The sequence below is a fragment of the Vibrio xiamenensis genome (assembly GCF_900100015.1).
GTDB classification, from domain to species: domain Bacteria; phylum Pseudomonadota; class Gammaproteobacteria; order Enterobacterales; family Vibrionaceae; genus Vibrio; species Vibrio xiamenensis.
On sequence record NZ_FNDD01000005.1, the window covers coordinates 173015 to 216497 of the forward strand.

At 45.8% G+C, this 43483-nt stretch carries 33 protein-coding genes (1 of these 33 only partly in view); 18 read left to right on the forward strand and 15 right to left on the reverse strand.

Annotation, left to right across the window (positions count from 1 at the left end):
• Nucleotides 1-262, reverse strand: partial view of a methyltransferase family protein gene (locus tag BLS03_RS06360; protein WP_093271022.1) — the 5' portion only. It extends 206 nt beyond the left edge of the window; only the first 262 of its 468 coding nucleotides appear in the window; the start codon lies at nt 260-262; its stop codon lies off the left edge, out of view.
• Between the two features lie 64 nt (nt 263-326).
• The gene (gene ydiJ, locus BLS03_RS06365) at nt 327-3359 is read right to left on the reverse strand and encodes a D-2-hydroxyglutarate dehydrogenase YdiJ (protein ID WP_093271025.1); all 3033 of its coding nucleotides are present in this window, start codon (nt 3357-3359) and stop codon (nt 327-329) included.
• Between the two features lie 198 nt (nt 3360-3557).
• Here ydiJ and BLS03_RS06370 point away from each other — a divergent pair, with 198 nt between their 5' ends.
• The 7 genes from BLS03_RS06370 (at nt 3558) to BLS03_RS06400 (ending at nt 9600) form a co-directional block, all read left to right on the forward strand.
• Nucleotides 3558-4247: a DUF3334 family protein gene (locus tag BLS03_RS06370; RefSeq protein WP_093271028.1), complete on the forward strand. Its 690-nt coding sequence runs from the start codon at nt 3558-3560 to the stop codon at nt 4245-4247.
• 122 nt (nt 4248-4369) lie between these two features.
• Nucleotides 4370-5053, forward strand: a complete 684-nt coding sequence (locus tag BLS03_RS06375) for a DUF2786 domain-containing protein (protein WP_093271030.1) — start codon at nt 4370-4372, stop codon at nt 5051-5053.
• 416 nt (nt 5054-5469) lie between these two features.
• On the forward strand, nt 5470-6138 hold the full coding sequence (locus BLS03_RS06380) for a YiaD family glycine zipper/OmpA-like lipoprotein (RefSeq protein WP_093271033.1): 669 nt from the start codon (nt 5470-5472) through the stop codon (nt 6136-6138).
• Nucleotides 6139-6208: 70 nt separating this feature from the next.
• Complete coding sequence (locus tag BLS03_RS06385; protein ID WP_143015599.1) at nt 6209-7210, forward strand: J domain-containing protein; 1002 nt, start codon at nt 6209-6211, stop codon at nt 7208-7210.
• A gap of 163 nt (nt 7211-7373) precedes the next feature.
• The gene (locus BLS03_RS06390; RefSeq protein ID WP_093271038.1) at nt 7374-7556 is read left to right on the forward strand and encodes a hypothetical protein; all 183 of its coding nucleotides are present in this window, start codon (nt 7374-7376) and stop codon (nt 7554-7556) included.
• A 346-nt stretch (nt 7557-7902) separates the two neighbouring features.
• Nucleotides 7903-8292 carry a hypothetical protein gene (locus BLS03_RS06395; protein WP_093271040.1) on the forward strand — a complete coding sequence of 130 codons (390 nt, stop codon included), beginning with the start codon at nt 7903-7905 and terminating at the stop codon, nt 8290-8292.
• A 204-nt stretch (nt 8293-8496) separates the two neighbouring features.
• Nucleotides 8497-9600, forward strand: a complete 1104-nt coding sequence (locus tag BLS03_RS06400; RefSeq protein ID WP_093271043.1) for a phosphoribosylaminoimidazolesuccinocarboxamide synthase — start codon at nt 8497-8499, stop codon at nt 9598-9600.
• A gap of 73 nt (nt 9601-9673) precedes the next feature.
• Here BLS03_RS06400 and BLS03_RS06405 read toward each other — a convergent pair whose 3' ends face one another.
• The gene (locus BLS03_RS06405) at nt 9674-11557 is read right to left on the reverse strand and encodes a methyl-accepting chemotaxis protein (protein WP_093271045.1); all 1884 of its coding nucleotides are present in this window, start codon (nt 11555-11557) and stop codon (nt 9674-9676) included.
• Nucleotides 11558-11798: 241 nt separating this feature from the next.
• On the opposite strand from BLS03_RS06405, the gene BLS03_RS06410 reads away from it, so the two are divergent.
• Both BLS03_RS06410 and BLS03_RS06415 read left to right on the forward strand, forming a co-directional pair.
• Nucleotides 11799-13685, forward strand: a complete 1887-nt coding sequence (locus BLS03_RS06410) for a putative nucleotidyltransferase substrate binding domain-containing protein (protein ID WP_093271048.1) — start codon at nt 11799-11801, stop codon at nt 13683-13685.
• A 10-nt stretch (nt 13686-13695) separates the two neighbouring features.
• The gene (locus BLS03_RS06415; protein WP_093271050.1) at nt 13696-14415 is read left to right on the forward strand and encodes a 3'-5' exonuclease; all 720 of its coding nucleotides are present in this window, start codon (nt 13696-13698) and stop codon (nt 14413-14415) included.
• 78 nt (nt 14416-14493) lie between these two features.
• On the opposite strand, the gene BLS03_RS06420 is transcribed toward BLS03_RS06415, so the two are convergent.
• A complete protein-coding gene (locus BLS03_RS06420; RefSeq protein WP_093271053.1) occupies nt 14494-16068 on the reverse strand; it encodes a BCCT family transporter in 1575 nt (524 codons plus the stop codon).
• Nucleotides 16069-16467: 399 nt separating this feature from the next.
• Here BLS03_RS06420 and BLS03_RS06425 point away from each other — a divergent pair, with 399 nt between their 5' ends.
• On the forward strand, nt 16468-16953 hold the full coding sequence (locus tag BLS03_RS06425; RefSeq protein ID WP_093271056.1) for a MarR family winged helix-turn-helix transcriptional regulator: 486 nt from the start codon (nt 16468-16470) through the stop codon (nt 16951-16953).
• Between the two features lie 45 nt (nt 16954-16998).
• Here BLS03_RS06425 and BLS03_RS06430 read toward each other — a convergent pair whose 3' ends face one another.
• A complete protein-coding gene (locus BLS03_RS06430) occupies nt 16999-17241 on the reverse strand; it encodes a hypothetical protein (RefSeq protein ID WP_093271060.1) in 243 nt (80 codons plus the stop codon).
• Nucleotides 17242-17435: 194 nt separating this feature from the next.
• A complete protein-coding gene (gene gyrA, locus BLS03_RS06435; RefSeq protein WP_093271062.1) occupies nt 17436-20156 on the reverse strand; it encodes a DNA topoisomerase (ATP-hydrolyzing) subunit A in 2721 nt (906 codons plus the stop codon).
• A 285-nt stretch (nt 20157-20441) separates the two neighbouring features.
• Between gyrA and ubiG the strand changes: the two genes are divergently transcribed.
• The 4 genes from ubiG (at nt 20442) to yfaE (ending at nt 25392) form a co-directional block, all read left to right on the forward strand.
• Nucleotides 20442-21152: a bifunctional 2-polyprenyl-6-hydroxyphenol methylase/3-demethylubiquinol 3-O-methyltransferase UbiG gene (ubiG, locus tag BLS03_RS06440; protein ID WP_093271065.1), complete on the forward strand. Its 711-nt coding sequence runs from the start codon at nt 20442-20444 to the stop codon at nt 21150-21152.
• A 464-nt stretch (nt 21153-21616) separates the two neighbouring features.
• Nucleotides 21617-23899, forward strand: coding sequence for a class 1a ribonucleoside-diphosphate reductase subunit alpha (gene nrdA, locus BLS03_RS06445; protein WP_093271068.1), 2283 nt, complete (start codon nt 21617-21619; stop codon nt 23897-23899).
• Nucleotides 23900-23980: 81 nt separating this feature from the next.
• Entirely contained in the window at nt 23981-25114 is a 1134-nt protein-coding gene (nrdB, locus tag BLS03_RS06450; RefSeq protein WP_093271071.1) for a class Ia ribonucleoside-diphosphate reductase subunit beta, read from the forward strand.
• Nucleotides 25114-25392, forward strand: coding sequence for a class I ribonucleotide reductase maintenance protein YfaE (yfaE, locus tag BLS03_RS06455; protein ID WP_093271073.1), 279 nt, complete (start codon nt 25114-25116; stop codon nt 25390-25392). The genes nrdB and yfaE overlap by 1 nt, the downstream gene beginning before the upstream one ends.
• A 40-nt stretch (nt 25393-25432) precedes the next feature.
• Here the strand turns inward: yfaE and BLS03_RS06460 are convergent, their stop codons facing one another.
• Together BLS03_RS06460 and BLS03_RS06465 are read right to left on the reverse strand one after the other, a co-directional pair.
• Nucleotides 25433-25690 (reverse strand): 30S ribosomal protein S6 modification protein, encoded by a 258-nt coding sequence (locus tag BLS03_RS06460; RefSeq protein WP_093271076.1) that lies wholly within the window; start codon nt 25688-25690, stop codon nt 25433-25435.
• A gap of 232 nt (nt 25691-25922) precedes the next feature.
• The gene (locus BLS03_RS06465) at nt 25923-27176 is read right to left on the reverse strand and encodes a CinA family nicotinamide mononucleotide deamidase-related protein (RefSeq protein WP_093271078.1); all 1254 of its coding nucleotides are present in this window, start codon (nt 27174-27176) and stop codon (nt 25923-25925) included.
• Nucleotides 27177-27359: 183 nt separating this feature from the next.
• Between BLS03_RS06465 and BLS03_RS06470 the strand changes: the two genes are divergently transcribed.
• The 3 genes from BLS03_RS06470 (at nt 27360) to BLS03_RS06480 (ending at nt 30798) form a co-directional block, all read left to right on the forward strand.
• Complete coding sequence (locus tag BLS03_RS06470; RefSeq protein WP_093271081.1) at nt 27360-28292, forward strand: DUF3943 domain-containing protein; 933 nt, start codon at nt 27360-27362, stop codon at nt 28290-28292.
• Between the two features lie 185 nt (nt 28293-28477).
• Nucleotides 28478-28996, forward strand: a complete 519-nt coding sequence (locus tag BLS03_RS06475; RefSeq protein WP_093271084.1) for a glycine cleavage system transcriptional repressor — start codon at nt 28478-28480, stop codon at nt 28994-28996.
• Nucleotides 28997-29199: 203 nt separating this feature from the next.
• Nucleotides 29200-30798 (forward strand): methyl-accepting chemotaxis protein, encoded by a 1599-nt coding sequence (locus tag BLS03_RS06480; RefSeq protein ID WP_093271086.1) that lies wholly within the window; start codon nt 29200-29202, stop codon nt 30796-30798.
• Between the two features lie 64 nt (nt 30799-30862).
• Here the strand turns inward: BLS03_RS06480 and BLS03_RS06485 are convergent, their stop codons facing one another.
• The 3 genes from BLS03_RS06485 to BLS03_RS06495 are packed head-to-tail and all read right to left on the reverse strand — an operon-like array spanning nt 30863 to nt 35117.
• A complete protein-coding gene (locus BLS03_RS06485; RefSeq protein ID WP_093271089.1) occupies nt 30863-32404 on the reverse strand; it encodes a DHA2 family efflux MFS transporter permease subunit in 1542 nt (513 codons plus the stop codon).
• A gap of 13 nt (nt 32405-32417) precedes the next feature.
• Nucleotides 32418-33611, reverse strand: a complete 1194-nt coding sequence (locus BLS03_RS06490) for an HlyD family secretion protein (RefSeq protein WP_093271116.1) — start codon at nt 33609-33611, stop codon at nt 32418-32420.
• A gap of 21 nt (nt 33612-33632) precedes the next feature.
• On the reverse strand, nt 33633-35117 hold the full coding sequence (locus BLS03_RS06495) for an efflux transporter outer membrane subunit (RefSeq protein ID WP_093271090.1): 1485 nt from the start codon (nt 35115-35117) through the stop codon (nt 33633-33635).
• Nucleotides 35118-35230: 113 nt separating this feature from the next.
• On the opposite strand from BLS03_RS06495, the gene BLS03_RS06500 reads away from it, so the two are divergent.
• Nucleotides 35231-35833: a TetR/AcrR family transcriptional regulator gene (locus tag BLS03_RS06500; protein ID WP_093271093.1), complete on the forward strand. Its 603-nt coding sequence runs from the start codon at nt 35231-35233 to the stop codon at nt 35831-35833.
• A 63-nt stretch (nt 35834-35896) separates the two neighbouring features.
• On the opposite strand, the gene nspC is transcribed toward BLS03_RS06500, so the two are convergent.
• The 4 genes from nspC to BLS03_RS06520 all read right to left on the reverse strand — a co-directional run.
• A complete protein-coding gene (gene nspC / locus BLS03_RS06505; RefSeq protein ID WP_093271095.1) occupies nt 35897-37030 on the reverse strand; it encodes a carboxynorspermidine decarboxylase in 1134 nt (377 codons plus the stop codon).
• 128 nt (nt 37031-37158) lie between these two features.
• Nucleotides 37159-38403, reverse strand: coding sequence for a carboxynorspermidine synthase (locus BLS03_RS06510; protein ID WP_093271098.1), 1245 nt, complete (start codon nt 38401-38403; stop codon nt 37159-37161).
• Between the two features lie 12 nt (nt 38404-38415).
• Nucleotides 38416-41298 (reverse strand): pyridoxal phosphate-dependent class III aminotransferase, encoded by a 2883-nt coding sequence (locus BLS03_RS06515; protein WP_093271101.1) that lies wholly within the window; start codon nt 41296-41298, stop codon nt 38416-38418.
• Between the two features lie 547 nt (nt 41299-41845).
• Nucleotides 41846-43483 (reverse strand): cadherin repeat domain-containing protein (locus BLS03_RS06520; RefSeq protein WP_143015600.1); only part of this gene is annotated, 1638 nt, incomplete at its 5' end.

Sequence of the window (43483 nt, forward strand, 5' to 3'; positions counted from 1 at the left end):
TGTAGTTAAAAATTCCCTTAACCACCAGCGCCGAAACTTTGTGAATTTTCACTGGGTTAACACTGGTGCGCGCTTGGCGAAATTGGTACAGCGCAGACACACCCAATAGCGTAGATAAACCACTACAAGCCACCAGCACTTCGCCATTCAAAGGCAGCGGCAAATAGCTCGCATCAGGAAATAGCAGCGCCGACTGCACACTTAACGCCAGCACAATAATAAACACCGCAACGGGAGGAACTTTCAGCTCTAATTTACTCACGCAGGTACTCCTAGCATCGTCTTCGATCAACAAGCCCGGACAATGCCGGGCTATCGATGATTCACTAAACCAACTGCAACAAGGCTTGCAACGGATGTTTGGCCTGATAATGCTCGAAACGCTTGACCTGACTACGGCAAGAGTAGCCCGTAATGAGGCAGCGCTCTTTTGGCAAACTATCCAATTGTCCTCGCCAGCTTAAAGCGTAAATGTCTTTCGACATCTGCAGCTTATCGACTTCATGACCAAATGTGCCTGCCATACCACAGCACCCCACCGCCACTGGCTGTAACTGAGCGCCAAAGTGGGCAAAAATTTGGCCCCACTCTTTTTCAGAATTCGGCATCTTGGTTTTTTCGGTGCAGTGACCAAGTAGATACCAAGGCTCACTGCTGTCTTTAGCCTCAATGGCAAAGCTTGTAAGTCTTGGTAGCATCCATTCATGCACCGACAGTACATTGAAATGACCGCGCTTGTCGGCAAGAATTTCATTGTATTCATCGCGATAACACAGCACCAATGCGGGATCGACACCGACCATTGCAATATCAAGCTCAGCGACTTGGGTTAAAAACGCCGCGGTATTTTGCGCAGTTTTAGCAAATTTTTTCAAAAAGCCTTTGATGTGTTCCGCTTTGCCGTTGGGTTTAAACGGCAACAAAACGGGCGTTTTACCAAGGCGTAGCACCAATTTCACAAAGTCTTCGACCACGTCAGCGTCGTAATAACTGGTAAACGGGTCTTGAACAATCAGCACGTGGTTTTCACGTTCGGATTCACTGAGCATGCTGAGTTCACGCATATCAAAGGTTTTTACACTCTTGGTGCGTTTGGCCAAAGTTGGTGTAGAAAGCAGCGGCGTATCCACATAACCGATGGTCGATGCCGTCAGATTTTTCACCCAGCTCTGCTTTATTACACCATTGACCAGCTTAGGTGCTTTGGCCATGATCGGCAGTAAAGTTTCAATATTTGCAACCAGATAGTCTTTGGCTGGACGCTGGTAGCGTGAGTGATAAATATTGAGAAAACGCGAACGGAAACTTGGTACGTCAACCTTGATTGGACACTGGCTGGCACACGCTTTACACGCCAAACAACCATTCATCGCTTCATACACTTCATGCGAGAAGTCATACTCTTTGGGTTGGTTGATGCGATTTCTCACCCGTTCAAGCAGCGCTTTAACCGGAGTCGTGGCGTTAAGCGTTTGCTGCTCAAGATCGAGAATATCGATGCCCTGCTCAGTGAGTTGACGTAGCCATTCACGAACTAACCCTGCGCGGCCTTTCGGCGAATGACGACGGTCCGCTGTCACTTTCATCGACGGACACATCGGCGAGGCGGTATCGTAGTTAAAACACAAACCGTTGCCGTTACACTCCATCGCCTGTTTAAAGCTGTCACGCACTTTGACATCGATTTGGCGGTCAAAATAGCCACGCTTGGTATCGGTAACTTTGACCAGTTCAAAATCGCTGTCAAGCGGTGTACAGATTTTGCCTGGGTTCATTTTATTGTGTGGGTCAAATGCCGCTTTGACGCGGCGCAGTTCCGTAAACAGCTCTTCGCCAAAAAATTCCGGACCATATTCAGAACGGTAACCTTTACCGTGCTCGCCCCACATCAAACCGCCGTATTTGGCGACCAACTTCACCACTTGATCAGAAATTTCATGCATCATGCGCTCTTGCGCCGGGTCGCAGATATCCAGCGCTGGACGCACATGCAAAACGCCCGCATCGACGTGTCCAAACATGCCATATGCCAATTGTTTCGAATCGAGAAGCTCACGAAACTCAGCAATAAAGTCAGCCAGATTTTCCGGCGGCACACAGGTATCTTCGGTAAATGGCACTGGCTTAGCGCGCCCTTTGGCAGCGCCGAGCAAACCCACCGCTTTTTTACGCATGTTGTAAATACGATTGATGCTTGGCAAATCATCGCATACTTGGTAGCCAATAATGCCCGCTTCGCCATTGGCCATCATTTGCTCAATTCGAGCGGTTAACGATGCCACCAAAGCTTGGTTTTCGCTTTGGTCTTGGCCGGCAAATTCAACAATATTAATGCCGAGCATCTCTTGCCCCGGCACGTCGGTGATCAGATCGCTCACCGTGTGCCAAACAATATCTTGCTTGGCCAAGTTGAGCACTTTGGAATCCACGGTTTCGACGGATAAAGCTTTTGCTTCCACCATCAAGGGCGCATTGCGCAGCGCCGAATCAAAACTGTTGTATTTGATGTTTACCAAAGTGCGCGCTTTAGGTATCGGCGTGAGGTTAAGTTTTGCCTCAGTGATGAAAGCCAACGACCCTTCAGAGCCACACAGCACGCGCGTAATATCAAAACTGTCGCTTTGTTCATCAAGCGCATTTTTTAAATCGTAACCGGTCAAAAATCGGTTTAACGGCGGGAACTTATCAACAATTTGCTGGCGTTTGTCGCGGCATACTTGCTCGGTGACTTTTAAGGCCTGGAATGCGTATTCTCCCGACTCAGGTACGCCATGAGACAAGTCGGTTTCGAGCACTGAACCGTCAGCAAACACCGCTTGCAGTGACAATACGTGATCCGAGGTTTTGCCGTATTTGAGCGATCCTTGTCCTGAGGCATCGGTATTGATCATACCGCCTAACGTCGCACGGTTACTGGTCGACAGATCGGGCGAGAAAAAATAGCCGTAAGGGCGCACCGCATCGTTCAGTTGGTCCTTAACCACGCCAGTTTGAACCCGAACCCAACCCTCTTGTTCGTTAACTTCAAGAATCTTGTTCATGTAACGAGACAAATCGACCACCACACCTTTGGTGAGTGACTGACCGTTGGTTCCGGTACCACCGCCGCGCGGTGAAAACGTTACGCGTTCGTAGTCGCTACGACAAGCGACACGGCCGATTAACGCCACATCTTGAGTTGTTCGTGGGTGGATAACCGCTTGCGGCAGTTGCTGATAAACGCTGTTATCCGTTGCGACGGCTAAGCGGCTCGAATATTGAGTTTCAACATCGCCACTAAAGCCTTGAGATTGCAATTCTTTTAGAAAATTGACCACCACTGGGTCGACGTTATTTTGTAATTCTAATCTTGGTAACATGTGCTTCCTGCCCCTTACTGCGCTGATCCTCTCAGCAATGGGTTGCTCGTTATTAATTTTATTGATTTTCGTCACTTTACAACATTTAAAAGGTGATCAAAACAGAATCTGCAGCGCACAATGGAACTTCTCGCAATTCTTACCCAAACTTAGGTATCATGCGTTAGGACTAGATGGGATCTTATGAGTGAATCAACAATGAAAAAAAATAAAATTATTACCACAGAAGATATCTTATTAAAGCTGTGTCAGTCAGTTTCAAAGGTGCTTACTTCAGCGACCGCGTCAAACGTGACCTACTCTGCCATGGTGCAAAAAATTACCAAGACCAGTTTAAAGCCAGACTTCGGCTGTTTTGTTCTATTTGATGGTGGTTTTTCTGGCTTAGTGGTCATCAACTTTACGTCTAAAGCGGCACTTGAGCTCTACACCAGTTATATGCGTAATATGGGTATGCCAGAAGAAGAATTAGCGGTGCTTCATACCTCAGATGAAGTTGGCGATGTACTCGGAGAGTTAATGAACCAGTTGGTCGGTGATTTCACCAACAAAGTGCGTAAAGAGCTGCAAACCAACATCACTCAAAACCAGCCCAAGATGTTGTCACTAAACAAACAAGTGATTCTCTCGGTTGATACCAACTTAGATCGCCCGCAAGCACGACGCGTCACCTTCTCAACTCAAAACAACAACATCTTCTATCTTGAATTGGCAATGGATAAAACCGAATTCATTCAGCTTGAAGAATTCGATATCGACGATGAAGAAACACCCGATAGCATTTTCGAGCAAACTCAGCAGAGCATGAGCCAATCCAAAAGTACCAAATCAGCAGAAAATGAGTCCCTTGCGGGCAGCAATGATCTGCTTGACGAATTAGGCATTTAAATCACATTTCACTCGTGTCATGAATGAAATTCGTGCCACGAGTGCTTTTCTATTATTTCGTTTTAACCTCGAACGCGTTAAAATAGCCGACTTTGTAAAAACACAGAGTTCTTTTGTCGTCGATGGATAAGAAGAAAGCCCTTAAAAAAATCGCCAAATGTTTGGAGTTAGGTAACTCGGCAAACGTTAACGAAGCAGCGAATGCAATCAAAATGGCTCATCGTCTCATGCTCAAGTACGGGCTGGATAAAGACGATATCGAGTTCATAAAAATGGGCAAGACACAATCGACTCATCTTCTTCCCGCCAATATCAGTTCCACCTTGCTGCGCGTGATCCGTGGTATCAACACCAAATTTGGCGTTGAAGCGGTGCTACTCAACCATAAAGGTTTAAAACGAACTGAATTCATCGGCGAGGCTGACCGCGCGATTTTTGCTGCCTTTGCCTTTGATATCATCTACCGAGAAATGAATGAGCAAACTGGGCGTTTTCGTAACAGTTTCGCCGGTACTGGCACATCGAACTCCGAAGTGACCCGCCGAGTGAATTCGTTCGTTTCTGGCTGGGTAGAAGGCGCACTGGAAAAACTTCCGGTGATTACACCCGATGAAGAATCGACCCGTAAGATTGACAGCTACATCGACCGGGAATTTGAAAATATCGACCGCGAAACGTTTAAACAGCAATTGCGCGAAGCGATGAAAAATTTAACCGATGACTATGAAAAAGGCCTAAAGAAAGGCCGGACGGTATCGGTCAATCGTCCAATTGACGGTGCTCAAGCGCCTAAACTGCTGCGCTAGTCACTCACATCCTATACCGCATAAGGCAGCCATCGAGCTGCCTTTCGTTTATCTGTCCAACTCAAACCGCCCTTCACTATTGCCATTTGAGCGTAGTTAGCCAATTAGCGATATTTTAGCAATAACCAATATTTACCAATGAAGACCATTTGACCAACGAAGACCATTTGATCAACAAAGAATATGGGGTCGATGTACAATCGCCATCGATAAGCTGGTTAGGCGATGAAAATTTAGCGCTGTGCGACAATTCTTAATCGAGGCTTGGTAAAAAGCGACTAAACTTAGCGACAAAGTGATATAAAAACACCCACTTGGTAAACATTGAGTCAAATATAGCAACCTCAATTGACACAAGGGCTTAACCAACGTTTATTGTCTAACGTTTTTACTACTAACAGAACGGAGACTTGTTTGTGAAAAAGTTAACCATGGCCTTAGCCGTCGCGATTGCTTTGACTGGCTGTCAAGCGACTCAGCGTCAAAACGCGACTACCGGCGAAACCGAAACGAACTCAGCAACCAAAGGCGCATTAATTGGTGCCCTGTCTGGCGTTGCCGTTGGCTTAGCCACAGGTGATGATGCGCATTCACGCGGCAAACACGCATTGATTGGCGCAGCCAGCGGCGCGGCCATTGGCGGAGGCGTCGGCTACTATTTCGATAAACAAGAAGCTGCGCTACGTAAGCAACTTCTCGATTCAGGCGTGCAAGTGGAACGTGTCGGCGAAAACGAATTGATGCTGCGTATGGAAAACGGTATTGGTTTTCAAACCGGTTCATCGCAACTTGATGGCTCAATTCAGAGAACGCTGCAAGGCGTGGCGCGTATCCTGGTCGAATATCCAGACACAAGCCTTGTGATTGACGGCCATACTGACAGTGTCGGCAGCAATACTGCAAACCAAGTTCTGTCAGAAAAACGAGCGGAATCGGTGCGTGCTTATTTGGTATCGCAAGGCGTTGCAACCGGTCGTGCTGTTGCTCGTGGTAACGGTGAGCGCTACCCTATCTGCACCAACGATACCGACGCTGGCCGCGCGTGTAACCGCCGCGTTGAAATCCAAATACTGCCGCTAAAATAAATCCCATTTTAGGCGCTAAAATCGACCCAATTGGGTCGATTTTTTAACGCCAGCAAGACGGAGAGTTCCATTGAAGTTAAAAAGTCTTCCTTTGCTGATAACCTGTATGGTTTTATCTCCGTCGCTATTTGCCCTCACACTTGATGAATTAACTCAACAAGCAAAGCAAGGTGATGCTAAGGCGCAATATCAACTCGCTCAGCGTTTTAAAACAGGTGACGGCGTCACTCAATCAGCAAAAGATGCGTTTTACTGGCTCGATCAAGCAGCGCAAAACGGCCAACTTGATGCCAGTATTGAACTGGCTCAGCAAGCCGTTGATCACTCAGCGAATCCAGGTGATTTTGCCGAGCATTTCTATGCTTTGATTAAATTGGCGGCTTCTGGCGATGCCAACGCGCAAACAGCGCTAGCAAAGCTGTATCAAAATGAAGGGATTGCGGATATTGATCCCAAGCAACTGGCTGAAGTTTGGTATCACATCGCAGCAGAAAAAAGTGATGCTGCATCCGCCGCCTATTCGGCTCTACTCGAACAGCAGTTTAATCAGCGCCGTGCTAAACAGATAAAACAATTCAATGAACTGGAACCTGTATCTGCCGCCAGACCAGCAGATATTCAGGCTGAACAAAACTCGGCAATTTGGTATCAAATCGCTCTTGGGGTAAGCCTACTTATCAGTGCTTTATTCGCACTTTTACTGCTGAATAAAAAAGGCGCACCACACCACAGCGAACATGAGCAGCAAATTAGTCAACTGCAAGCAACCATCCATCAGCAAAATAGCGTGATGAAACAGCAAAAGCGCCAGCTCGAAACCCTGTTTCGTCAGTTCAAAAAACTGGAAACTCAGCCTGCTGCAGTACCTAAGCCTGAGCCTAAAGATCACAAACTTGGCTTGGCTGCATCGATGTTTGGCTTTCGAGCCAATAGCCTACCCGATGAGAAGCAGATCAAAACTCGTTATAAACAGCTGTGTAAAATTTATCATCCCGATTTAAAAGGCACAGATGAAGAAATGAAGCGTTTGAATAACGCACTGAAAATATTGCTGGCCCATGTTAATAAATAGTTACAACCAAGGTAACATAAGAAAACCCTTACAGCATAAGGTTTAGCAATTAAAAGCAATCGATATCCTTCCCATAAACTAACAAATAATTAACGCACTCGATATGAATGTGCGATAATCCGCCGCGCTAGGATTACATACCGTAACCAGGTGAGGAGAAAACATGTTTACAATAGAAGGTGTTTGCGACTGGTGTAAAAAGCCTGCGTTAGTGACCAAACACGATTACATCGACGGAAAATGCCACTACGCATGTGAAAAATGCCATCCGATGGCAACGCTCGATGTACGTCAATTCAACTTGGCCGAATTGCAACAGCGTGAACGTAACGCCGCTCGCCAATGACATTAAAATTGCGTGGTTAAACATGAAAGAAAGCGTCCTACTTGGGCGCTTTTTTGTTGGCTTAGCGTTACGAATGTCGCCGATAACCTTTAAGCACCCAACGGTATTCAAATCGTAAAATACCTGTATAACTTTTCCCTTCAGCCAAAACTCCATTTAAAGCTCACAAATTTTCATGTATTTCGTCAGCGCCAAGTCAGAATTTTTCTTATTAAAAATCAATTAGATAATAAAATAACTTAAAGATACGCAAAAAATACTGCTTAAAAACCCAACAAAATAGCTTGATCCAGTACTCAAACAGTAATACTGTATACACATACAGCATGTACAGAGAGACAGTATTATGATTCAGGCGAAACACCACTCATACTCAAAACATAACCTCCTTGCTCAACCGACCAAGCCACTGAATATCGAAGGTGAGATCCTTGCACGAATCGCAGGCCTTTCTTACCAGTCGCAATGGATTTTGTTTACCTCTGAGTGCCCTCGTCCTGATTACGAACAACTTAGCTCTTTTAATGTCATGTGCCAGAACGTTATTCATATGAAAGCATCTCGAACCAAAACAGAAATTGAAATCGTCATGCAAGCAATTTTGTCCGGTAATGCCAGTGCCATCGTTGCTTCGAATAATATCGATATCGTCAATCAAAAACTGCTGTGTCAAATGGCCAGTCGTCATGGCTGCGAAATCTTCTTTGTTGAGGGCAGAAATACTCAGTATCACTAATAAGCTCAACAAAGTTTCACTGTCTCTTTTCGCCTCTCTTTCTAGAGAGGCTTTTTTATTTGTTCTCGAAACGATACAAACTTAAGCAAACGTTTGCTTTTTCTCTGGAAGTGTCAAAATCTTCTGGTATTATTCACCACAAATCGAAGTACGACTCTCAGTCGCTTACGATAATTTGTCTTCAATTACGCATAGGAATGCCTCATGAGCCTCGCTGACCAAGTTCTTGCCGTCAATGACGATCTTCCCATTCGCACTGATAAACCTGTCCACAGTGGTAAAGTTCGTTCTGTTTATTGGCTGACCCAAGAAGATAGCCGCCGTTTGATCGAAGAAAAAGGTTACCCAGTATCCCCTGACGCGCCACTCGCTATTATGGTGATCAGCGACCGAATCTCAGCATTTGACTGCATTTGGCATGGCGAAGGTGGTTTGCAAGGTGTTCCTGGTAAAGGTGCAGCGCTTAACGCCATTTCAAACCACTGGTTTGATCTGTTTAAGCAACATGGCTTAGCGGACAGTCATATTCTCGATATTCCTCATCCACTGGTTTGGATTGTGCAAAAAGCCAAGCCGGTAAAAATTGAAGCGATTTGCCGCCAATACATCACAGGTTCAATGTGGCGTGCTTACGCCAAGGGTGAGCGTGAGTTTTGCGGTATTGAACTTCCACAAGGACTTGAAAAAGATAAAGCGCTGCCCGAACTGCTGATCACCCCGTCAACAAAAGGCATTTTGACTGGTATTCCAGGTGTGCCGGAAGCAGACGACGTCAACATTTCACGTCGCAATATCGAAGACAATTTCGCCGCATTTAATTTCTCCAGTGCCGATGACATTGCCCACTACGAACGTCTGCTCAAAGAAGGATTTGGCGTTATCAGCGAGGCACTCAAGCAAGTGGGTCAAATCTTTGTCGACACTAAATTTGAATTTGGCTACGTCAACGATGCAAACGGCAACGAAAAGCTCATCTATATGGATGAAGTCGGCACGCCAGACTCCTCTCGTTTATGGGATGCCAATGCTTATCAACAAGGCAAAATCGTTGAGAACTCCAAAGAAGGTTTCCGCCAATTCTTGCTCAACCACTTCCCAGATCCCGATATTTTGCTCAACAAAGAACGTATGCCAGAGCGTGAAGCACTTGCTCGAGACAACGCTTTACCGCTCGATGAGTTGATGGCCGTTTCAAAAACTTACACAGGCATTGCCGAAAAAATCACTGGCAAACCACTGCATATCGGCAGTAATCCAAAACAGGAAATCGTTAACGTTTTGCGCAGTCAATATGGTCTTATTGACTAACTACGCAGCGAGATACGGAAAAAGCGCCATTACGGCGCTTTTTTTATTGCTCATCTCAAATGCCAATTGGCGCCTAGATCTTAAAGCGTTGAATTTCACTTTGCAGCTGATGAGACAGACTTGATAGACGGCTCGCTTGACTGGCAGCCTCATCCGCTTCTTGTGCTAATTCATTAGATACGTCACGAATACCTTGAGTATTACGCGTCACCTCTGATGTCACTAATGCTTGCTCTTCCGCCGCTGCGGCAATTTGGGTGGCCATATCACTGATGAGTTCCACAGCCGATTTAATGTCCACCAATTGCTGCTCCGCGGCTTTGGCATCCACCACTGAGGTGCTGGCAAGCTCGCGACTATCGCCCATAATCGTCACTGCATTTGCCGTGGTTGATTGCAGCGTTTGAATCATGTCTTGAATTTCCTGCGTCGAAGCGTGGGTACGCTGACTTAAAATGCGCACTTCATCCGCAACGACAGCAAAACCACGCCCTTGCTCTCCGGCTCGCGCAGCTTCAATGGCGGCGTTGAGTGCTAGCAAATTGGTTTGCTCAGCGATATCAGTGATGGTTCCCAGAATGGTACTGATACTTTGGCTGTGACCATTGAGCTCTTGAATAACATTGGTCGCGCTCTCGACTTCTTTGGCTAAGTTGGCAATCGAAGTTTGAGTTTGGGTCACCTGGCTTGCGCCTGCGTTTGACGTCAGTACTGCTTGAGCGGCATTACTGGCGGCATTATCCGCGTTACCGGCAATTTCATGTGTCGCCGCAGACATTTCATTAATGGCGCTGGCCACCATATTAATTTCATCTTGCTGCTCACCAATACGGGCACTTCGAAGCGAAGCTTGCTCTGCGGTGAGTTTGGCCTGAATCGACAAGTCATTCGCCACGCCACTGAGTTTTTGTACCATGGTGTGCATATTACCAACGAAAATATTGAAATTGGTTGCCAACAGGCCCACTTCGTCATCTGTGCGAGGTTCAATACGTTGGGTTAAATCCCCGTCACCGGATGCAATTTCAGCCAAAGCGCTGGATACTTGCGCCAAATCGCGAAACAGAAAACTCACTAACCAATACACTAAGCTCAACACCAGCAGTGCGATCACCAACGCGGTGAACATCAAGCCTTTAAGCAGTTGGTAAAAGCCTTTTAGCTCGGTATTTTTGTCCAATTCAATGGCAAAGTACCATGGTGTCCCAGCCACTTTTTGAAAGTAGAACTGTTTTTCAGCGCCATTAACGCTGACAGGTTCCAACAGCCCGTTATTGGCAGCGCGCTCGACCATTGCCATCGACAATTGAGGCGAAAGCGCATCAAGTGGTTTCAATAGCAATTGGCTATTCTTGTGAGCGAGAAAAGTACCATTTTGCGCGTCGATAAGCATGGTATTTGCGTTGTCACCCGCATCGAGGTTGATAACATCGCTCACCAATTGATCGATCAGTACATCAGCACCCACAACGCCAGTGAAGATTCCTTGTAGGCTCAGCGGCTCTGCAATGGTGATGAGTAACGCATTGGTAATAGCATCTTGGTACGCAGTGGTGATGATTTGCTTACCTGCCGCTTTGGCGTCTTGATACCAAGGGCGCTGCCTTGGGTCATAATCAGCGCGATTACGCTCTGGGTGGGAGCGCAGCATCAGCCCCTGTGTCGTGCCGTAAAAAATATCATCGAAACCGCCTGCTTTTCTCGCCTGTTGTAAATACGGCACCACATCGGTTTGGTTAGAATAGTCATTAAACGCCTGAGCAATCGACTTTCTCACCGAGACCCAATCATGAATGCTCGCCGATGTCGCCGTTGCTAAGCTTCGGGTTCGAGCGTAAATACCATTGTCCGTCTGTTGGTACAGCCTGTCAGCGGCAATCCAAGTCAAAACACTTGCCATCACTACTACTGCCAACAAACTTGAGCCAATTAGTTTTTGTTTTAAAGTCATCTTCATCGTATTCGCAATTTATATGGTTGCCGTCAAAGCGCGAATACTACCTTATAAATAAATTAAATCTTAAGTATTAATTACTAATTTAGATCTTCAACCCAATGTTTTATAACACTAAATTTTCAAAGGGTATTTTATCATTTGGATAAAATTTATAAATCTAGTCGAATTCACTATACCATGCAGAAAAGCGCATCTTAAGGTAAGATAAAGGTACCCTGTTCCGAGATAAGAAAGCGTAAATATGGAAGCTGAACTGATTGAAATTAAAAATTTTCTCGCCCAGCACCCTCCCTTTGATGAACTTCCTGAAGAAACACTTGAGCATGTCACTCGCCACGTTGAGATTTCCTATTTTAGGGAAGACACGCCTATCATCCATTTTGGGGATCATATCCATGATTTGTACGTCGTACGCAGCGGTGTTGTGGAAGTCTATCGCCGTAAAGGGGAACTGTATAACCGTCTCGATCAAGGGGCTATTTTTGGTCAAATGGGATTACTGACCAACAACAAAGTGCGTTTCCCCGTCAAAGCCATCGAAGACACGCTGGTCTACTGTATTCCTGAGGATATTTTTCAAGAAATCTATGAGCAGCACGACTCTTTTGCCGATTATGTTGAGGTAGAAAACAATGCGCGGCTACGCCAAGCGGTATCAAGCACTCAACAAGACAACGATCTGACCACCTCAAAGGTACGAACGTTACTCACTCGAGACGCACCATTCGTGTTTAACACTGAATCGATCCAAAACGCCGCCATAAAAATGGCCGAGGAAAATATTTCTGCGTTATTGGTAATGGCTCCAGATGTCATCGAAGACGAAGAAGACGATAACAGCCCACTGCTTGGCATTATTACCGACCGTGACCTGTGTACTCGAGTTTTGGCTCAAGGTTTAGATCCCGCCGACCATGTTTCAACGGTCATGACCACAGAGCTTCTCTCGTTAGATCATAACGCTTATGTATACGAAGCTATGCTGAAAATGCTGCGCTACAACGTGCACCATTTGCCTGTTTTGAAAAACAAACAACCAATTGGCATCATTGAAACCAGTGATATCGTGCGTTATGAATCGCAAAGCTCGCTACTACTGGTCAGCAGTATCTTTCAACAGCATTCCATTGAAGAATTAGCCGCACTTTCAGAGCAAGTCAAAGACAGTTTTGTACGCTTGGTCAACGAAGATGCCAACTCGCATATGGTGGGCAGTGCGATGTCGGTGATTGGTCGCAGTTTCAAGCAGCGTATTGTCGAACTTGCTGAAGAAGAACTGGGCCAGGCTCCGGTTCCTTATTGCTTCTTGGCGCTCGGTTCAATGGGACGAGACGAGCAATTGTTGGTAACGGACCAAGACAACGCCATCATCCTCGATGATGAATACGATGAAAAACTGCACGGTGACTACTTTGCCAAATTCGCTAAAATCATCTGTGACGGGCTCGATAAGTGCGGTTACTCCTACTGCACAGGTGACATCATGGCCACCAACCCGATGTGGCGTATGACGCGTCGTGAATGGGAAGAATGCTTCGCCGATTGGATTGATGATCCCAATCCGAAAGCCCTATTGAACGCATCGATCTTTTTCGACCTCGACGGCGTATACGGACGCCTAAAATGGGCTGAACAATTAAACGGGTTTATTGTACGCCGTTCGCGTCGTAATAACCGCTTCTTAGCCTGCCTAGCACGTAACGCGTTAAATCGCACGCCACCACTTGGGTTCTTTAAAAGCTTTGTGATGGAAAAAGATGGCCGTCATAACAACTCTATCAACCTTAAACGCCGCGGTACCGCGCCGCTTGCAGACCTGATTCGTGTTCATGCGCTTGCGGTTGGCTCTCGCTCTCGCAACTCATTTGAACGCTTAGATGACATCATAGATGCAGGTATTTTACCTAAAGGCAAAGCTGAGGACCTACGTGATGCGTTAGAGTTTATTTCGATGGTACGAATTCGCCATCAAGCTTATGACGTCGAGAACAGCATCGAACCGGATAACAATATTGAGCCAGAGAATCTTTCTGACTTTGAAAGACGTAACCTCAAAGATGCTTTCCAGATCTTAAGCAATGCTCAGAACTTTTTAAAATACCGCTATCAAGCGGGCAAAAAACTTTAGGTCGATAAACATGTTTAAAAGACATTTGTCCTCACCCTCTATCGATTGGGAACACAAATTTCGGCAAAAGCTCCCCTTGGTTAGCAATCCGCATCTGATGAATTTTTATCAGCAAGGCGTTGAATCTGGTGATACGGCAATGGAAGATGTGACTTTCCTGGCTATGGATTTTGAAACCACTGGGCTTAACGATAAGCAAGATGAGATCATCACCATAGGCACGGTCCCTTTTAATCTTAACCGTGTATTTCTCAATCAAGCCAAACATTGGACGGTACGCCCAAGAAGGCAACTTGAGGAAGAATCGGTGGTTATCCATGGCATCACTCACAGTGATGTTCTTGATGCTCCGGATTTTTCTGAGATTTATCAGCAGGTGTTAGATGAAATGGCCGGGAAAATTTTGGTGGTTCACTACAACCAAATCGAGCGTAAGTTTCTTGACCGCGCGCTGAGAACTCGTATTGATGAAGGAATTGAATTTCCAGTTATCGACACGCTTGCGCTAGAAAGTGAAATTCAAAAAAAGCTCAATGGTGGAATCATCAATCGGCTTAAAGGCAAAAAGCCCGAGTCGGTACGGCTGGGCCAAAGTCGAACTCGTTATGGCCTGCCCGCTTACACCCCACACCATGCGCTGACTGATGCCATTGCCACCGCGGAGCTGCTGCAGGCTCAAGTGGCTTATCATTACAATAAGCAAGATGCGTTAAAGCAATTCTGGCTTTGAGTCGATAATCGATTCCATCGCGGAATACGAAAAAAGGGGCCATTTGGCCCCTTTTAGTTTGTATCAACAATGATTTAATTAGCTGCGTTCTTCGGTGCTCATACCTTTCAACAAGCTCACGCACATCAGCAGCAGCACAAAGGTAAACGGCAACGCCGTTGAAATCGCGCCGGCTTGCAGTGCTTGAATGGCTTCTGTACCGCCAACCCAAAGCAGCGCAATCGCAATTGCGCCTTCCATTAGCGCCCAGAAAATACGTTGTGGGACCGGAGCATCCATTTTGCCGCCCGCGGTAATGCTATCGATAACCATCGAGCCTGAATCTGATGATGTAATAAAGAACACCAACACTAGAATCACTGCAATGGTCGATAACACAGTCCCAAACGGCAGCACATCAAACATTTGGAACATAGCCAGAGAAACGTCTGTCAGGCCATTAGCACCAAGCTCACCAACTTTGTTAACCACTTGATCAATCGCCAGACCACCAAACACTGACATCCAGACTAAAGTCACCAAGGTTGGAACAATCAGTACTGCGGTCATAAATTCACGGACTGTGCGACCTTTCGATACACGCGCAATAAAAGTACCAACAAATGGTGACCATGAAATCCACCATGCCCAGTAGAAGACAGTCCAACCTTGGAACCACGCTTCATCAGTACGACCATGAGGGTTACTAAGCGGAATGATATTTTCAATGTAGGACATCAAAGTGGTCGGGATGGTACCAAAAGTAATCGCATAACCGATTAGCGCCACCAAAATCAGCAGCAAAAATGCCACGATCATATTGATGTTACTGATAACTTTTACGCCGCCGTCTAGGCCACGAACCACAGAAATCGTCGCAAGTAAGGTCACGCCAATAATCACGATGATTTGAAGGCCAAGCCCAGCTTCAATGCCAAATACATGGTGAATACCACTGGCGGCTTGCTGCGCACCTAGGCCTAGAGAAGTTGCTAAACCAAACAAGGTTGCCAGCACGGCTAGGATATCGACAATGTGCCCTGCCCAGCCCCAAGCTTTATCGCCAAGAATTGGGTAAAAGATGGAACGAATCGAGAGAGGCAAACCTTTGTTGTAGGCGAAAAACGCCAACGACAAAGCAACAACACCATAGATAGCCCAAGGATGCAGACCCCAGTGGAACATAGTCGCACCCAGCGCCAATTTCGCAGCTTCTGGTGTATTCGCTGCCACATTTAATGGCGTTTCATACCAACCGGTGTAGTAAGCCACTGGCTCCGCCACACTCCAGAACATCAAACCGATACCCATACCTGCGGCAAATAACATTGCAAGCCAAGATAAAAATGAAAAATCGGTCGTCGCTTCTTTACCACCCAAACGGATTTTGCCGTAAGGAGAGACAATCAACCCTAAGCAGAAAATCACGAAAATATTGCCTGCCCAGATAAATAGCCAGTCAAATGTTCCAATAATGCTCCATTTGATGCCATCTAAGGCTGTTTTAGTCTCGTGCGGATCCAAAAATATGGCAGCTAAAAGAAATAGGAGTATCAATCCTGCACTGATTCCAAATACTGGGTTATGAACATCGAACCCCCACTTTTGTACATTATCTTGACCGACGGTGTAGTCGGTACTGTCGATACTGTACTTATCGATACCTTTAGTCATGCATCCCCTCTGATAGACATTTCTTGAAACTCGTTTTTTTATTGCACAATAATGTTTAGTACAAAAACAATTCAACGGTGATAAATTTCACTTTGAAGAATGTAATTTCGACGGACAGTTTACATTTTATTGGCTTACGATCCAGCAATTGAGCAAAAAATATACTAAAAATATTTATTTAGCCTTTCAAGCGAACAAATTAAAACCAATACTTCATCCCTAGTTAGACTGTATATACTTCGTATACAAATCTTTTAGGATAGAACCATTCTTTCGCCTTCAAATAAAATGAAACGACATTTTTTGTACAGAAAATATTTATGCTTTAAATAGTAGTCAATTTCCGGTATGTTCGCCTCTTGTTACGCGCACAGGTATAGAAATCGTTAGGAAGTCAGTTTGGAAAAACATGAAGAAGTTTTGGTTGCAATTCGCCAAATCATTAGAGCCATCGACCTACATTCAAAAAAACTCAGTAAAGAGTCTGGTCTTACCGGGCCACAACTGATTTTGATGCGCTCTATTCGTGAACTAGGACAGGTCACGATCAAAGAGTTATCAAAGCACACCAATATGAGCCAAGCGACCGCGACAACGATTCTTGATAGACTTGAGCGCAACGAACTGGTGCAACGTATACGCAGTCAGACAGATAAGCGTAAGGTCCACGCGCATCTGACTGACAAAGGGAAACAGTTGCTGGAAGAGGCGCCTCTCCCTCTACAACACAGTTTTGTGAATAATTTTCAAAAACTCGAAGAGTGGGAACAATCCCTTTTACTCTCTTCAGTGCAACGTATTTCTTCAATGATGAACGCTGAAGATTACGATGTGGCGCCAATGCTTGAGATTGGCAGTATCACCAACGCCGAATATAAAGGCTAATGCCCAAGCGATAGTGAATAGAAACCTGACATCAAGTCAGGTTTTTTATGGCACAAGCCAAGCGTAATAACTGACATTACCGATACCAATCAACTCACCATCCACATACAAAATAACCAGCAAGCTAAATAGCAGCAAATACACAAAGTTAAATCGCTTCACTCTACGACGTTTTTCTCGATGCTCTTTTGAAGAACCGACATCCTGTAATACCGCTAACGCAAACGGATAAATAAACAGCATTCCTAGCAGCATCCAAGATAACGTTATCATCACGTCATCAAACATGTTCCTTTCCCATTGATTGCGAATCTATATATTACGCTATCAAAAGTAACGAACCATGAATGAGACAGTCGATTATTCCGCGCGTTGAACTCCGTAAAAAAGCGCAAATTTTGATGAAACTAAGCGAAACTGGCATTTTCTAGGTATAAAAAAACCGAGCCATAAAGGCTCGGTTTTATACTGTCAATCAAGAGTTATTCTTGCTCGTCAGAATCATCGTTCGATTGCTCATCAGCTTGCTCAGGCGCATTGGCCTCAACATCGCTATCCACAGTCTCTTCACCATCAACGGCATCTTCGGGAAGCTCAACTTCTTCAACTTCATCGATACGTTGTAGGCCGACAACTTTTTCTTCTTCAGCAGTACGGATAAGCGTCACACCTTGAGTATTACGACCCACTTGGCTTACTTCAGCTACGCGAGTTCGAACTAAGGTACCGGCGTTGGTGATCATCATAAACTCATCACCTTCTTCCGCTTGTACAGCGCCGACAACGCTGCCGTTACGCTCAGAGACTTTGATAGACACAACGCCTTGTGTGCCACGGCCTTTGGTCGGATACTCGCTAAGCGCAGTACGCTTACCGTAACCATTTTCCGTTACTGTCAGCACATCGCCTTGGTTAGCTGGAACGATCAAAGAGACCACTTGGTCGCCTTCCGCCAGTTTCATACCACGAACGCCCGAAGCAGTACGTCCCATCGGACGAACACCTTTGAACTTGATTTCCGGCTGGCCGTTTTCATCAAGTACTGGTGAACCATCTTCGTTCAGAACCGGCGTTTCTTCCGCTTCTTTAAAGCGTACCACTTTACCCGCTTTAGAGAACAGCATGATTTCATTTTCGCCGTTGGTGATATCAACGCCGATCAATGAATCATCTTCACGTAAGTTAACTGCAATCAAACCGTTTGAGCGTACGTTAGCAAACTGGTTAAGTGGCGTTTTCTTAACGGTACCGTCACCGGTCGCCATGAAGATGAATTTATCTTCTGAGAACTCATCGACACGTAAGATAGCGGTAATACGTTCATTCTCTTCCAGCGGAAGAATATTGACGATCGGTTTACCACGTGCGGTACGTGTCGCTTGAGGAAGTTGATACACTTTCAAGCGGTAAGTCTTACCACGAGTTGAGAAACAAAGAATATTGTCATGCGTGTTGGCAACCAACAAGCGCTCAATATAGTCTTCGTCTTTCATGCGTGTTGCACTCTTACCTTTACCACCACGACGCTGAGCTTCGTAGTCGTTAAGCAATTGGTACTTCACGTAGCCTTCGTGCGACAGTGTCACTACAACATCTTCGCGAGCGATCAGCTCTTCCATGTCGATATCATGGATAGCCGCTGTAATCTCTGTGCGACGAGCATCGCCGTAAGTATCGCGAACCAGTTCTAGCTCTTCACGAATGACTTCCATCAAACGCTCGGTGCTAGCAAGAATGTGCATTAACTCTGCAATTTCTTCGAGCAACTGTTTGTATTCATCAAGGATTTTCTCGTGCTCTAGACCGGTCAAACGGTGCAGACGCAATTCCAAAATCGCTTGAGCTTGTTGTTCGGTTAGGAAATATTGACCATCACGAATGCCGTATTCTGGCTCTAGCCATTCAGGACGAGCGGCATCAGTGCCCGCACGCTCTAGCATCGCAGCAACATTACCCAGATCCCAACCACGAGCGACCAGGCCAGCTTTTGCTTCTGCTGGTGTTGGCGCGTTACGAATCAATTCGATGATTTCATCGATGTTCGCTAGTGCCAGCGCCAAACCTTCTAGAATATGAGCACGTTCACGCGCTTTACGAAGTTCAAAGATAGTACGACGTGTCACAACCTCGCGGCGGTGATCGACGAAACATTTGAGCATCTCTTTTAGGTTAAACAACTGAGGTTGACCATTGTTAAGGGCAACCATGTTGATACCAAATGTGGTTTGCAGCTGAGTATTGGTGTAAAGGTTGTTGAGAACGACCTCACCAACAGCATCACGCTTACATTCGATAACGATGCGCATGCCGTCTTTATCAGATTCGTCACGCAGAGCGCTAATGCCTTCAACACGCTTCTCTTTAACCAGATCAGCGATTTTCTCAATCAAACGCGCTTTGTTAACTTGATAAGGAATTTCGCTAACAATGATGGTCTCACGACCATTTTTATCGGTCTCGATTTCCGCTTTTGAGCGCATGTAGACTTTACCACGACCGGTTTTATACGCGTCAATGATGCCTTTGCGTCCACTGATCAAAGCAGCGGTTGGGAAATCTGGACCAGGAATGAATTCCATTAACTCATCAATCGTGATGGCTTCATTATCAATGTAAGCCAAACAACCGTCGATGACTTCTCCTAGGTTATGTGGAGGAATGTTGGTTGCCATACCGACCGCGATACCTGAGGCACCGTTCACTAACAAGTTAGGAATTTTCGTCGGTAGTACTGCTGGAATTTGTTCAGTACCGTCGTAGTTTGGTACGTAATCGACTGTTTCTTTGTCGAGGTCTGCCAACAATTCGTGGGCAATTTTCGCCATTCGAACTTCGGTATAACGCATCGCCGCAGCGGAGTCGCCATCAATTGAACCAAAGTTTCCTTGACCGTCGACCAGCATGTAACGAAGTGAGAACGGTTGAGCCATACGTACGATGGTGTCGTACACAGCACTATCACCATGGGGGTGATATTTACCGATTACGTCGCCGACAACACGGGCTGATTTTTTATATGCTTTGTTCCAATCGTTGCCAAGTACATTCATCGCAAAAAGTACGCGGCGATGTACTGGTTTTAGACCATCACGCACATCTGGAAGAGCACGACCCACGATAACGGACATCGCGTAGTCAAGGTAAGAACCTCTCAGCTCATCTTCAATGTTTACGGGCGTGATCTCTCTAGCTAGATCGCTCATAGAGCCAATATCCCTCTATAGTTTCGTATATGTAATACGCTTAAGGTGCAAAAATATAACACACATTTACAGTGTGAGGCATTACTTTCCCTGACCTTTTATCAGGTTGTGAGGTTGGTTGAGAATCAAATGATGACAATTTGCACATTCTCGTATTATCCCCCTGATAAATGGTTATATTTTAGCCAAAATTTCGCAAATATTTTTCAAACGGTGGTGCGTGGTCGCCTTACGAGTATAATGCGTTTTAATTTCATGGAAGCAGTTTTACTCCGGGTAGAAAATATGACTCAAACAAAGAACGTCGATCCAAACGAAATCAAGAAATTTGAAGACATGGCCTCGCGTTGGTGGGATCTCGAGGGGGAATTTAAACCCCTACATCAAATTAACCCGCTTCGCCTCAATTACGTTTTGGAGCGCACTCACGGCTTATTTGGCAAAAAAGTGCTAGACGTCGGCTGTGGCGGTGGAATTTTATCTGAAAGCATGGCCAAAGAAGGCGCCATTGTTACCGGCCTCGATATGGGTAAAGAGCCCCTCGAAGTCGCTCGCCTTCACGCTCTCGAAACGGGCACCGAACTCTCTTACATTCAAAGTACGATTGAAGACCACGCCGAACAACATCCGCAGCACTATGATGTGGTCACTTGTATGGAAATGCTTGAGCATGTTCCCGACCCAAGTTCGGTCATCAAAGCTTGCTCCGAGTTGGTAAAACCTGGCGGTCATGTATTTTTCTCAACGCTCAACCGTAATTTTAAATCGTACTTATTTGCCATCGTTGGTGCAGAGAAAGTGATGAAGATTGTTCCCGAAGGCACACACGAACATGAAAAGTTCATCAAACCATCGGAACTACTTAAAATGGTCGACAAAGCCGACTTGCACGCCATGGGTATTAAAGGGCTCCATTATAACCCGTTAACCGATACCTATTCACTTGGGCAAAAAGTGGATGTGAACTACATCGTCCACACGTTGAAACAACTCTAAATTACCCGGTTATTGATAAAAAAGGCGATAGCATAAACCTATCGCCTTTTTTAGTTCTAAAGCGTGAGTTCGTGCTGTCTATTCCAGTTTTTTTACCGCATTTTTTTCCCTAAATTGGGAGCGAGTTTTCAGTTAAAGATCAAGTAATTTTTTTTTGTTCTTGGTCAGTAAAAACACAATCTGAAAGCTGTTTTTTTTTCCCGCCTATTGCGACCTTTTCTTATCGGTTAGTAGCTACTAACTGTTTTTTTTAAATTTGCCACTTATCCACAAGTCATCCAAGATCTTCGCCTTGAAATAGAGTGCCAATAGCACTATCTTGTAATCCGAAAGACGAGATACCCCTATATCTTGTGTTTGTAGCATAAAATATAGACTTACTTAGATCACAAAGCCGCCAGCAAGTTTACAAGAATTACATAAAAATACGGCTTTAATCAGTTTTGTTAGGGAAATAAAGCAGAATGAACCAACAACTTACCGTCACTAAGCGTGATGGACGTAAAGAAAAAATCGATCTCGATAAGATCCACCGTGTAATCACATGGGCTGCAGAAGATTTAGACAATGTTTCAGTGTCTCAAGTTGAATTAAAAGCTCACATCCAGTTTTATGACGGTATCACCACATCAGATATTCACGAAACCATCATCAAATCTGCAGCTGACTTGATCTCTGAAGACACGCCTGACTATCAATATCTTGCGGCGCGTCTAGCGGTATTCCATCTACGTAAAAAAGCGTATGGCGAATACGAACCACCAGCACTTTATGACCACGTTTCTCGCCTAGTAAATTTAGGTAAGTACGATAAGCACTTGCTTGAAGACTATAGCGTGGAAGAGTTCGCTGAGCTCAACGAATACATCGACCACAAGCGCGACTTAAACTTCTCTTATGCAGCCGTTAAGCAGCTTGAAGGTAAATACTTTGTTCAGAACCGTGTATCTGGACAGATCTACGAAAGTGCACAGTTTTTGTACATTTTGGTAGCCGCTTGCTTATTTGCTAAGTATCCAAAAGACACTCGTTTAGACTACGTTAAGCGTTTCTATGATGCGGCATCAACGTTTAAGATTTCGCTTCCAACACCAATTATGTCTGGTGTTCGTACTCCGACTCGTCAGTTCAGCTCTTGTGTTCTGATTGAATGTGGTGACAGCCTTGATTCTATCAACGCGACGGCAAGCTCTATCGTGCGTTATGTCTCACAGCGTGCCGGTATCGGTATTAATGCCGGTCGTATTCGTGCACTAGGCTCAGAGATTCGTGGCGGTGAAGCGTTCCACACAGGTTGTATCCCGTTCTACAAGTATTTCCAAACCGCAGTAAAATGTTGCTCCCAAGGCGGCGTACGCGGCGGCGCGGCAACCGTGTTCTATCCGATGTGGCATGGTGAAGTTCAGTCTCTACTTGTTCTGAAGAATAACCGCGGTGTTGAAGAGAACCGTGTCCGTCATATGGATTACGGTGTACAGCTGAACAAGCTGATGTACAACCGCTTAGTAAAAGGCGGCAACATTACTCTGTTCTCGCCATCAGACGTTCCTGGACTCTACGATGCCTTCTTTGAAAACCAAGAAGAATTTGAGCGTCTGTACGTTAAGTATGAAAACGATCCTGCGATTAAGAAAGAGAGCGTAAAAGCGGTTGAGCTGTTCTCTCTATTGATGCAAGAGCGCGCCTCAACAGGCCGTATCTACATTCAAAACGTAGACCACTGTAATACCCATAGCCCATTTGACTCAAGTGTTGCACCAGTGCGTCAATCGAACTTGTGTTTGGAAGTGGCACTGCCAACCAAACCACTGAGCAACGTTGAAGATGAGTCTGGCGAAATTGCACTGTGTACACTTTCTGCATTTAACCTCGGTGCAATTGAATCTTTAGATGATTTTGAAGAGCTTTCGGAGCTAGTTGTACGCGCACTTGATGCCCTACTCGATTATCAAGATTACCCACTGCCAGCGGCACGTCGTTCAACAATGAACCGTCGTACTCTGGGTGTTGGCGTCATCAACTACGCTTATTACCTAGCCAAAAATGGCGTGAAATATTCAGATGGTAGCGCAAATGGTCTAACACACCGCACGTTTGAAGCAATGCAATACTACTTGTTAAAAGCTTCGGTTGCGCTTGCGAAAGAGCAAGGTCGTTGCCCTGCTTTCAACGAGACCAACTACGCGAAAGGCCTACTGCCTATCGACACGTATAAGAAAGATCTCGATACCATTTGTAACGAGCCACTGCACTACGATTGGGATGCACTGCGTGAAGAGATCATGGAATACGGTCTGCGTAACTCAACACTGACTGCATTGATGCCATCAGAAACATCATCGCAAATCTCAAACGCTACCAACGGTATTGAACCGCCACGTGGTTACGTTTCAGTGAAAGCGTCAAAAGACGGCATCCTTAAGCAGGTTGTACCTGAGTTCCATCAGTACAAAGAGAACTACGAGTTACTTTGGAACATTGGCTCAAACGATGGTTACTTACACCTAGTTGGTATCATGCAAAAATTCGTTGACCAAGCGATTTCGGCTAACACCAACTACGACCCAAGCCGCTACGAAACCGGCAAAGTGCCAATGAAGAAACTGCTGCAAGATCTCTTGACTGCCTATAAATTTGGCGTCAAAACGCTGTACTATCACAACACTCGTGATGGCGCGAAAGATGATCAAAAAGACGCAGTAGAAGCACAAGACGACGATTGCGCAGGCGGCGGTTGTAAGATCTAATCTATCCGCAGAATTCACTTCACACCAAAAGTAAAGATAGTGCCCCTTGAGACATTCAAGGGGCTTAAAGGATTGAGGCACATGGCTTACAGTACTTTCAACAGAACTAAAAACGACCAACTCAAAGAACCGATGTTTTTAGGCCAATCGGTCAACGTAGCTCGTTACGACCAACAAAAATACGAAATTTTTGAAAAACTTATCGAAAAGCAATTGTCTTTCTTCTGGCGCCCTGAAGAAGTTGACGTGTCTAGCGACCGCATCGACTACAACAAATTGCCAGACCATGAAAAGCACATTTTCATCTCCAACTTAAAATATCAAACTCTGTTGGATTCCATCCAAGGTCGTAGCCCTAACGTGGCACTGTTACCATTGGTATCACTGCCAGAAGTGGAAACCTGGATTGAAACATGGGCATTCTCTGAGACCATTCACTCACGTTCGTACACGCATATCATCCGTAATATCGTCAACGATCCAGGCCTTGTGTTTGACGACATCGTTGAAAACGAGCACATTCTGAAGCGCGCAAAAGACATCGCCCACTTCTACGATGACTTGATTGAAGCGACCAACGACTACCACCGTTACGGTGAAGGTAAACACACGATCAACGGTGAAACGGTTTCAGTGAGCTTACACGAGCTGAAAAAGAAACTTTACCTGTGCTTGATGTCGGTCAACGCGCTTGAAGCGATCCGCTTTTACGTGAGCTTCGCCTGCTCGTTTGCCTTTGCAGAACGTGAGTTGATGGAAGGTAATGCTAAAATCATCAAGCTGATTGCTCGTGATGAAGCGCTGCACTTAACGGGCACGCAACACATGATCAATTTGCTGCGTAATGGTCAAGACGACTTCACATTCATTCAAATTGCAGAAGAGTGTAAACAAGAGTGTTTTGATCTGTTTAAAGAAGCGGCAGAACAAGAAAAAGAGTGGGCAGAATATCTATTCAAAGACGGTTCAATGATCGGTTTGAACAAAGACATTCTTAGCCAGTACGTGGAATACATTACCAACGTGCGTATGCAAGCCGTCGGTCTTGCTGCTGCTTACCCAGAGTCGAAATCTAACCCGATTCCTTGGATCAACGCTTGGCTATCTTCAGACAACGTTCAAGTTGCACCACAAGAAGCGGAAATCAGCTCTTACTTGGTTGGCCAAATTGACAACGAGGTCAGCTCGGACGACTTTGGAGATTTCGAACTGTAATGCCCAGTATAAAAATCAACCGTATTACCAATATTCAATCTAATCGATCTGATACGATTCTGGAAACCATGGAAAAGGCAGGATTAGAGCCAGAGTATAACTGCCGCGACGGCCATTGTGGCGCTTGTAAATGTCGCTTGGTGTCTGGAGAAGTGGAATACGTTGGTTTTGCAATGGCCTATACACAAGCCGATGAAATTTTGCCGTGTATCTGCCGAGCTAAAACGGACACTGAGCTTGAAGAAGTGGTCTACAAGCTCAGTGTCAAAAGAGCATAATGGTTCATTTAAAACCTTGTATGAATACCAAAGCCAGCATCTAGCTGGCTTTATTCATATAGCCTCCCGATAGAAAGGCATCAGCGGTCAAATCTGACACCGCCTTCTCTGCAATAGCTCGACCGTCGTCATCAAACAGAGACAGTAGGTAACCGTTGTAATCAGACAAGTCTTGCTCTTCTGGCGCATTCCACCACAATGAAATCACATCTGTTTTATCGGTGCTAAGTGCTTCACCTAAAACAAATTTTTGATTCGCTATTTGATAACAAACAACTATTTTAGACTGATGAAACATGTCAATCTCCTTTGACATCACACTCAATGAGATTTCAGTTTAAATCGAATCTGATGAAAAGAAAGCGCATAAATAAGACCACTTGAATGCTTTTATTAAAAATCATTCATTTAAACTATATATGGATTTGGCATAAGAAAAAATTACTAGGCCAAACCCGAAATAAGCTAATTATTCATTCACTTACAGACAAAGTCGCTCATGTTTCAATTTGACAACCGCACTTTTTCCGCTAAAGGTTGAGGTTGTTATCCAGCATTTGACGCGGTACAAACATGTCTTTCTCACGCTTTAACGAGCTGTAATCAACGAACATGCTTTTAGCCGATAAATAGCGACGAAGCATATCCCCAGCAACCGTTGAAATAACCTCTTTTTGTTCCAAATCGTTATAACGGCGTTTAAACGCGAGCGTTTGCCCCCATTCGCCCTCTGGCGTCGCCAGCGCAACCGAAAACACGCCGTCTTGAACTTTCCCCGTTGCAATGGCGATGTCAGTGGCGCATTTATCACGCGTCGCGCCAGCAAGCGCAAACGCCGCAGCGAGCGGATCGTTGTCCGTTTCACCAACATCGATGTGATTCCCCAAAATCCAACCGTGTGCACACAGTGCGCTCGCCTTGGCATCGGAATGTAGCCAATTTGATAACCATCCTTTTGTTGACTGCTCTGCCACCGCGACCGAACGTTGCTTCTCAGCCAGCAAATGCCCAAGATGCTCAATCAAAGGCTCATCAACGCTAACCACGTGTGTTTCGATCAACTTAAAAATCACATTCAGCACTTTAACGCGCTGCTCTAAATCATCGGCAGGACCAAACAATTTCACTTGAATAAATGGCAAGTAAGAGCGATACCCCAGCATGTAACCCGTCGGCAGCTGCACTTTATCAAGTTTGTCAGACAGCGCAGACTCTGACGTTCCAAAGGTATAAAGACGGCTACACTCTTGGCCTTGATGATCCGGGTTATGGGCTTGAATATCCGGCAAAATCAAGCTTTCCACCATATGTTTAAATTCACTCGGAACCCCTGGCGTAAAGTAAAACACACAATCATTAATGCGCATTTTAAAACCGCAAGCCGTGCCTAGCGGGTTATCGAGCATGTCGGCCCCTTGTGGCAACATCGCTTGCTTTTTATTACTCTCCGGCATCACCATTGAGCGGCCAGCAAAAAACGCTTCGAGATTTTTCAGCCAAGTCTCATTCAGTTCTAAAGGCACTTCTGCCGCTTGCGCTGCTGCGGCCGAGCTCAAGTCGTCACTGGTTGGCCCAAGGCCACCATTCACGATCACCACATTGGAATTAAAACTCAGCATCAAGAGTTCTTCGACTAGCGCCGACATTTGGTCTCCCACCGTCGAGCGTTTAACTAGCCCAAATCCTGCATCAAAAAACAGCTCTGACAACCAAGAAGCATTGGTATCAACGATATCGCCATGCAGCACTTCTTCCCCGGTACTTAACATCGCTATTTTCAGCATATGTGTTCCTTGTATAAATCGGTGTTATTTAGGCTCGCGCAATGAAACGAATAAAATCAAAAACATTGATAACAATTTTCAGTGCGTGAGTTTCTTATTTGGAACAGTGGTTCGTTTCCAATCCGCTATCTTTAATGGGATAATTTTATTTTTGATTGTTCATTAATCATACTGGAGCGTTGAGTGTCTACTAAAAGCATCGCGGCTCTGATAGCCTGTTTTTCATCATCTTGTTACGCATTCGATGGCTTATCATCCCTAAATAGCGAATTTACCTACACGGACAATATCAAACAACCTCTTCTGATGACAGATTCATCAAGCGATTCGCTATTGCCAGCGGATTTTTATTCAAACTATTCGCAACTTACAAGCAATAGTTATGCCTTAAACTACGACGAAAGCACGCTCGACCTCGAGCCAACACCGCTGCCTAAATACCTTTCCGTCTCCGACCAAAAAGACTGGGACTATCTTCTGCATCAGACCTATACCATCTTAGGTTTGAGCGTTGTGACGGCGGCAACCATGACCTTGTTACCCGAATCGGTGACTAAGTGGGATGAAGAATCACGAAGCCTCAAAGGGCTGGGTAAAAAATGGAAAGATCATGTCACTGAAGGCCCGGTATGGGACAGAGACGAGCATTTTCTCAACTATGTCATGCACCCCTACTTTGGCGGTGTTTACTATACCGCCGCGCGCCATTCAGGGTTCAACGAATTCGAATCTTTTCTTTATTCCGCCACAATGTCGACGTTCTTCTGGGAGTACGGTGTAGAAGCGTTTGCTGAAGTGCCTTCTTGGCAAGACATTTTCATTACGCCATTTTTAGGCTCTGTGGTCGGTGAAATGATGTTTGAAGCAGAGCAGAATATCGTGGCATCGGGCGGAGAAGTGCTCGGCTCAGAAACCATGGGCAGCGTGAGCCTGTTTTTCTTAAACCCGGTTGGGCATATTCACGGTTGGGTCTCCAATGCTTGGGGCGGCAGCGCAGAGTTTCAATTTGTTGATAACCCTTGGTTTGACAACCAAAGCGCTGCCAAATTCGCTGCAGATTCCGGCGCTGTTTACGACTCAGCTTTCTATGGTGGGCAGTTAACCATCACTTTTTAGTGCCAGTACCACACCGAGTTGACGCGGCAGTTACTTGCCGCATTTTTGTGTATCGCTATTAATATTAAGCAGTTGCATACACGATTAGTGCTAAAAATTGACCTATATCAAACTGTCTGTTGGTTAAGATCCTAAACTAAATTAGACACCTAAATTTAGCAATTGCTCGCAGTTAGGAGGCAAGCATGAACAGCACCTTTATCGTCAATTTCGTTGGCAAAGCATCACCTGCAACGATCAAACAGTTAGCAGCAATTACTCATGAAAACGGTGGGAAATGGCTGGTTAGCAAAGTGAACTTCATTGATGACCAAGTCGCGGCGGTGATCAAAGTTGAGCTGCCTACTCAAAATGAAGCCATCGTCAAACAAGCCTTCCAAGCGAACCCTGATCTTCTTGTTCAACTGACTGACTCATCACAGCACGCTCACAATGCCGATGTGGTTTATCAGTTGCGTATTGATGCCAATGACCGCGCAGGGATAGTCAATGAAATCACTCATGTGCTTGATAACCAAGGTATCAACATTTTGGATATGGATTGCCAACGTGTGTTTATCGTGGGTGGTGCTGGCGGCGGCGGCGTAAGCTCGAGCCTGTTTACCGCTTCGATCGCGATTAAGATTCCGGAAAATGTTCAAATCGATGATGTGGTTAAAGAGCTTGAGTCTTTAAGTGAAGACACCAAAGTCATGAAAGAATAATAATCTTGAGTTGAAACAACTGGTTAAAAAGGAAAGCTTAGCTTTCCTTTTTTATACACTTAAACTTTTGATCTAGATAACATAGTTGCATATAAATCCAGCAAAGCCGAACCACTAAGCCACAATAACTAATAAAGAACAGATCATGTGTGAACGTTGCAACACCATGATCACTATATTGATTGGCTAGTAAAGGTTTCGTTATGTTAAAGCTCGGAAATATTAAAGTGAGTTACAAGCTCGCCACTATGCTGGTGGCCTGCATAATCGGCTCACTCATTCTGCTTTTAATTGCGGCAAATACCCTCAAACACAACCTCATAACCGAGCGGGAAGCACGCCTGAATGCGGTTCTTCATGCGACCTTATCGCAAGTCACGCAGCTACAAAAAAGCCTGCCGGAACAACAAGCCAAAAATGAAGTTAAATCACTGGTGCGAGCGCTTCGTTACGACGGCAACAACTATGTGTTCATCATTGATGAAAATCGCACAGCGATCGTCCACCCGCTCAAACCTGAGCTTGAAGGCAACCAAATGGGCAGTAATGGCGAAACCTTTTGGGCAAAAATGGTTGAAACCGCCAAAAATGGCCAAGATGGTAAACTGACGTATCTGTGGAAAACCGCAAATGGCTCACCCGCTGACAAGTTGTCACTGGTACACGGATTTAAACAGTGGGGATGGATTTTCGGCACCGGAATGTTGCTTGATGATGTGGAAACGGCGATTTTCAATCAAGTCATTAATATGGGTTATGTCACCCTGATCTTAGTGGTAATTATGGCGGGCATGGGCTTTGTGATAAGCCGTGCTATCGCCTACCCACTAGAAGAAATCAAACATACGATGAAAGCCATTGCCGCAGGGGATCTCACCGCAAAAGTGCCGATTCTTGGCAAAGATGAAATTGGTATTGTGGCTGAGCGAATTAACCAAAGCGTCGAGTCGGTGCGAGTGGCATTGATGGAGTCGGTGCACTCCGCTGCAGCGCTGTCTGATGCGGCTGGCCGCATTGCATCATCGGCTGAAGAAACCAGCGCTTCGGTCTCCAGTCAGCGCGATCAACTCAACCAACTGGCGACAGCAATGAATGAGATGAGCGCTACCGTCAACGATGTGGCTCAACATGCAGAAGATACCGCTCGCGATACCAAAGACGCATCAAAAGAAGCTTCGCTTGGCGATAAAGACGTCCACTCGAGTGTAGACAGCATCAAAGCCTTATCGCAAGAGTTGACTCACGCCTCAGAGCAAGTCAATAAGCTTAAAGAAGGCGTCATGCAAATCAGTGAAGTGACTAACGTAATTAGCGCCATCTCCGAACAAACCAATTTGCTGGCACTCAACGCGGCGATTGAAGCAGCACGCGCTGGCGAACAAGGCCGCGGTTTTGCTGTTGTGGCCGATGAAGTGCGTAATCTCGCCAGTCGTACCCACCACTCCACCGACGAAATTCAAACCACCATCAATCGCTTGCAACAGCTGGCAATGACCACCGCCAGCGCGATGGAGAAAAGCCATAGTTTGGCGGTAGATAGTGTTGGACGTTCTGAACAAGCAGGTAACGACTTAGCCATGATCGTTAGCCACATTCAGCACGTCAGTGATAAATCAATTCAAATCGCAACGGCGGCCGAAGAACAGAGCTCAGTGGCTGAAGAGATGAATCGCAACGTTAGTGGTATTAATGACTCCGCTTTAGAAATGGCGTCTGCCGCTAAATACCTTGCTGAAGAAAGTGAAAAACTCGCTGGATTGTCGCAAATTCTCGACCAGCGATTACTGAAGTTTAAGCTTTAACGCTTTACTCAAACGAAAGCCCGCATTCGCGGGCTTTTTTGCATAAGTTGTAAACTATCGGTCATCAATGCGCTGCGGAGGTATCTACACCCTTAGCAGGCCTTGGCGCTAGCCAAATAACGCAAGCAGCGAAGGTAAAAATACAAGCGATCACCACAAAGATCTGATTGGTCGCCACCATCACACTCTCTTTTTGTACCATCCAATCGACCGCAGAACGCACTTGGTCCATCGACATTCCACTTTGCTGCATCGCACTGCTCGCCATTCCGCTCCGATCGGTAAGACCGGCAAGCTCTGCATGAACATAACGCCCTTCTCGCTCCCAACTGGTATTGACCATCGAAGTGGCGAATGCACCCGCTAGGGTTCGCAAGAAATTCATCAGCCCCGCCGCCGACTCCATTTCATTGTTCTTAACTGAGCCGAGAGCAATCGCCGTCAGTGGTACGAAAAATAGTGCCATACCCAGACCTTGATACAACATCGGCATGCTGACCTGGCTAAACGTCATTTCCAAATTGGCAAAGCTGCGTACAAACGTCCAACCGCCAAGCCACAGAACTCCGACAAACACCATCGGCCTTGGATCAAATTTTGACGAGGCGTTGGCAGCGATGGGCGCGATAAACACCGCTAGTATCCCCATCGCAGCAGTCGCATAGCCAGCGGTGGTGGCGGTATAACCCATGTAAATCTGTAGCCAAAGCGGCGTAACCACTGTCGTGGCAAAGAATGCGCCAAATGCCAGCACTAAAGTCACCATGCTGACCGCATAGCCGCGGTGCCGAAATACTTTTAGGTCGACCACCGGATCTTTTTCCGTTAGCTCCCAGATAAGGAAGGCAGCAAAACCAATCACTGCGATGATGGCAAGCACCACAATGCGATTCGATTCGAACCAGTCGCGATCTTTCCCCTCATCGAGCATAATTTGCAGCGCCGCAACCCAAACCACTAAAAGCCCGAGACCCACTTTATCGATTTTCGATGCAATAGTTTTCGTTTCAAAGGCTTGCAACAGTTTCCAACATGCCAGAGCGGCAATGATCGCAAACGGCATTTTGATGTAGAAAATGTACGGCCAGCTGTATTGGTCACAAAGAATACCACCGAGAATCGGCCCCATGATTGGCGCGACCAAGGTCGTCATACTCCAGATACCAATCGCCGCATGGCTTTTATGTTTGGGGAAAATTCGCATCATCAACGTTTGCGACAGTGGCATAAGCGGCCCGCCAGAAAAACCCAGCAGGACGCGAAACAGCACCAACATCGACATATTAGTCGCCAAGCCGCACAAAAGAGAAAATACACCAAACATAAAAAAGCAGGTCGCAAACACGCGCACCGAGCCAAACCGGCGTGAAAGCCAACCGGTCAAAGGAACGGAGATGGCTTCCGCCACCGCGTAAGAGGTAATCACGTACGTCCCTTGGCTGGTTGATGTCCCCAAGCTACCCGCGATATTAGACACTGACACGTTGGCAATGGTGGTATCGAGCACCGCAAGAAAGTTCGCCATGGCTAAACACAGCGCGCCAAAAAATAACGCGCTGCCTTTTAGCGGCTGAACCTCCTCAGGAGAATGTTGTTGAGCGTTCATGACTTCTCCCACTCTAGCTTGGATCCGCTGCGCTGTGTGTCGATGCTTTCGCCGTCACAGACTGGGATGCTTGGCTATCGGTATCAATCTCCACTTCCATTGATAAGCCCACTTGCAGCGGATAAGCCGCGAGCTGTTGTGGGTCAAGTTCAATTCGAACTGGCAGGCGTTGCACGACTTTGATCCAGTTGCCGGTCGCGTTTTGCGCCGGAATCATCGAAAATGCCGAACCGGTACCGCCAGAGAGACCTGTCACAACACCTTGATATTTAACGTCATCGCCGTATAAATCCGCTGTTGCTGTCACTCGTTGACCAATTTTCACATGTTTCAAATCCACCTCTTTGAAATTGGCATCAATGTGCATGTGATGAATCGGTACAATCGCCATCAAAGGTGCACCAATTTGAACGCGTTTACCGACCTGAACACGACGCTGAGCAATCACCCCATCAACAGGCGCGCGAATCACAGTGCGGTCAAAATCAACGCGCGCTTGATTTAAACGAGCTTTGGCTTGTAAAACTTCCGGGTTATTCTCAAGCGTGGTGCCTTCAATATGCGCCGCATTGGCTTTTTTCTGGGCAATGGCTGACAAACGATTCGCTTGCGCTTGCGCCGCCGCCGCTTCTGCCGCATTCAAATTCGCTTGCGCTTGGCGCAGCGCGGTTTGCGCATTGGTCAATTCTTCACCGGACACCGAACCCGATTTCACCAAGTCTTTACGACGGTTAAAATCGATTTGTGCGCGGCGAAAATCGGCTTGCGCCGACTCAAGTTGCGCTTTTGAACGGGTTTGATCCGCTTCGCGAGCTTGAACGAGAGCAGATAGCCCTTCATCGCTGGCAAAGTAACTTTTCACTCTTTGCTGCGCCAACGCGAAATCCGCTTCAGCGCGATTGAGCGCCAACTGGGCATCAGTATCATCAATACGCACCAACACGTCGCCTTGGTGAACAAATTGGGTGTCGGTAACCAGCACATCGTGCACGATGCCGCCCACCGAAGGCGTGACCTCGGACATTTCAACAGCCGCATACGCATTATCTGTGCTGACAAAGCGTGAACCAATAAAATACCAATAGGCCGAATAACCACCGCCCGCGATAACGATCGCCGCCGCCAGTGCCATAAAACCTTTTTTGCGCGCAGGATTACTGCCTGTGCTTGTTTCAACCGGTTGTAGATCTTGTTGTGATTGTTGCATGTTCATTGGGAAACCTTTGATTTATAGAGACTGACTAGATTGGCTTGATGCATGTTGTGCCGACGGCGTCGAGGTATGGAAACCGCCACCTAAAGCGTGAACAAGTGCGATGTCCAAACCAAATACTCGCGATTGCAAATTGACTAATGCACGCTCGTTATTGAGCACCGACTCTTCGGCCACCAACACTTCTAAGTAAGTTGCGAGCCCGCCTTTGTAGCGATTTGATGCGATCTGCAAAGCGTGGTTCGCCGCATTCACGGCTTCTTGCATTTTATCGATTTGCGCATCGATAGAGCGGCTACTTGTTACCACATCCGCGACTTGATGAAGCGCTTGGGTCAAGGTGTTGTCGTAGTTGCTCACTGCAAGTTGATAGCTGGCTTGCGCGGCGTTGAGTTGTCCATCTAAGCGACCGCCCGTAAAAATCGGCAAGTAGATCGCCGGTTGTACGCTGCCTGCGCTATTGCCATGGTCAAATAAGTTATCTAAACCAAACGCTTGGGTACCAAGAAAACCGCTAATGCTGACATCTGGATAAAACTGCGCTTTGGCAACACCAACGCGATCAGCCGCCGCTGCCGCGCGCCAACGTGCTGCAGTCACGTCCGGACGATGACCAATAAAGCCAATACCAAGATCAGATGGCAAACCAAAACGCTTAGTCAAACGAATGTGCGGTGTTTGAATCATCAAAGCTTTGTCCGGCCCTGCTCCGGTTAATGCAGCGATGGCATTTTTTTGCAACGCGACTTTTTCTTTTATGCCCAGCAATTCGGATTCAATACTGGCGCGAATCGCGATCGCGTGGTTAACAGAGCCCAATGTTTCAAGCCCGTTGTCATAGCGTTTTTGCAAAAGCTCAACGGTTTTTTGCCGTACAGCGAGTGCCGACGCAACGGTTTTCCGATTGTCACAAAGGCGAGCTAACTCCGCATAAGCATTGGCAATCGACGTTGCTAACATCAATCTCGCCGCACTTGATTCAGTTTCAGCTGCGGCTAAATCTGACGTAGCCGCAGCAACCAAATTGTGGTTTTTGCCCCAGAAATCGAAGTCGTAACTAAAATCCATCGTAATGGAGCCGTAATCATTCCAACCTGAAGGTGGCATATACGCTTTATAAAGTTTGCTGACTTTGCCCATTTCCGCAGACGCCCCTGCGCCGACCTGAAAATCGTCAACCGCACCAGCTTGCTGAGCAATACCTTGCGCCTGAGCAAGACGCGCCTTAGCAATTTTGATACTCGGCGACACATTGAGCGCCTTTTCGATCAGCGCGTTTAGTTGCGGGTCACCGTAACGCTCCCACCAACGATCACTTGGCCAATCGATTGCCGCGATCTCTTGCAAACTTTGTTTGTAACTTAGGTTTTCAAGCGAACTGAGGTCCGCGTTGAGGTCTTTGTCATTTAGGTTTACGCACCCACCGAGTAATACGCTACTAATCAACACACTGATATATAAGCGTTTCCCCATCCTATTTTGATCTTTATTGGTTTTCATCGGCTTCATCTTGTTAGATATTATAACTAAACTGTACCGTACAGTTATAACTTGACAAATTTTTGCCGTCAAGCGAAAATTGCGCCACATATCAGCCAGTAAAGAGTCCTTTTATGCGTGTTAAAAGCGAAGAACGCCGCCAAGCCATTCTTGATATCGCAAAGAAATCCTTTTTAGAACAAGGATTTGAAAAGACTTCGATGTCTTTTATTTCTAAAGAATTGGGGGGTTCTAAGGCAACGCTGTACAACTATTTCGATTCAAAAGAAGAGATTTTTGAAGCCGTTATGCACCAAGGCATGGCAGAGCAGATCCTAAAAGCGTTTTTGATGCTAAAGGAAAAAAGTGATCTTGAGTCCGATTTAAAAATTTTTGGATTCAAATATTTAAGGTCACTGCTGAGCCCAGAGCCGATTGCTATCTATCGCATGGCGGTCAGTGAATCAGAACGTTCAAACCTTGGGCGCCAGTTTTATGCCAATGGACCTGAGAAAGGGATTCACTCGATTTCAAACTACCTGCAAAATCAAGTGGAAGGTGGTGCGCTCGTTGAGTGCGATACCACACTGGCGGCGTTCCAACTGCAAGCATTACTCAACGCTTCGTTTATCGAACGTTACGCATTAGGTGCCATCGAAGCGCCTAGTGATGCACAAATCAAGCAACATGTAGAATTTGCGATTGATTGCTTTCTGAAACTCTATCGTAAAGCTTAAAAGTGCCCTATTTTGGCAAAAAAAGAGCAGCGAATCGCTGCTCTTTTTCTATTTATCAGTGAGTTATTCAACCGACCACTGAGACAATGAACGTTTGAAATCTTGGTAACCAAACTCGTTGAGTTTTTGAATATCACCGTTTGAACGTTCGCAATACACAGAAGGCATTTTGAGGCCGTTAAACCAGTTGAGCTTCACCATGGTGTAACCTGCACTGTCTAAAATATGCAGTTTTTGGCCAATCTCAAGTGGTTGGTCAAAGTTCGCCACACAGAACTGATCCCCAGCAAGACATGAACAAGAGCCGATCACATATTGATGTGTGCCCTGCTCGCTCGCTTCGAGAACCGACGCTGGCTCGTTGTAGATTAGGGTATCGAGTCGGTGCGCCTCGGTTGCCGAATCGACAATCGCAGTTTTGATTTGGTTCTCAACAATATCCACGACTGTCACCACAAGATCGGTCGTTTTGGTAATGATGGCTTCACCCGGTTCCAAGTACACTTGCACAGCGTGTTTTTCAGCAAACGCTTTTAACGCTGTGCCTAGTTTTTCGATATCGTAACCTGGCCATGTGAAGAACACACCGCCACCTAGGCTTACCCAGTCTAGCCTGTCTAAGTATGCGCCAAACTGGCTAGAAATCGCATCAAGCAGTGCCACGAATGCATCAACGTCTTTGTTTTCGCAGTTCATATGGAACATCACGCCATCGATAGAATCGATGACGCTGGCATCAATATGATCAACTTGAACACCTAAGCGGGAGAATTTACGCGCTGGGTTTGCCAAGTCTTGCCCGGCGTAACTGACACCAGGGTTTAAACGCAGCCCAAGTGAGGCTTTACCTTCCACGATATGACGATAAGCCGCAAGCTGCGACTGCGAATTGAAGATCATTTTGTCACAAATGTCGGCGACTTCACGTACATCGTCTTCACTGTAACCCACGCTGTAAGCATGCGTTTCACCGCCAAATGTTTCATGCCCTAATTTGACTTCATAAGGACCGCTGCTGGTGGTGCCATCAAGATACGGCTTGATGATGTCAAACACACCCCAAGTCGAAAAACACTTCAGCGCCAAAACCAGTTTGGCACCGGATATATCTTTAAGTAGCTTCGCTTTTTCTAGGTTTTCAATCAGCTTGTCTTCATTGATCATGAAGTAAGGGGTTTTAAGTTGGTGTTTTTGCATTTGTTGTGATCACTTTAAATCGAACAAAAGCCGACACTCGCGTATCGGCTCTTAGATTAAACAAATATCGTTATTCAATGACAGCGTCCCAAGCATTAATACACTTTATGCCTGTCATCTCGATATTGTTACTTAAGGATGTGAATGTCCGGCTGACCAACTTCCAGCTCTTGAACATGCCAATCCAAACCAATTGAAGGCATGGTTTCTAGGAACGGATCTGGGTCCAATTGTTCCATGTTAAACACGCCTTTATCAGCCCAAGCACCATTAAAGAACTGCAGAGCGGCCGTGATCGCTGGTACACCTGTGGTGTAAGAGATCGCTTGATGCTCAACATCTTCATAAGCGACTTCGTGATCAGCATTATTGTAGATAAACACGCTGCGCGCTTTGCCGTCTTTCTTGCCCTGTACCCAAGTACCGATACACGTTTTACCTGTGTAGCCTGGCGCCAACGAAGTTGGATCAGGCAGCAAAGCTTTAAGAACATGCAAAGGCTGTACAACAGTGCCATCTTGCAAAGTAAGAGGCTCTGGACTTAACAAACCGATGTCGCGCATGCAGTTGAAGTAGTTCAGGTATTTGTCACCAAAACCCATCCAGAATTCAATACGTTTGGCCGGAATGAACTCTTTCATCGAACGCACTTCATCGTGCGCCATTGAGTACACTTTGTGTTTACCCACCAGCGGAAAATCAAATTCAAACATACGCGAATGGCAAGGCACTTGTTTCCATTCACCTTGGTCCCAGTAGAACGAATCACCTTGGATTTCCAACATGTTCGTTTCAGGGTCAAAGTTAGTCGCAAATTTCTTGCCGTGATCGCCAGCGTTAACATCCATCACATCGATAGTGTCAATTTCATCAAATAGGTGCTTCACTGCATAAGCCGCAAATACACTCACCACACCCGGATCGAAACCTGCGCCAAGAATACCGGTAATACCCGCTTCGGCAAATTTCTCACGGTAGCCCCACTGCCAATCATACGCTTGAGGGACTTGCTGACCTTCAGAACACAAGTCGACGGCAACAGAAGTGTCTAAATAAGACACTTTTGCTTGATAACACGCTTCCATGATAGTCATATTGACCCATGGAGGACCTGCGTTGATGACAAGATCTGGTTTAACGTCTTTAATAAGAGCAACCAGTGCATCGACATCGTCTGCGTTGACAGCACGCGCTTCGAGTTTTTTCGATGGATCTTTAAGGTTATTTTTGTTGTTAATCGACTCAATGATTTTTTCACATTTTGCGATTGTACGAGATGCCAAAACGATATCACCTAGTACGTCATTGTTTTGCGCTGCTTTGTGCGCAACAACCCATCCGACACCACCTGCACCAATTTGAAGAATTGCCATTATTCTTTTCCCTTACTCTGCTAGCTCAACCGCTAGCTGGTTAATTTCTGTTAATAGTTTTTCAAAATCCGCCAACGTTAGACATGGATTTAAAATCGTAAATTTCAGCGCCGATTGACCGTTCACTGTGGTTTCACCAAGAACGGCGACACCACGCACTAACGCTTCGATGCGTACTTTTTGATTCAATTTGTCAATAGAACCACTATGAGTCAGCGTCGAACGGAATAAGACTGTCGACAATGCTGGCTCAGCCAACAACTCAAAATTCTCAGTTTGACGTACCAGGTCCGCCACTTGTTGAGTTTGAGTCAGTAGGTGATCGTACATTTCTCCTAGGGTATTCGGACCCACGCTTTGCATGGTCATAAATACTTTCAGAGCGTCAAAACGCTTGGTCGTCGCGATTGATTTGTCGACCAAGTTTGGCAACTCATCGTGCTCACGGTTGAGATAATCTGCATGATGAAGCAAAAACTTCAGCACTGATTTATCTTTGACCAGTAGCGCACCACAACTGATCGTTTGATAGAACAATTTGTGGAAATCGACACTTACAGAACTTGCGCGTTCTACACCCGCTAGACGGTCTTTGTGTTGACTTAGGATCAACGCGCCGCCATATGCACCATCAACATGCATCCACATATCGTGCTGCGCAGCGATGTCTGCCATTGCGTTCAAATCATCAATCGCACCGTGATCGGTTGTGCCCGCAGTACCTACAATGGCAAATGGAATCAAGCCTTCGGCTTTCGCGTTTGCGACAATATCAGCCACCAACTCAGTTTTCACTGTACCATCAGTATTGGCTGGAACGGTAAGTACCGCTTTTTCACCCAAGCCCATCCAAGATGCTGACTTCTGCACAGTGAAATGCGCTTTTTCAGAGCATACGATGCGCAGTTTGTCGGCATACTCGGGCAAGCCAAGCTTTTGAATTGAATGGTTCGAGATTTTATCTGCGATCCAATCGCGCGCTAGCATAAGACCCATTTGGTTACTTTGCGTACCGCCACTGGTGAAAATGCCGTCGGCTTGTCCACCCAATTGGTACTTATCACACAACCAGTTGATCACCTTCTGTTCAACATACGTCGCTGAAGAAGCTTGATCCCATGAATCCATCGACTGGTTTAACGCCGCAATCATCGCCTCTGCCGCAATCGCAGGCATCAAAGGTGGCGTATGCAAATGCGCAATACAGTTTGGATGTTGAGTAAAGATTGCATTCTTTGCGACCAAATCCGTCGTTGAATCAATCACATCCTTTAAACTGTCACTGCTTACATCAAGGCTCACAGCGTTAATTTGTGTTTCTAGCAATTTAGGGTCAACGCCTGAATACGGTTTGTCGACTTGCTCAAACAGCTCTTTCATTGCCGCCGTGGTGTGATTCATCACTGCAGAGAATTCACTTGCGCCGTGTTCACCCGTTTGAACAAAGTGCTTTTTCCATTTAGCGTTAGCTGACTTCTTTACTAAGCTACCGCCCGCCGCAAGAATCGCGTCTTTTAATACACGCAGTGCAAAATCGATTTGCTCAAATGAGATGATCATTGGTGGAAGGAAACGAATAACAGAGCCTTCGCGGCCGCCCTTCTCGACAATCAAACCACGCTCAAGCGCACAGCGCTGGATTTTTAGCGTTAAAGCACCATCTGCTAAAGGCTCGCCAAATTTATTAAGCTCGCCATTTGGTTGTTTAATTTCAACACCAAGCATTAAGCCTTTGCCGCGAACTTCGGCGATACAGTCGACTTCTTCTTGAATCTTTTCAAGACCCATACGCAAGTACTGACCAGCAACATTTGCGTGTTCAACCAGTTTATCGCGTTCAATGATTTCAAGCGCTTTTGCACCTGACACCATTGCTAATTGGTTACCACGGAAAGTACCGGTGTGCTCACCAGGGCGCCAGGTATCAACTTTCTTGTTGAACACCAAAATCGACATTGGCAGGCCGCCACCGATGGCTTTTGAAAGACAAAGAATATCCGGGTGGATACCAGATTCTTCATAAGCGAAGTTATAACCGGTTTTGCCAACACCACATTGAATTTCATCGAAAATCAATAGGATACCGTGTTCATCACAAATTCTACGCAGTTCACGCAACCAAAATGCTGGCGCAGGAACCACACCGCCTTCCCCTTGTACAGGTTCAACGATGATCGCAGCAGGCTTCATAATGCCTGACTCGTCATCATTTAGTAGACGTTCAATATAGCGGATACTGGCTTTAGCGCCTTCATCACCGCCAAGACCAAACGGGCAACGCAAGTTGTATGGGAATGGCATAAAATGCACGTCAGACATCAAGCCAGTACGGCGAGATTTTGTGCTTAGGTTACCCATCATGCCCATAGTACCGTTGGTCATTCCGTGGTAGGCACCGCGGAAAGCAAACATGGTGTTACGACCGGTGGTCTGTTTTGCCAGTTTGATAGCCGCTTCAACGGCATCGGCACCTGATGGACCACAGAATTGAATCGCAGAATTTTGCGCAAATTCTGGCGACAAGAAACTTTTCACTTGTTTAATGAAGTTTGCTTTCGCTTGAGTAGTAATGTCGAGCGTTTGGTACGGGAGACCTGAATCTAACTGATCTTTTAGCGCTTGGTTGATCTCTGGATGGTTATAACCCAAAGAAAGAGTCCCTGCGCCGGCTAAACAGTCTAAGAAAATTTGACCACGAGTGTCCTCAACCAGCACGCCATAAGCTTGCTTGATTGCAATTGGAAGACGACGTGGGTAAGAACGTACTTCCGATTCATGTTCAGCTTGGTCAAGCAGAACTTGGTCGGGCGTTAGATCATAAATACCTTCTAAAACAGGTGTTTGAGAAGAAAAAATGGTTGCGATATTGTTATCGACTTCGAAGGCTGTGCTCATATTATTTTACCTTGAAATAGAAAAACCCAACCCACTCTTGCAAATCTATGCTCAAGAATGAGGTATAGCAATGCCATCCGCTTCGCTAGGTCAAATAGCAGAAACAGACAAACCGTCATCACGTGGATGACTACTTGAGAATCAGTAGATCAAGGTTCGGTTATGCAACTGCTTTGTAAAACAGGGCAACGTCGAGGAATGAAGCTGATTATTGAGTGTGGTTTAAGTGAGTTCAATGTTGGGTTTCCCATTCACATGCCGATTTATTCGACATTAAGTATCCCGTCTACCGTCAAAAAGAGTTTTGCCGGTACCTACCCTACGTAGTGGCACAATCAGCCCGAATGTTCACTACGCGTATCCCCCAGAAATCGTTTAAAAACTATTAACGTCCGAGATTACGCGCGAAATTATCATAAAAATAAATGCTCTGACAACAAAAAAATATTACAAATTCATAAACGTCTGATTAATTAGAAAAAGCCTGAAACTAAGTTCAGGCTTTATATATTTAAATTAAAATGCACGTCGTTTCGAATATTTGTGGTCAGGAGCTAGGGTCTTTAAGTAGTGCGTTGAGTAAGTCGTTCTGCTGAGTAATTGCACCGCTATCAATATAGGAATCGAAAAGGCTAGCGCCATTTTCAAATACAATCGTTTGCGAGTCGTCCTGATTAATCGGCACTTCTAGCTCAACATTATCGCCACTCACCGATACGCTAATACTGTCAATAAGCGCATTGAACTCTTGGGTTGAAGGGCTATCAGATAATATATCCAGAAGATCGACTTTATCATTACCAAGTTCAAAATCGACAATCACATCACGTCCACTATCTAATGTACTATCGAGCCAAGTAAATATATTGGCTTGTTCATCACCAATTAGGACGTCGTTTCCAAGTTGCCCATTAAGCGAATCACCATTTTCAGCAGAGAACACATTATAACTTGGAGCATCACTGGTATCCAAAGTCACAGTTGCCTCATCGCTGATCAGTTTGGTTTGAGTATTATTTTCGTCAACAGGTACCCCTGAATCTATCGCAACGTAAGTAAACGATGTTTCGTCGGGAAGCGCTTCGGCTCCGGAGAAATAGCTTAGTACCCAACTGCCTCCATCTCCGGTCATTTCAATCCCTATAATTGGGTTATCTGGAGATGAATAACTAAACTCATAGGACAGTTGCTGGTTACCAACATCACCGTCAGGTTTCTCGTAATTCACTGTTTCTGAATTCCCGTCATAGAGGTGGTAAGTAACCATAATGGAGTTATCACTGTTGCCATTTTGAGCACCGCCTACTCCATCAATACCAAAATAGACGACATCGAGCGGGTTTTGAGCCAGGTCAATATGAAACGTCTCATGTCCGTTATCACTTTGCCCACCATTACCATTGATGCCATTACCATCGTTGTCAGCCAAGCCGTATCCGTCGTTAGCATTCTCATTTTTATAAAGGTGGAAAGTTGCGGGTTTACCATTTTGATCCGTGATCCATAGCGTTATGACATTGTCATTATCTAAAGTATACGTACGTACTGTATTGTCTTCATTTGGGTCTCCCCACTGACCATCTTCCATATTTGAATGATCACTATCACCAAACGTGAATAAATTCTTAGAGCCTGGGACATAGGAAATAAAGTTAGGATCAAACTCCGTTCCTAAGTACCCACTTTGGGAGTCATATAAGTCACTTTCCGTAATCTCTCGAGTAACGCCACCTTCGGTATAAAGTAAAGTACCGGCATCAGGCAATGACGTAAGCATCACCATTACTTGATTGCCAAGCATATCATCATCAACATCCGATATGTGATCGTCACTCCCTGTCGTATCAAATACAATCGGTACAATATCTTGGTCGGCTATATCAACACTGAAATTCTCCGCTAAGGGTCTTTCATTGATATTTATCTCATTGAGCGTCACCGCGATTTGGCTGCTGTTGCCAGCTGGGTCGGTCGCCACCACGGTAATATTGTGGGTATTGCTGGTGAGCTCATAGTCGTTAGTAAACGCCTTTACGCCCACTGCGGTTAACGAAATCTTACCCTCAGCGTTGATTTCAAACAGACCATCCAGTGGATCGTTGTCACCATAGGCAATCGAATAGCTCACGGTCTGCGCTTCAGGGTCGCTCGCCGAGACTTGGCCAATCACAGTGCTGTCGAGCGA

What these genes read in the sequence shown, in the direction of transcription:
- gyrA (WP_093271062.1), bottom strand. Translation starts at nt 20,156, where the DNA reads ATGAGCGATCTAGCTAGAGAGATCACGCCCGTAAACATTGAAGATGAG.
- ydiJ (WP_093271025.1), bottom strand. Translation starts at nt 3,359, where the DNA reads ATGTTACCAAGATTAGAATTACAAAATAACGTCGACCCAGTGGTGGTC.
- BLS03_RS06400 (WP_093271043.1), top strand. Translation starts at nt 8,497, where the DNA reads ATGAGCCTCGCTGACCAAGTTCTTGCCGTCAATGACGATCTTCCCATT.
- BLS03_RS06410 (WP_093271048.1), top strand. Translation starts at nt 11,799, where the DNA reads ATGGAAGCTGAACTGATTGAAATTAAAAATTTTCTCGCCCAGCACCCT.
- BLS03_RS06465 (WP_093271078.1), bottom strand. Translation starts at nt 27,176, where the DNA reads ATGCTGAAAATAGCGATGTTAAGTACCGGGGAAGAAGTGCTGCATGGC.
- BLS03_RS06475 (WP_093271084.1), top strand. Translation starts at nt 28,478, where the DNA reads ATGAACAGCACCTTTATCGTCAATTTCGTTGGCAAAGCATCACCTGCA.
- BLS03_RS06395 (WP_093271040.1), top strand. Translation starts at nt 7,903, where the DNA reads ATGATTCAGGCGAAACACCACTCATACTCAAAACATAACCTCCTTGCT.
- nrdA (WP_093271068.1), top strand. Translation starts at nt 21,617, where the DNA reads ATGAACCAACAACTTACCGTCACTAAGCGTGATGGACGTAAAGAAAAA.
- BLS03_RS06415 (WP_093271050.1), top strand. Translation starts at nt 13,696, where the DNA reads ATGTTTAAAAGACATTTGTCCTCACCCTCTATCGATTGGGAACACAAA.
- ubiG (WP_093271065.1), top strand. Translation starts at nt 20,442, where the DNA reads ATGACTCAAACAAAGAACGTCGATCCAAACGAAATCAAGAAATTTGAA.
- BLS03_RS06495 (WP_093271090.1), bottom strand. Translation starts at nt 35,117, where the DNA reads ATGAAAACCAATAAAGATCAAAATAGGATGGGGAAACGCTTATATATC.
- BLS03_RS06500 (WP_093271093.1), top strand. Translation starts at nt 35,231, where the DNA reads ATGCGTGTTAAAAGCGAAGAACGCCGCCAAGCCATTCTTGATATCGCA.
- BLS03_RS06480 (WP_093271086.1), top strand. Translation starts at nt 29,200, where the DNA reads ATGTTAAAGCTCGGAAATATTAAAGTGAGTTACAAGCTCGCCACTATG.
- BLS03_RS06430 (WP_093271060.1), bottom strand. Translation starts at nt 17,241, where the DNA reads ATGTTTGATGACGTGATGATAACGTTATCTTGGATGCTGCTAGGAATG.
- BLS03_RS06370 (WP_093271028.1), top strand. Translation starts at nt 3,558, where the DNA reads ATGAAAAAAAATAAAATTATTACCACAGAAGATATCTTATTAAAGCTG.
- BLS03_RS06460 (WP_093271076.1), bottom strand. Translation starts at nt 25,690, where the DNA reads ATGTTTCATCAGTCTAAAATAGTTGTTTGTTATCAAATAGCGAATCAA.
- BLS03_RS06405 (WP_093271045.1), bottom strand. Translation starts at nt 11,557, where the DNA reads ATGAAGATGACTTTAAAACAAAAACTAATTGGCTCAAGTTTGTTGGCA.
- nrdB (WP_093271071.1), top strand. Translation starts at nt 23,981, where the DNA reads ATGGCTTACAGTACTTTCAACAGAACTAAAAACGACCAACTCAAAGAA.
- BLS03_RS06390 (WP_093271038.1), top strand. Translation starts at nt 7,374, where the DNA reads ATGTTTACAATAGAAGGTGTTTGCGACTGGTGTAAAAAGCCTGCGTTA.
- yfaE (WP_093271073.1), top strand. Translation starts at nt 25,114, where the DNA reads ATGCCCAGTATAAAAATCAACCGTATTACCAATATTCAATCTAATCGA.
- BLS03_RS06485 (WP_093271089.1), bottom strand. Translation starts at nt 32,404, where the DNA reads ATGAACGCTCAACAACATTCTCCTGAGGAGGTTCAGCCGCTAAAAGGC.
- nspC (WP_093271095.1), bottom strand. Translation starts at nt 37,030, where the DNA reads ATGCAAAAACACCAACTTAAAACCCCTTACTTCATGATCAATGAAGAC.
- BLS03_RS06420 (WP_093271053.1), bottom strand. Translation starts at nt 16,068, where the DNA reads ATGACTAAAGGTATCGATAAGTACAGTATCGACAGTACCGACTACACC.
- BLS03_RS06510 (WP_093271098.1), bottom strand. Translation starts at nt 38,403, where the DNA reads ATGGCAATTCTTCAAATTGGTGCAGGTGGTGTCGGATGGGTTGTTGCG.
- BLS03_RS06515 (WP_093271101.1), bottom strand. Translation starts at nt 41,298, where the DNA reads ATGAGCACAGCCTTCGAAGTCGATAACAATATCGCAACCATTTTTTCT.
- BLS03_RS06375 (WP_093271030.1), top strand. Translation starts at nt 4,370, where the DNA reads ATGGATAAGAAGAAAGCCCTTAAAAAAATCGCCAAATGTTTGGAGTTA.
- BLS03_RS06490 (WP_093271116.1), bottom strand. Translation starts at nt 33,611, where the DNA reads ATGCAACAATCACAACAAGATCTACAACCGGTTGAAACAAGCACAGGC.